At 66.8% G+C, this 57,671-nt stretch carries 33 protein-coding genes and 1 pseudogene (2 of these 34 only partly in view); 17 read left to right on the top strand and 17 right to left on the bottom strand.

Annotated elements, in window-relative coordinates; genetic code table 11:
• Positions 1-583: the start of a glucose 1-dehydrogenase gene (locus tag ASD79_RS13640; RefSeq protein ID WP_056722492.1), read on the bottom strand. It extends 983 nt beyond the left edge of the window; the window shows 583 of its 1,566 coding nt (coding positions 1-583); its start codon is at positions 581-583; its stop codon lies off the left edge, out of view.
• Positions 584-793: 210 nt separating this feature from the next.
• Between ASD79_RS13640 and ASD79_RS13635 the strand changes: the two genes are divergently transcribed.
• Positions 794-1,561 (top strand): enoyl-CoA hydratase/isomerase family protein, encoded by a 768-nt coding sequence (locus ASD79_RS13635; protein WP_056722489.1) that lies wholly within the window; start codon positions 794-796, stop codon positions 1,559-1,561.
• Positions 1,562-1,608: 47 nt separating this feature from the next.
• On the opposite strand, the gene ASD79_RS13630 is transcribed toward ASD79_RS13635, so the two are convergent.
• The gene (locus tag ASD79_RS13630) at positions 1,609-3,114 is read right to left on the bottom strand and encodes a 3-hydroxyacyl-CoA dehydrogenase family protein (RefSeq protein WP_056722486.1); all 1,506 of its coding nucleotides are present in this window, start codon (positions 3,112-3,114) and stop codon (positions 1,609-1,611) included.
• A gap of 242 nt (positions 3,115-3,356) precedes the next feature.
• Between ASD79_RS13630 and ASD79_RS13625 the strand changes: the two genes are divergently transcribed.
• Positions 3,357-4,997, top strand: a complete 1,641-nt coding sequence (locus tag ASD79_RS13625; protein WP_056722484.1) for a long-chain fatty acid--CoA ligase — start codon at positions 3,357-3,359, stop codon at positions 4,995-4,997.
• 11 nt (positions 4,998-5,008) lie between these two features.
• On the opposite strand, the gene ASD79_RS13620 is transcribed toward ASD79_RS13625, so the two are convergent.
• Positions 5,009-5,782, bottom strand: a complete 774-nt coding sequence (locus tag ASD79_RS13620; RefSeq protein ID WP_056722482.1) for an IclR family transcriptional regulator — start codon at positions 5,780-5,782, stop codon at positions 5,009-5,011.
• Between the two features lie 416 nt (positions 5,783-6,198).
• Between ASD79_RS13620 and ASD79_RS13615 the strand changes: the two genes are divergently transcribed.
• The gene (locus ASD79_RS13615; RefSeq protein WP_056722480.1) at positions 6,199-6,957 is read left to right on the top strand and encodes an SDR family NAD(P)-dependent oxidoreductase; all 759 of its coding nucleotides are present in this window, start codon (positions 6,199-6,201) and stop codon (positions 6,955-6,957) included.
• Positions 6,958-6,961: 4 nt separating this feature from the next.
• Here the strand turns inward: ASD79_RS13615 and ASD79_RS13610 are convergent, their stop codons facing one another.
• The 4 genes from ASD79_RS13610 to ASD79_RS13595 all read right to left on the bottom strand — a co-directional run bounded on the left by ASD79_RS13610 (position 6,962) and on the right by ASD79_RS13595 (position 11,440).
• On the bottom strand, positions 6,962-8,110 hold the full coding sequence (locus ASD79_RS13610; RefSeq protein WP_056722478.1) for an acyl-CoA dehydrogenase family protein: 1,149 nt from the start codon (positions 8,108-8,110) through the stop codon (positions 6,962-6,964).
• Positions 8,111-8,117: 7 nt separating this feature from the next.
• Positions 8,118-9,290: an acyl-CoA dehydrogenase family protein gene (locus ASD79_RS13605; protein WP_056722476.1), complete on the bottom strand. Its 1,173-nt coding sequence runs from the start codon at positions 9,288-9,290 to the stop codon at positions 8,118-8,120.
• Between the two features lie 13 nt (positions 9,291-9,303).
• Positions 9,304-10,185, bottom strand: coding sequence for an SMP-30/gluconolactonase/LRE family protein (locus tag ASD79_RS13600; RefSeq protein WP_056722474.1), 882 nt, complete (start codon positions 10,183-10,185; stop codon positions 9,304-9,306).
• A 151-nt stretch (positions 10,186-10,336) separates the two neighbouring features.
• Positions 10,337-11,440, bottom strand: a complete 1,104-nt coding sequence (locus ASD79_RS13595; RefSeq protein ID WP_056722472.1) for an NADH:flavin oxidoreductase — start codon at positions 11,438-11,440, stop codon at positions 10,337-10,339.
• Between the two features lie 212 nt (positions 11,441-11,652).
• Between ASD79_RS13595 and ASD79_RS13590 the strand changes: the two genes are divergently transcribed.
• Entirely contained in the window at positions 11,653-13,257 is a 1,605-nt protein-coding gene (locus tag ASD79_RS13590) for an acyl-CoA synthetase (RefSeq protein WP_056722470.1), read from the top strand.
• Here the strand turns inward: ASD79_RS13590 and ASD79_RS13585 are convergent.
• Complete coding sequence (locus tag ASD79_RS13585) at positions 13,254-14,123, bottom strand: acyl-CoA thioesterase II (protein WP_082584923.1); 870 nt, start codon at positions 14,121-14,123, stop codon at positions 13,254-13,256. The two genes, ASD79_RS13590 and ASD79_RS13585, sit on opposite strands and share 4 nt — an antisense overlap.
• A 190-nt stretch (positions 14,124-14,313) precedes the next feature.
• Here ASD79_RS13585 and ASD79_RS13580 point away from each other — a divergent pair, with 190 nt between their 5' ends.
• The 9 genes from ASD79_RS13580 to ASD79_RS13540 all read left to right on the top strand — a co-directional run bounded on the left by ASD79_RS13580 (position 14,314) and on the right by ASD79_RS13540 (position 29,344).
• Positions 14,314-15,987, top strand: coding sequence for an NAD(P)/FAD-dependent oxidoreductase (locus ASD79_RS13580; RefSeq protein WP_056722468.1), 1,674 nt, complete (start codon positions 14,314-14,316; stop codon positions 15,985-15,987).
• Between the two features lie 544 nt (positions 15,988-16,531).
• The gene (locus ASD79_RS13575) at positions 16,532-19,210 is read left to right on the top strand and encodes a TonB-dependent receptor (RefSeq protein WP_368664864.1); all 2,679 of its coding nucleotides are present in this window, start codon (positions 16,532-16,534) and stop codon (positions 19,208-19,210) included.
• Between the two features lie 136 nt (positions 19,211-19,346).
• Positions 19,347-20,672 carry an MFS transporter gene (locus ASD79_RS13570; protein WP_056722464.1) on the top strand — a complete coding sequence of 442 codons (1,326 nt, stop codon included), beginning with the start codon at positions 19,347-19,349 and terminating at the stop codon, positions 20,670-20,672.
• A 232-nt stretch (positions 20,673-20,904) separates the two neighbouring features.
• The gene (locus tag ASD79_RS13565) at positions 20,905-21,417 is read left to right on the top strand and encodes an RNA polymerase sigma factor (protein ID WP_082584922.1); all 513 of its coding nucleotides are present in this window, start codon (positions 20,905-20,907) and stop codon (positions 21,415-21,417) included.
• Complete coding sequence (locus ASD79_RS13560) at positions 21,414-22,391, top strand: FecR domain-containing protein (RefSeq protein ID WP_082584921.1); 978 nt, start codon at positions 21,414-21,416, stop codon at positions 22,389-22,391. Before ASD79_RS13565 ends, ASD79_RS13560 begins: the two co-directional genes overlap by 4 nt.
• Before the next feature lie 88 nt (positions 22,392-22,479).
• Positions 22,480-24,981: a TonB-dependent receptor gene (locus ASD79_RS13555; protein ID WP_235524445.1), complete on the top strand. Its 2,502-nt coding sequence runs from the start codon at positions 22,480-22,482 to the stop codon at positions 24,979-24,981.
• Positions 24,982-25,045: 64 nt separating this feature from the next.
• A complete protein-coding gene (locus ASD79_RS13550) occupies positions 25,046-26,758 on the top strand; it encodes a sulfatase-like hydrolase/transferase (protein ID WP_235524444.1) in 1,713 nt (570 codons plus the stop codon).
• Positions 26,755-28,404, top strand: coding sequence for a sulfatase (locus ASD79_RS13545; RefSeq protein WP_056722457.1), 1,650 nt, complete (start codon positions 26,755-26,757; stop codon positions 28,402-28,404). The genes ASD79_RS13550 and ASD79_RS13545 overlap by 4 nt, the downstream gene beginning before the upstream one ends.
• Before the next feature lie 7 nt (positions 28,405-28,411).
• Positions 28,412-29,344, top strand: a complete 933-nt coding sequence (locus tag ASD79_RS13540; RefSeq protein ID WP_200952302.1) for a formylglycine-generating enzyme family protein — start codon at positions 28,412-28,414, stop codon at positions 29,342-29,344.
• Positions 29,345-29,397: 53 nt separating this feature from the next.
• Here the strand turns inward: ASD79_RS13540 and ASD79_RS23425 are convergent.
• A pseudogene (locus ASD79_RS23425) lies at positions 29,398-29,562 on the bottom strand (helix-turn-helix transcriptional regulator); the annotation flags it as partial.
• Positions 29,563-29,691: 129 nt separating this feature from the next.
• On the opposite strand from ASD79_RS23425, the gene ASD79_RS13535 reads away from it, so the two are divergent.
• Positions 29,692-30,903, top strand: coding sequence for an epoxide hydrolase family protein (locus ASD79_RS13535; RefSeq protein ID WP_056722455.1), 1,212 nt, complete (start codon positions 29,692-29,694; stop codon positions 30,901-30,903).
• 46 nt (positions 30,904-30,949) lie between these two features.
• Here the strand turns inward: ASD79_RS13535 and ASD79_RS13530 are convergent, their stop codons facing one another.
• From ASD79_RS13530 to ASD79_RS13495, 8 genes are all read right to left on the bottom strand, one after another.
• Positions 30,950-31,702 (bottom strand): AraC family transcriptional regulator, encoded by a 753-nt coding sequence (locus ASD79_RS13530; RefSeq protein ID WP_235524443.1) that lies wholly within the window; start codon positions 31,700-31,702, stop codon positions 30,950-30,952.
• Positions 31,703-31,945: 243 nt separating this feature from the next.
• Positions 31,946-32,497 carry an RNA polymerase sigma factor gene (locus tag ASD79_RS13525; RefSeq protein WP_056722453.1) on the bottom strand — a complete coding sequence of 184 codons (552 nt, stop codon included), beginning with the start codon at positions 32,495-32,497 and terminating at the stop codon, positions 31,946-31,948.
• On the bottom strand, positions 32,494-32,934 hold the full coding sequence (locus ASD79_RS13520; RefSeq protein ID WP_056722451.1) for a Spy/CpxP family protein refolding chaperone: 441 nt from the start codon (positions 32,932-32,934) through the stop codon (positions 32,494-32,496). Before ASD79_RS13520 ends, ASD79_RS13525 begins: the two co-directional genes overlap by 4 nt.
• The gene (locus ASD79_RS13515; RefSeq protein WP_056722449.1) at positions 32,931-33,224 is read right to left on the bottom strand and encodes a hypothetical protein; all 294 of its coding nucleotides are present in this window, start codon (positions 33,222-33,224) and stop codon (positions 32,931-32,933) included. Before ASD79_RS13515 ends, ASD79_RS13520 begins: the two co-directional genes overlap by 4 nt.
• 314 nt (positions 33,225-33,538) lie before the next feature.
• A complete protein-coding gene (gene copD / locus ASD79_RS13510; RefSeq protein ID WP_056722447.1) occupies positions 33,539-34,465 on the bottom strand; it encodes a copper homeostasis membrane protein CopD in 927 nt (308 codons plus the stop codon).
• A gap of 4 nt (positions 34,466-34,469) precedes the next feature.
• Entirely contained in the window at positions 34,470-34,838 is a 369-nt protein-coding gene (gene copC, locus ASD79_RS13505; RefSeq protein WP_056722444.1) for a copper homeostasis periplasmic binding protein CopC, read from the bottom strand.
• 238 nt (positions 34,839-35,076) lie between these two features.
• Positions 35,077-36,111 (bottom strand): copper resistance protein B, encoded by a 1,035-nt coding sequence (locus ASD79_RS13500; protein WP_056722442.1) that lies wholly within the window; start codon positions 36,109-36,111, stop codon positions 35,077-35,079.
• Positions 36,108-37,928, bottom strand: coding sequence for a copper resistance system multicopper oxidase (locus ASD79_RS13495; RefSeq protein ID WP_056722440.1), 1,821 nt, complete (start codon positions 37,926-37,928; stop codon positions 36,108-36,110). The genes ASD79_RS13500 and ASD79_RS13495 overlap by 4 nt, the downstream gene beginning before the upstream one ends.
• A 432-nt stretch (positions 37,929-38,360) precedes the next feature.
• On the opposite strand from ASD79_RS13495, the gene ASD79_RS13490 reads away from it, so the two are divergent.
• The 3 genes from ASD79_RS13490 to ASD79_RS25435 all read left to right on the top strand — a co-directional run.
• Entirely contained in the window at positions 38,361-38,966 is a 606-nt protein-coding gene (locus ASD79_RS13490) for a toxin-activating lysine-acyltransferase (protein ID WP_082584919.1), read from the top strand.
• 248 nt (positions 38,967-39,214) lie between these two features.
• Complete coding sequence (locus ASD79_RS13485) at positions 39,215-39,952, top strand: hypothetical protein (RefSeq protein WP_056722438.1); 738 nt, start codon at positions 39,215-39,217, stop codon at positions 39,950-39,952.
• Between the two features lie 13 nt (positions 39,953-39,965).
• On the top strand, positions 39,966-57,671 hold the 5' portion of the coding sequence (locus ASD79_RS25435; protein WP_156400496.1) for a tandem-95 repeat protein. It continues 9,420 nt past the right edge of the window; 17,706 of the gene's 27,126 nt are visible here — the first part of the coding sequence; the start codon lies at positions 39,966-39,968; its stop codon lies off the right edge, out of view.

Raw genomic sequence — 57,671 nt, 5'->3', positions numbered from 1 at the left:
CCTGCACCATCTGGGTGCGGGTGTAGCCCGGCAAGACTGCATTGACCCGGACGCCGTGCCTCGCCCACTCGCAGGCCAGAGTCCGGGTCAAGGAGATCACCGCCGCCTTGCTGGCGCTGTAGCTGGTGCGCTTGGCCAGGGCGACGAGCCCCGCGCCTGAGGCGAGGTTGACGATGGCGCCGTGGCCCTGAGCCGTCATGATGCGCCCGGCTTCGCGCGCGGCCAGGAACGCGCCCGTCACATTGATCGACTGCAGCCAACGCACCTCGTCCGCCGTCTGGTCGAGGGTCGCGGTCGGCTGCGGATCCGTCACACCGGCGTTGTTGATCAAGACGTCCAGACGGCCAAACTCGTGCAAGGCCCTAGCGAAGCCATCGCGAACCTGCGCTTCGGACGAGACGTCCATGGCGATAGCGACATGGCCCGCGCCCAGGCTGATCACCCGCTCGGCGGCTCGTTCGAAATCGCGATCCGCGATCAGCACCCGATCGCCCGCGCGTGCGAAGCGCTGGGCTGCCGCCCAGCCGATCCCATCGGCTCCACCCGTAACCAGAACGACGCGCGGCGTTGTTTTGGAGGTCATGCTGTACTCGGCTTCGAAGGAGGCGCCAGGCGGCGCTCATCACGGAGCCTAGCAGCGGTCGAAGGCCGCTCACCCCGACGCGACCGAGGCTATCGAATATTCCTTATGTGATGTGACGCGTGATGGCGGGCTTGATGACGTCGCACCGCCGCAAATGGCTACGAATTCGGCGAAACGGTCCGCGACCGACGACAGGGCAAGGAAGAAAAGATGTCGTGCTTGAAGATTGAGGTCGAAGACTTCGTAGCGACGGTGACGCTCGCCAACCCCCCGGTCAACTCCGCCAGCGTCGAAATGATGCTCGAGCTGACCGCGGCCTTTGACGCCTTCAACGAGAGCAGCGACGTGCGCGCCGTGCTCTTGACCGCCGAGGGCAAGACGTTCTGCGCCGGCGCCGACCTGAAGAACCGTCCTGGCCCCGATGCGCCGGCCGGCACGGCCTATGCGCGGCAGCGCATGGCGCGCGAGATGAGCTGGTCGATGGTCGAGTGCAGCAAGCCCATCGTCGTCGCCGTCAACGGCGCGGCTCTGGGCGCCGGTCTTGGCATCGTGGCCAGCTGCGACATCATCGTGGCCTCCGAGCGCGCCGTGTTCGGCCTTCCCGAGATCGACGTCGGCCTGGCCGGCGGCGCCAAGCACGCCCTGCGCTTTATTCCCCACTCGCTGGCGCGGCGCATGGTGCTCACCGGCTGGCGAGTGCCGGCCGAGGAGCTCTATCGGCGCGGGCTGATCGAGGCGGCTTTGCCGCACGAGGAACATCTCGACTACGCCCGCACCATCGCCAAGCAAATCGCCAGCAAGAGCCCCATCGCGATCGCCGCGGCCAAGGACAGCCTAAACGTCATCGACAATCTCAGCCTGCGCGACGGTTATCGCTACGAACAGGGTAACACCCTGAAACTGTCGAAGAGCGAGGACGCCAAGGAAGCGGTCAAGGCCTTCATCGAAAAGCGCCCGCCGGTGTTCCAGGGCAAATAGCGCGCGGCCCCGCGCCTGGCCTTCTGGCCGTGCGCGGGCCGTAGCCCCTACGGGTTGGCGACGATCCGCCGAAGAAGCGGCGAGGCGACGCCGGCCGTGTTTCGAATACGGGCCCAACGCTCCAGGCTCGCAAGCGGATCGCAGGTGTGCGTCCGGGCCATGTAGAGCGGACCGCCGCGCCACTTCGGGAAGCCGAGTTGCGCCATCCACACCGCGTCGACCAGGCTTGGCGACAGATCCGGGCGCGCTTCGAGCAAATGGGCCGCGCCGTTGATGGCGGCCATCAGGCAGCGCTCGACGATGACGGTGTCGTCAACAGAGACACGAGCGCACCGCTGGAACGTGGCGGACGCCCGCAGAAGCCGCTCAACCTCGGGCTCGAAGGTGTAGCGGCCATCGCTCCCGTGCCGATACCAGCCCGGCGCATCGGGACCCCCGGTCCGTCCCTCGTCGGTCATCAGGTCCAGGGTCGGTGAATAGGTGATCCAGTCCTCGCCGTTGGCGAGGCCGTCCTGGCGACGGAAGACGGCCTCCATGCCATGACGATCGGACCGCAGGAACGGACCCTCGCGGAATCCGAATTTTTGAAGCTCCCGGTCGATCTGGCTGGGCGTGGCGCCTTCGTCCAGCAAATGGATAGCCTCGCGGAACAGGGGCCATGCCAGTTCGTGGGCCAGGTTCGTCATGGCTCCCGCGCGCGATAGCGCCGCCTGGCCGCGCTCAGCATAGGTCAAGGCTTGGGCTTCGGGCGACGCGGCGAAGGCGACGTCCAGTCGATCGATCTCGGCGCGGGCGCGCTTGGCTGGCGTCTGCAAGGCGAACTCGAGGGCCCGCAAGAGCGTCATCGGCGCGGTCTGATCTGGCGCTTCCCGGCGAACCTTGGCGCGCAGCCCATAGATCCTGGCGGTGACGACTTCCGGCTCGGCGCGGATCGTGGCCTTGCGCTGTCCACTGAAGCCGGAGGCGAGCTTCTCGGCGACGTGGATGAGGTCGCGGGCGGCCACGAGATCGACGAGGCCATGCTCGACGGCCGCCTTGCTGTCCCACACGACGTTGAAGACGGCCAGGTCGGCCGCGCGCTCGACCTCGACCAGGAGCGCCAGGCGGATCAGCGTCTCGGCGGCCGGCAGATGGCCCTCGCTCCGGGCAAGGTTCGAGAAGGTGGCGTTGGGCGAGACAACTCGGGCCGCGCAAGCCAGGGCCAGTTCCAGGCCCGAGCCGGTCACGGCGCCAGATAGCGCGGCGATGACCGGCTTGGTCGAGCCCGAGATCGCCGCATAGACGGCCGAGCGACTGTCGCCGGGCGCGGCTTGGGCGTCGAGCATGTCGTTGAAAAGGCGACGGCCGCGCAGGACGATAGCGCTGATATCGGGATCTTCGCCCAACTCGGCGATCTTATCGATAAAGGCTCGGGCGTGCGCCGCATCCCAACTACAGGGCGGCGGGCAGTCGAGCTTGAGATGCGCGACCTGACGCCGTGGCGACAGCGCGGGGTGAGTGGCTTGGCCGATCGAGACGCCGAGCGCTGACCGGCCGGTCATTCCCAGTCCCATGTTTCCTCCAACCGGTTGCGTGCTGCAGTCCGCTTCAAGCGGTTTTTCCGGTTCGACGCGCGCCGGAGCACTCGTCATGAACTCATGACAGCACGCGGGGCGAACCACTGAAAGCGGCCATCCGGTCGCGGCTTCCACTATCGCGTATGTGAAAAGGCGCCGCTGGCGCGGGGCGGTTCAGGGGAGGCGGACAATCCGCCCCTATGGTCTGGCCAAGAGCCCATCGGACAATAGGAAAAGCCATGCTCGGCCTGATGCAGGATACGCCTCTGACGCTGTCCTCGCTGCTTGATCACGCAGCTCGGTTCCATGGTGAAGTCGAGATCGTCTCCAAGGATCCCGGCGGCCTGACCCGCAGCAACTATGCGCAGGTCGCCAAGCGCGCTCGGAAACTCGCCGCGGCGCTGCGGCGCCGGGGGCTCAAGGAAGGCGATCGCGTCGCCAGCCTGGCCTTGAACACGATCCGTCACCTGGAACTCTATTATGGGGTCACTGGGGCTGGCGGGATCTTGAACACCGTCAATCCACGTCTCTTCCCCGAGCAAATCCTGTTCATCCTGCGGCACGCCGAGAACCGGATGGTGTTCTTCGACCCGGCCTTCGGAAAGCTGCTCGAACCGCTGGCCGCTCAAGCGCCCAACGTTGAAACCTATGTCTGTCTCTCCAGCGTGCAGGAGATGCCTGACCTGCTGCTGCCCAACCTCGTCTGCTACGAAGACCTGATGGACGTGGAGGCCGAGGGCGCCTGGACCCCCGTGTCGGAAAACGCCGGCGCGATCCTCTGTTACACCTCCGGGACGACGGGCGATCCGAAGGGTGTGCTCTACAGCCACCGGTCTCTCGTCCTGCATGCTTTCATCGCCACGAGCGCGGACGGCATGGCCGTCTCCCGGCGCGACAGCATCCTTCTGGTGACTCCACTCTTCCATGTGAACGCCTGGGGGATTCCGTTCAGCGCCGCGATGTGCGGCGCCAAGCTCGTGCTTCCCGGGGCGGCGGTCGACGGCGAAAGCCTCTTCAACCTGATGCGCGCCGAGCGCTGCACCTTCAGTCTGGGGGTGCCGACCGTCTGGCTCGGCTTTCTCGACTACGTCGCTACGCACCGGGAGGAACTGGACCTGTCGGGCCTGGCTCTCGAGCGTATCCTGGTCGGCGGCTCGGCCGCGCCGCGCAGCCTGATCGAGCGCTTCGACTACATGCTTGGCGTCTATGTCATCCATGCCTGGGGCATGACCGAGACCAGCCCGCTGGCGACCGTCGGAACGCCGCTGCCCGAGCATGCCTTCCTCGATCGCCAGGCTCGATACGATATCCAGGCGCTCCAGGGTCGCGCGATCTACGGCGTGGACCTGAGGATCGTGGACGCCGATGGCGCGCCCACGCCGCATGACGGCGTGGCGGTCGGCGATCTCCAGGTTCGCGGGCCTTGGGTGGTGCAGCGCTATTTCAAAGGCGAGGCGCCGGCCACCACCGAGGACGGCTGGTTCCCGACCGGCGACGTCGCCAAGATCCATCCCAACGGCTACCTGCAACTCACCGACCGGTCCAAGGACGTCATCAAGTCAGGCGGCGAGTGGATCTCCTCGGTCGACCTGGAGAACGCCGCGATCGCCCATCCGGACGTGCGCGAAGCCGCCGTGATCGGCGTGCCGCATCCCAAGTGGCAGGAGCGGCCCTTGCTGATCATTGTGCCAACGCCCGAGAGCATGCCGAACAAGGCGGAGATCCTCCAGTTCCTCGCCTCGCGCGTGGCCCGCTGGCAGGTCCCCGACGACGTCGTGATCGTCGACGCCCTGCCGCACACCGCGACCGGCAAGCTGCTGAAGTCGAAACTGCGTGAGACCTATCGGAGCTACCTCGACGAGGCGACGGAGCCGGCCTGAGCCGTCTTGCGTCAAGCCTCGGGCGCGGCGTAGCGCCTGAGGCTCTCGCCGTATTCGGCAATGCCCGCGTTCATGATGGCGACGATCTCGCTCTTGTGTCCCGCGATCCGGCTGTTCAGGCCGCCGACGCCCAGTGTCAGCTGAACGCCATGCGGCGCGGCCGGCAACGGCATGGCGATCGCCGCCGCGTTTGGGAAAGGAAAGGCGGCCAGTAGGCTGTAGCCTTCGCGGCGAACCCAAGCCAATTGTTCCTGCAACTGGGGAATGCCGATGCGATCGCCGGTTCCTCCGAGATAGGCGTTGATGTGGCGGCAAAGCTTGTCGACCGCCTTGGCCTGCATCCGGCTCATCAGGACGAGACCCGCCGCCGAGTGCGGCAGCACGCGCATGCTGCCCTCGGCCAGCGCCACCTTGTGCGGATGGGTGGGTTGGATGATCCGCAGATGCTGGATGAAGATGTCGTTCTGCGACGAGATCACCACCGTCTCGTTGGTCTGTTCGAAGATGCTCGAGACCAGGCGGTCGATGTCGCCGGCCCCGAACAGGTGGTGATTGACCCAGTCGCCCAGCGCCGCGACCCGAGGGGTCGGGAAATAGGTGCGCGAGGCGCGGTCATAGTTGAGGTAGCCCAGAACGACCATGCTCTTCAGGAGCGTCGTCGTGCTCGATTGCGGGTAACCCAGTTTCTCGAAAATATAGGTCAGGCGCAGGGGTGTGCGCTGCTCCTGGAAAAGCTCCAGAATCTCAAGAGTACGAGCGGCGGATTTTATAGGATCTCGGCGCATCGAAGGGGTTCCAGGTCGTGACGGATCAAGTCTGCCATCAGTCGTGGTTAGACCGTCGACTTCAGCGCCTGTCCAGCACTCCTGTACATATGTGATATTTCCGGAGGCTGCCCCTGGGCGGTGGCGCGGCCTGACTCGCCACCTGCATCGCATCCCGACGACGCGAACAGGGCCTTGGCGCAACTGATTCAACGCCACGCCTCACAACCCTCAAAAAAGGCCCGGCCATGGTTGGCGGCGGTCGAAAGGCCGTCGTCTTTTTACGAGAGCATCACATCGGTGATGTTGCCGCCGCCACCGGCCGAGGACCGGGCGGGGCGGGGGAGCCGGGCTAAGCATGACGATGGCGCCGCCCGCGCGTGTGCGGGTCATGGCGCTGGCCGACAAGGCATGATTTCAAGACGGAGGAGGGAACGATGGGTGGTCGCCTAAAAGGACGAGTCGCCGCGGTGACGGGCGCTTCGAGAGGCCTGGGGCGGGCGACCGCGGCCCTGCTGGCCGCCGAGGGCGCGATCGTGGCCCTGCTGGACCTCAAGAGCCACTGGGCTCAGGCCGCGGCGGACGAGATCGTCGCCGCCGGCGGCCAAGCGCTGGGCCTGGGTTGCGACGTGTCCGACCGCGAGGCTCTGATCGCGACCCTGGGCTCGGTCAACGACCAGTTCGGTCGATTCGACGTCCTCGTGAACAACGCCATGTGGAACGTCTACGAGCCGCTCGCCGACATCCGCCCTGAAAGCCTGGACCGCATGATCGGGGTCGGCTTTTCCGGCGTGATTTGGGGCATGCAGGCCGCCGCGCCGCTCATGGCGGCCTCCGGCGGCGGCTCGATCGTCAATATCGCGTCCGTCAGCGCGTTTCTCGGCATCCCGAACGGCATCGCCTATTGCGGCGTCAAGGCGGGGGTCACGGGCCTCACCCGCGCGGCGGCCGCTGAGCTGGGATCGGTGAACATCCGCGTCAATGCCGTGGCCCCGTCAACGGTGGACACCGAGGGCGTGCGTCGGGTGGTCTCCGAGGATCGCATCGCCAAGCGCGTCGACCAGACGCCGCTGGGACGTCTTGGCTCGACCGACGACATCGCCAAGGCGGTCCGTTACCTAGCCTGCGAAGACAGCGACTTCGTCACAGGCCAGGTTCTCACGGTGGATGGCGGCCTTGCGACCGCGCTTTCCTAAGAACCTAGGCCGCGACCGCGCCGGGCTCCAGGCTTGCCGCTAGCTCGGCGCGGTGATGGTCCGCGTTGCCGAACGCCATGTCGATCATGATCAGGCGCTTCAGATAATGGGCTACGGCCAGTTCCTCGGTGAAGCCCACGCCACCATGCAACTGCACCGCCTGGCGGCCGACATAGAGGCTCGTCTGACCAACACGAGCCTTCGCCGCGGAGATGACCTTCTTCCGCTCGGCCGCATCGCCCGACAGCGCGATGGTCGCCAGGTACATCATCGACCTGGCTTCCTCGCAGGCGATCGCCATGTCGACGGCGCGATGCTGCAGCGCCTGGAACGAACCAAGAGTCTGGCCAAACTGCTTGCGCGTCTTGAGGTATTCCAAGGTCATCTCGTGCACGGCGTCCATGGCGCCGACCGCTTCGGCCAGGCGCGCGACGACGCCGTGGTCCACCGCTTGGCGAAGCAGGCCGAAGCCGTCGCCGAGGCGGCCGATGAGGCTCTCGCCCGACACGAGAACGCCGTCGAGCTTGAGGCTGGCGTTGTGGCGATTGTCCATGGCCCGGCTGCGTGCGACCGTCAGGCCCTCCGCCTTGGCCGGCGCCAGGAATAGGCTGATCCCGCCCTCGCTGTCGTCCGCGCCGGCGGTCCGGGCCGGAACGATGAACCAATCGGCCGAGGCGCCGTCCAGGGCGTGGCTCTTCTCGCCGGTGAGGCGATATCCGCCCTCGACGACCTCAGCGCGGGTGGCGATCCGATGAATATCGAAACGCCCGCCCGGTTCGGCATCGGCGAGGCTGACCAGCACGCCGCCTTCAACTAGGCTGGGCATGAAGCGTGCGCGAACCTCGTCTGTCGCCGCGGCCAGCAAGACGGGCGCGATCACGCACGCCGAGATGTAGGGCTCGAGCATCAGGTAGCGGCCGAAAGCCTCGGCGACGACCATGGTGTCGACGGGGCCCCCGCCAAGGCCACCGTCTTCTTCGGGCGTCGTCAGGGCCAGCCATCCCAGATCGGCCATGCGCCGCCAGCTCGCCGCGTCGAAGGCCTCGCCGCGCTCGACGCGAGCGCGCCAGGCGGTGAAGTCGCCGTGATCGGCCCCATAGCGCCGGACGCTGTCCTTCAGTAGGCGCTGCTCTTCGGAAAGGTCGAAATTCATGGGGCCCTCAGAGACCTAGCGCCCGGCGGGCGATGATGTTGCGTTGGATTTCGTTGGATCCGCCGTAGATGCTGGTCACGCGGGAATAGACCATCCCCTTGGCGGGCCAGGCTTCCGGCGTTTCGAACGGGCCGAGTGGGGCGAACGCCATGGCGCCGTACCCTTGGAGCTCGACCCAGTATTCGGTGATCTGCTGCAGGAGCTCGGACCAGCGGATCTTGATCATCGAGGCCCGGGGACCGGAATCTTGGCCCGACGTCGCCTCGGCCATGGTGCGCATGACCATTGCCTCCAAAGCCATGACTTCCAGTTCGAACTGCGCCAGGCGATCGGCGACACGCGGGTCGTCAAGCAGGCGTGCGCCGCCAACGATGGTCTCGGCCGCGACCTGACGAGCCCCGCGCAACTGCTGGGCCAGGCGGGTCGTGGTGGCGGCGGTGACGCCGCGCTCGCGGTCGAGCAGAACCTTGCCGTAGCTCCAGCCCTTGCCTTCCTCGCCCAATAGAGCCGAGGCCGGCGCGCGCACGTCGTCGAGGAACACCTCGTTGGTGTGGTGAACCTCGTCCATGGTGATGACCGGGCGGATGGTGACGCCGGGGGTGTCGATGTCGATGAGGAACAGTGAAATGCCAGCCTGCTTGCGCGCGTCCGGATCCGTTCGCGCCAGCAAGAACATCCGGTTGGCTACGTGCGCGTAGCTCGTCCAGGCCTTCTGGCCGGAGATCACGTAGTCGTCGCCGTCGCGCACGGCGCGAGTCGATAGCGAGGCCAGGTCCGAGCCCGCGTTCGGTTCGGAGTAGCCCTGACACCACCAGTCGTCGCCCGAGACGATCGCCGGCAGGTATTTGGCCTTTTGCGCCTCGCTACCGAACGTGAAGATGATCGGGCCGATCAGCTCGAGGCCCTGGTGGAATTGGACGGGCGCGTCGGCGCGCGAGGCTTCCGTCTCGAAGATATAGAGCTGCGTCGGGTCCCAGCCGGCGCCGCCGTATTCTTTTGGCCACGACGGGGCGCCCCAGCCGCGGGCGTATAACAGGCGCTGCCACTGGGTGAACTCCTCCGGTTCAAGCCGCATGCCGGCGCGAACGCGGGATTTGAAGGACTCGGGGGTGTTTTCGGTGAAAAAGGCGCGCGCCTCCTCGCGAAAGGCGAGCTGCTCCGGGGTCAGATCAAGGTTCATGGTTCACTGTGGGTCAGAGGAAACAGCGCGCCTCGGCGATGCCGCGCACGCCAAGTCCGTGGAAGGCCAGGAGCCGGCCAGAAGCATCGACGTCGCTCTTGAGGCGCCCGCCGCTGTCGGAGATCGAGGTGACATAGAGAATGTCGAGGTCCTCCCCGCCGAACGCTGGGCACGAGGACAGCGGGGCAGGGCTCTCGAGGACGCGATCCAGGCGGCCTTGCGGCGAGATGCGGAGGAGCTTTTGAGCCTGGACAAGCGCGAGCCAGATGAAGCCTTCGGCGTCGACCGTGGCGCCGTCGGGCGCGCTGCCAAAGCCACTGGTCTCGAAGAAATCGCGCTTGTCGCCCAATGCGCCGGTCTTCGGGTTGTAGCTGAAGGCCCAGAGCATGTGCCGCAGGCTGTCGGCGAAATAGAGCGTGGTCCCATCCGGGCTGAAGCAGGTGCTGTTAGAGATTGCGATTGGATCCGTGGGCAAGATCTCCCAGGCTCCATCGGCCGAGAAACGGTAGAGCTTGCCTATGCGACCCGTTTCGAGATGGGTGCCCATCGTTCCGGTCACGAACCGACCCTGGCGATCGGCCTTGCCGTCATTGAAGCGCTCGTTCGGGGTCAGGGTTTCTGGCCGTGCGATCGCCGTGAACTCGCCGATGTCGAACCTAACGCGATAGGCGCCGTCCGTTAGGCCGGCGACCAGTTCGCCAGGCCGGCCAAGCACTATGCTTCCGATCGTCTTGGGGGCGGGGATGTGCGACTGCTCGCCGGTCGTCGGGTCGTGCCGCCAGATGGAGGGGGCGACGCTATCGACCCAATAGACCACGCGCGCGTCGCCGTCCCAGACCGGCGACTCCCCCAATCGGCAGCGCTCCTTGCCGACGATCTCGACAGTGAAGGTCATGATGGGCTTCCTTCGCTTGGATGGGCGGCGCCTGTGATCAAGGCCAGCTGCGGCACGTGCGGGTCCTCCTGGAGGGCCACCAAAGCCCATGCCGCGACCGAGTCCCTCCCTCACGCGACGGCGCCGGCGCTAATCACATGGGTGATAAGATTCAGACGAGCGTCTCGAGCGCCTGACGGCTGAAGCCGACCAACTGCCCAGCCTCGGAGTCGCGGACCTTCTCCACCCAGAGCGGATCGGCCAGCAGGGCGCGACCGACGCCGACCAGATCGAAATCGCCGCGTTCCAGCATGACCTCCAGCTTGTCGAGGGAAGATGCGCCTACGACCTCGACGCCTTCGTGCAAGGACGCGACGACGTCGCCATCGAGTCCGACGGACCCAACGGTCATGGTCGGCTTGCCCGAGAGCTTCTTGGTCCAGCCGGCAAGATTGAGCGGAGACCCCTCGAACTCAGGCTCCCAGAACCGGCGCTGCGAACAGTCGAACACATCGACGCCAGCGTCGACGAGCGGTTCCAGGAAGGCGGCCAGCTCATCGGGCGAGCGGCAAAGCCGCGCCTTGTAGTCCACCTGCTTGAACTGCGAGAATCTGAAGAAGATCGGAAAGTCGGGACCGACGGCGGCCCGGCAGGCCGAGATGACTTCGATCGTGAAGCGCAGGCGTCCGGTGAGATCGCCGCCGTAGCGGTCGCTGCGCTGGTTGGTGCTCGACCACAGGAATTGGTCGATGAGGTAGCCGTGCGCCCCGTGCACCTCGACGCCGCTCGCCCCGATGGCGACGGCGTCCCCCGCGGCCTTGGCGTAGGCCTCGATCACCGTCGCGATCTCCGCTTCGGTCGCGGGCGCGCCGAAGGTGATTCCGGGCTGATAGATCCCCGACGGCGACAGCGAGGGGATGTCCGAATTCGGTGGGGCGGGCGTCATCGAGCGGTGGCCGCCCATGTGCCAGAGCTGCGGGATGAATGCGGCCCCGGCCGCCTTCACCAACTCGGCGACCACCTTCCAGTTGTTCAGGGCCGGTCCGTGGAAGTGCGGAATGTCGGGGTGATCGATCGCGGCGGGGTGATCGATGGCGACCCCTTCGGTGATGATGACGCCAACACCGGCTTCGGCGCGTCGGCGATAGTAGTCGGCGACCTTCTCGGTCGGGAGGCCGCCGGGAGAAAAGCGGCGCGTCATCGGCGCCATCACGGTGCGGTTCCTCAGCTGAAGCCCCGCCACGGAGATCGGCGCGAAGAGAGCGGAAGCGGACACTGCGGATCCTCCCGGGTGCGAATGGAACGCCCCGAAACGCTGCGCCCGGGCCCGGTCGAACGACTAGGCGGAAGCGGCGGCCGATCGCACCAAAGTTCACTTCGAGGCCACAGGCATCACTCACGTGATTTGTCGGCGCTACGGGTCGCCAAACGCCACTTGGACCGTGGTCGCCCAATAGACCTTCCGGGAAAGAGACTTGGGAGGCCGCCGTGAACTGGAACTATGGAGACATTCTCGATGCGGTGGCGCGCGTCGTGCCGCCGGAGCGGCCGGCCCTGATCTGGCGCGACACGGTGGTGACATGGGAGGAGTTCGACCGTCGCACCAACAATCTGGCCAAGACGCTTGTCGACCTTGGCCTGGAACCGGACGCACGAGTGGGTATCCTGTGCCGCAATCACCCAGCCTACATGGAGTTCCTCGTCGCTGGGGTGAAGGCGCGCCTGCTGACCGTCAATCTGAACTACCGCTACACGGCCGACGAGATCGCCTACGTGCTCGCCGACTGCGGCGCCACGGCGCTCTTCTATCAATCGGACTTCGACGAGATGCTGGAGCCGCTGCAAGCGCGGCTTGCGGGCGTAAGCACCTGGGTGCGGATCGAGAGCGAGCGATCGCCGCAGGTCGCGCCCCGGGGCGTTCTATCCTACGAGACCCTGGCGCGAGACGGCGACGGGCAGCCGCTGGTCATCACGCGCTCCCCCAACGACGGCTATCTGCTCTACACTGGCGGAACCACCGGCAAGCCCAAGGGTGTCCACTGGTCGACCGGCCAGGCGCGCCGCGTTCAACTTGAGTCGCCACTGATCCCGCGCGTGCCGCTCTCCATGGAGGAGCATGCCGACATCGTGCGCTCGACGACCTCGCCCAGCCGCATCGTTCCAGCCTGTCCGCTGATGCACGGGTCGGGCAGCAATGCGGCGATGGGCGACTTGCTCAACGGCGGCGCGGCGATCATCCTGTCCAGCGACAGGTTCGACGCCGATCACCTCTGGCGCGAGGTGGAAAAGCACCGCGCCACCCGGATCGCCATCGTCGGCGACGTCTTCGCCAAGCCCATGCTCAAGGCCCTGGACGCGGCCCCCGGCGCCTACGATCTTTCCAGCCTGAAGGTCATCAGCTCGGCGGGCCTGACCTGGTCCAAGGAGGTCAAGGAAGGGCTACTGCGTCACCTGCCAAACCTCACCCTTGTCGACATCCTCGGCGCGTCCGAGGCCTCGGGGCTCGGCTATTCGGTGGCCAAGGCCGGTCAAATTCCAGAGACCGGGGTTTTTGACGCGGCCGCCTTGACGGTGCTGATCGATCCGGACACTGGCGCGGTGATGCCCAAGGATCGGCCCGCGGAGGGGTTCATCGCCAGAAGCGGGTCCATGGCGCTAGGCTACTTCGGTGACCCCGAAAAAACCGTGGCGACCTACCGCATGATCGATGGCGTTCGCTACGCCGTGCCGGGCGACTTTGCCCGGTGGATGCCACCCAACCAGTTCATGCTGATTGGTCGCGGCAACCTGTCCATCAACACGGGCGGTGAGAAGGTCTTCCCCGAGGAAGTCGAGGAAGCCCTGAAGTTGCAGCCCGGCGTCGGCGATGTGCTCGTCGTGGGGCAGGCGAACGAGACCTGGGGAAAGATTGTCGTGGCCATCCTCAAGCCCGACGGCGAGTTTGACGAGGCGCGGGTGAGGGCGGGCCTGGCCCAGACCCTGTCCAGCTACAAGCATCCCAAGCGCTTCATCCTCGTCGACAATGTGCCACGGCACGAAAGCGGGAAGGCCGATTATCGCACGGCCAGCGCGCTCGCGGCCGAGGCGCCCTAGCCGCGGGTAGTCGGCGGCCAGGCGTTCATCGACTGGCTGCCGATCGCCAGAAGCTCGCCAGTCTGGGCGAAGAGGCGAATGTCCCCGTGGGCAAAGCCCGCATGGATGGCCTGAATGGACGCGTCGCACAGGATCCATTCGGTCTCGACACGACGCACGACTCTCAGCGTGTTGTCGAGGCTCACACCGCCCAAGCCCCCGCCGAGCGCCTTGCCGAGGGCGTAGGGCAAGAAATCGGCGAACAACGCCAGCAAACTGATGTCGATCGGCAGGGCTTGCCGCGCGCGAACCCAAAAGACAGCGCGCGAGCGTTCGGCCAGCCGCCCAGTCGGTTCGACCTCGGCGAACTCGCCCGGCACTATGCGCATCTCCAAGGTTTCCAGCAGCGTGTCAGGCGCCTGGCTGTGGGGCCAAAGTCTCGCGGGCTGGCAGTCTTCGGGCGGGGGCGCATCCGGGACGCGGTCCCAGGTGCGCTCCGTCGGTTCTTCTCGCGCGCCGAGCGCGGCCGACACCAAGAAGACGAGTCGATCGTTCACGCGTCCGACGACGCGGGCCTGCGAGACCGTCCGGCCCGACGATGGGACCTCGACGTGCAGCTCGAGCAACTCGTCCGGACGGACAGGCCCCAGGAATTGAGCCGCCGACCAGATCACGGGACGTTGGAGATCGTCCTCGAGCACCGCCAGGGCGGCGCCGAACAGCACGCCGCCGAACACGAAGAGATTGCCGGGCGGGCCGACGCAAAGCCGACGTTCCGTCCCCATGACCTTTACTGGCGAGCCCGGGGCGGCGGCGAACGCCATCAGCCGCTGACGCGCCGCCGGCTCCGAACCAACGGTCTGGTCGCGCGCATTGTCGCCGTTCATTCCGTCTCTCCTCACGCAGCCCCCCAAGTCTCCAGTGTCAGCCATGAAGTCGGCGGGTGAGGTCGATCAAGCAAGGCGCGCGCCGACGGCGAACAGACACATCCGTGATGTTCGCGCCTGGCTAGCCCTCTGACTGGTCGAAGAGGGGCAGGGGCGAGGACACAGGTGATCGTTCCTCAGGGAGATCGCCATGACCGCGTCGAACCAACCGACCGCAAGCCTTCAGCCTTCTCGCATCGACGCGCTCGTTATCGGCGCGGGCTTTGGCGGGATGTACGCCGTCCACAAGCTCAGTGGAATGGGCCTGACCGTCCAAGGGATCGAGGCCGGCGGCGACGTCGGCGGCGTGTGGTACTGGAACCGTTATCCGGGCGCCCGGTGCGACCTGATGAGCCTCGACTACTGCTACTCGTTCTCTCCGGAGATCGAGCAGGACTGGACATGGTCAGAGCAGTTCGCCGCCCAACCGGAAATCCTGGCCTATGCCAACTTCGTGGCCGATCGCCTCGGACTGCGCCGACGCTTCCTCTTTGAAACCCGCGTCACGGGCGCGACCTATGACGATGCGACCCGCATCTGGCGGGTCACAACGGACGACGGCCGGATCTTCGAGGCGACCTACTGCGTGATGGCGTCGGGGCCGCTGTCGATTCCCAAGGGCGTTCCGTTCGACGGCGCCGAGGTTTTCAAGGGCGAGATCTTGCTGGCGGCCAAGTGGCCGCATGAGCCGGTCAGCTTCGCGGGCAAGCGGGTTGGCTTGGTCGGCACCGGGTCGACCGGTGTCCAGATCGTCCCGGAGGTCGCAAAGACCGCCGACGCCCTGACGGTGTTCCAGCGCACGCCGAGTTTTAGCCTGCCGATGCGCAATGTGGCGCTGGAGCCTGACTACGTCGCCGAGATCAAGCGCAACTACGCTAGCATCCGCCAAGCCGCGCGCAACAGCCCGCTGGGCGGTGTGAGGCCGCAATCCACCCGGCCATTCTTCAGCGTCACCCCCGACCAGCGTCGCGCCTTGATGGAGGATTCCTGGGCGCGTGGCGGGCTGTCGTTCCTGGGAACCTTCTCGGACCTTCTGACCAATCCGGAGGCCAACGAGCAGGTCGCCGAATTCGTCCGCGACAAGATCAGCGAGGTGGTCGTCGATCCGCACACCGCCGAAAAACTGAAGCCGCGGGGCTACCCGATCTTCGCGCGTCGGCCCTGCCTGGACACCCAATACTACGAGACCTTCAACCTGCCGCACGTCACGCTGCATGACTGTCTCGAAAGCCCGATCATCAAGATCACCGAGGCGGGCCTGCTGACGAGCGTCGGCGAGGTGGAGCTCGACGTCCTGATCTTCGCCACCGGCTACGACGGCCTCACCGGCGCGCTGCTGAACTTCGACGTCCGTGGCCGGGGCGGTCTCCAGCTGCGCGACAAGTGGCACGACGGCGCCGGGTCGCATCTGGGCCTGATGATGGCGTCCTTTCCGAACCTCTTCCTGGTGTGCGGCCCCAATGGCCCGGCGGCCCTGGCCAATATCATCACGCTCGACCAGCAGAACGTCGACTGGATCGCCGATGCGATCGCGCGCATGCGCCAGGACGGTCTTGCGACGATGGAGCCGACGGGCCGGGCCGAGCAGGGGTGGATGGACGCGGTCTACGGGTTGGCGGAACAGACCCTCGTATCGAAGGCCAATACTTGGTACGTCGGCGGCAACATCAGCGGCAAACCGCGCGGTCTGAGCATGTATACCGGCGGCTTCCAGCGCTATAGCGAGGCGTGCCGGCTGGCCGCGGAGAGCGGCTACGTCGATTTCGTCTTCGAGAAGGCCGCCGTCGAAAGCGCGCCCGGGAGCTTGGCGGTGGTCGGCGGCTAAGCCGCTGCCCTGCTCGAAAGAATAGGATGGCGGCGTCGCTGGTGAGCGACGCCGCCTTTTTTCCAGCCGCCGCGCTTGAGGGTTTCCCGGGCGATGATCAGCTGTTGGATCTGGCTGGCGCCCGCGCCTCTGAGCTTAGTGGCGGCCGCTATCGGACCTCGAGACGCCCGGGTCTCGATCTTGGGCGGGAAGGCGAGCGAGCCAGACCCGACCTGGGCAAGTTCGACCATAGGGCAGCCCAGCGGCTGGTTCGGGCGACATCGCCCGGCGCGAGACGGCGCCCACGACGAGAGCAAGCCCGCAGCGGGCGGCGCCAGTCCCCCCAAATATCGAGGATGAAATAACTGAAGCGTTTCCGGAGTCGTTGAGCCGGATTTCGTTAGGAGGCGCACAGACTGTTGTTCGCCACCGTCCTCGCCGCACTGGCGAGTAATAACAATCGGCACGCGCAAGTGCAGTGCCGAAAATTAGGGGGAATGAATACATGAAGTTGCATCGCCGAAATGCGCGAGTCCTCGCGAGCGGAGCGTCTGTTCTCGCCCTCATGATGGCTCTGCCGGCCCTGGGGGCCGAGACCACGCCAGCCGAGAATAAAACCGTGCTGGACGAGGTGGTAGTGACCGCTCAGCGCAAGGAAGAAACCTTGCAGAACGTTCCCATCGCCGTCTCGGCCTTCTCTCAGGCCTCGCTCGAGGCCCAAAAGATCGATGGCGGGGCGAACCTCCAGCGCGCCGTGCCCAATGTGACCTTCTCCAAGGGCTTCTATAGCGGCTACAATTTCCAAATTCGCGGGATTGGCACCAAGCAAACGGCGGTTACCGGCGACACCTCCACCGGCGTCCACCTGAACGGCGCGCCGTTGACCGAGAACCGTCTGTTCGAGGCCGAGTTCTTCGACGTCGAGCGGGTGGAAGTCCTGCGCGGCCCTCAGGGCACGCTCTACGGCCGCAACGCCACGGGGGGCGTGGTCAATGTCATCACCGCCAAGCCGACGGATCGTTTCGAGGGCGCCGTCCGGGCGGAGATCGGCAATTTCGACACCCGCAAGGTGCGCGCGATGGTCAACATTCCGCTCGTCGGAGACGCCTTGGCCCTCCGGGTGGCCGGGAGCTATCTCAAACGCTCCGGCTTCGCGACCAACCTGACCACCGGCAATGATATCGACGGCCGCGATCTCTACTCGGTTCGCGGCACCCTGGCCTTCAAGCCGGTCGACACCTTCAAGGCCCATCTCGTCTGGCAACACTTCGAGGAAGACGACAACCGCCTGCGCACCGGCAAGGGCCTCTGCACTCGCGACAACGGCCCCGCGTCGGTCGGCGGCGTGGCGGTCACCAACGCCGTCGTGCGCGGCTTCCTCAGCCAAGGTTGCACGAATGGCTCGATCTATGCCGACGCCGCCAAGGGCACGCCTAATTCGCTGTCGACCCTGTTTGGGCTGCTGGCCTATCGGGGCGGCCTGGCGAGCGGCGACCTCAGCGCCAACAGGCGCCAATCCGCCGATCTGAGCACGGTCGAGTCCTTGATCGACCCGAGCTACCGCGCCAAGGAGGATGTGCTGGAGTTCAGTGCGGCGTGGGACATTACGCCCGCCCTGCAGGTCAATCTCCTGACCTCCTACTACAAGGGCGACTACAATTCCCAACAGGACATGTACCGCTTCGGTTTTCCGACGGCGTTCAACGCCACGGCGACAGCGCCGGGCGGGGTCGTCAATGACCCGCAACTTGGGACAGCGAATACTCTTCAAGTTTACGACAACAACCTTCATCCTTCGAAGCAGTTCACGCAGGAGCTTCGGCTTCAATCGTCCTTCGACGGGCCGATAAACTTCAGTATCGGAGCCAATCACCTCGGCTACAAGACGACCCAGTACTTCTACATCCTGTCGAACGCCTTCACGAATTTTTCAAGGGTGGCCAATGGCGGGGCGACGTGCGCGCTGGGCGCCACCACCTGCATCTACATCAACCCGAATCCGGAGCCGGACCCGACCGGGCACGGCAACTATCTCAGCTATCAGCCCTATAAGCTGGATTCCAAGGCAGCCTTCGGCGAGGTTTACTGGGAGGCGACCGACGCCCTGAAGATCACCGGCGGTTTGCGCTACACCGAGGACTCCAAGACCCTCTACAGCTATCCAGTGAAGCTCCTGACGCCTGGCTCGGGCCTGACGCCTGGAGCGCCGGCCTCCTACAGGGCCGATTTCAGCGCGGTGACCGGGCGTCTGGGCGTCGACTGGAAGCCGGATCTGGCCTTTACCGACAGCACCTTGCTCTACGGCTTCTACTCGCGGGGCTACAAGGGGGGCGGTCCCAACAACATCGGCGCGGGTGGGATCGGGGCTCCACGACCGGTCTACGACCCGGAATTCGTCGACGCCTATGAAGTCGGCATGAAGAACAGGCTCCTGGGCGGCAGCCTGATGCTCAATCTCACGGGCTTCTACTACGACTACAAGGGCTACCAGATCTCCAAGTTCGTGAACCGGATCTCGGTCACGGAGAACATCGACGCCACCGTCGCCGGCTTCGAACTTGAAAGCATCTGGGAGCCGGTGCGCAATCTTCGGTTCAACCTCAGCGCGGGCCTCCTGAAAACCGAGGTCAAGAACGGCTCGTCCATCGATCCGGTCAACCGCACGCAAGGCGATCCGAATCTGACCCTGGTCAAGGGTTCGAACATGGCCGGGTGCGTCGCGCCGACCGCAGCCTTGGGCAACCTGCTGGCCATCATCCAGCAGCAGCCCGGCGCCGCGACCATGGCGGGGGTTTCAGGCAATCCGCTCGCGGTGCTTGGCGTTTGCTCTGGGACCTACGCGTCCCTTGGCGTGACCCCAACGGATGGGGTCGCGGCCAATCTTTCGGGCAAGGAATTGCCCAATGCGCCGCCCTGGACGGTGTCGCTGGGCGCTCAGTACACCTGGAATCTGCCCTCGGGCTGGGACACCACGCTACGCGCCGACTACTACCGTCAGGGCGACTCCTTCTCCCGCGTCTACAATACGACGGTCGATCGTCTCCGCGGCTGGGACAACGGGAATGTTTCGATCCAGGCAAAGAACGATGACCTGGGCCTGGAGATCGAGGCCTACGTGAAGAACGTGTTCAACGATCGCCCGATCACCGACACCTTCTTCGTCGACGAGGCCATGGGACTTCTGCAAAACGCCTTCCTCCTCGATCCGCGAACCTACGGCGTGTCGATCAGCAAGCGCTTCTGACCGGACCAAGTCGTCCGTCCAGCGACTCCCGGCGGCGGTCCTCGGACCGCCGCTCAGTTGAGATCCCGAACGTCGCGCGTCGCCGCCACGTTCGGGATCCGATTTTTCTAGCACCGATATTCCTGGGACAGAGATCATGCACCAACGCCTCGCTCCCGTCAGCGGGACGGCTCCTGACGTCACGCCGGGCTATCGGCGCTACGTCCTCGTCGTGTTGATGATCGCCTATGCCTTCAACATGCTGGACCGGCAGATCGTCACCATCCTGGCCGAGCCGATCAAACAGGACCTCCGGCTCGCCGACTGGCAACTCGGCGCCGTCACGGGGCTGGCTTTCGCCCTGTTCTACACCGTGCTGGGAATCCCCGTGGCCAGGTTGGCCGACCGCGGCGATCGGGTGGCCATCATCGCCGGCGCCCTAGTCGTCTGGAGCGGCTTCACCATCGCTTGTGGCTTTGCCCGCAGCTTTTCCGAGCTGCTCCTGATGCGGATCGGGGTGGCCACCGGCGAGGCGGGTTGCACGCCGCCGGCTCACGCGCTGATCACTGAATACGCTCCGAAGGAAAAGCGAGCCTCCGCGCTCGCCTTCTATTCCTTGGGCATTCCCCTAGGGTCCTTGCTGGGCCTGACCCTGGGCGGATTGCTGGCCGACAGCCTTGGCTGGCGAACCGCCTTCGCGCTGGCCGGCGCGCCGGGGCTCTTGCTGGCGGTCGTCGTCGCGTTGACCTTGAAGGAGCCGCGTCGCGCGCTGGTCAAGAGGGGAGCCCCGACGCCGACCTTAAGCCTTGGTGTCGCCATGGCGGAGCTACGGGCCAAGCGGTCCTTCTGGCTGGTGGCGGTGGCGGGCGGCTTCTCCTCGTTCGTCTTCTATGGTCATTCGGCCTTCTACGGTTCCTTCTTCCTACGCACGCACGGCGAGGCGCTTGGTCGTCTCGGCGAGCAGAGCGGGCTTGGTTCGATCGGCTTCCTAGGCGTCGCCCTGGGTCTGCTGGTCGGTGTGGGCACGGGCGTCGGGACCTATCTCGGGGGCGTGCTGGCCGACCGTGCGGCGAGGACGGATATCGTTGGCTATGCCCGACTTCCGGCCCTGGCGACCCTCTTCGGCGCGCCCGCCTTCGCCCTGGTCATGGCGCCGGCCTCCATTGAACTGTCGCTAGCCCTGGTGCTGCCGGCGGTGCTCGCCAACGGGCTGACGTTCGGCCCCGCCTTCGCCGCCGTGCAGAGCGTCGTGCGCGCCGAGGTGCGCGCGACCGCGGCCGCCGTGCTGCTGTTTCTCGTCAACATCATTGGCCTCGGGCTGGGACCTCTGACGATCGGCTTCCTGAGCGATCTCCTGGCGCAGCACCTTGGCGCCGAGGCGGGCCTTCGGTGGTCCATGGCGCTAATGGCTTCGATGATGCTGGTCGCCGCGTGCCTATTTGGCCTGGCGGCGCGGCGCATCCGCCAAGACGAGGTCGGTTAGGCCGAGCGCCGCGACAGGATCTGCATCGACATCGGATCGGATGGGCGCGCACATCGCGCCCGGGCCGCACCCGATCGCGCGGCCGATACGACGTTCTTCGCCACGCAAACCCCGCAGAACATATGACGCCGTGAGGACATGCGCCGTTCTCGCGAGTTTGGCGCCGACAATCGGATGAGGTCTTTCGTCGGCCTGGGCTCTAAGCCTACGATGTCCCACGTCTGGAGGGTTCATGACCCCCGATCCTCTCAAGGCGCGATCGCAGCCGCCGAAGCTGGACCTGCTGGCGTACGAGCCTGGCCTGCGGCGCTACTTCCGCCGCCGCGCGCCGGCCGCGCAGGTGGACGACCTCGTCCAGGAGGTCTTCGCGCGCCTCTTGAGCTTGCGCGATCCGGCGGCGGTGCTCGACCTGGAGCGCTACATCTTCGTCGTCGCCGCCAGCGTCCTCTCGCGCCAGTATCGCCGCCAGGAGCCCTGGGACGGCGTCGACGATCTGGAGGCGCTCAGTCCCGACGACGGGCTGACTCCCGAGCGTTCGCTGATCGGCAAGGAGGGGCTGGAAGCGGTCCTTGCGGTTCTGGACGCGTTGCCGGCGCGGACCCGGCACATCTTCCTGCTGCATCGTTTCGAGGAAATGACCTATCAGCGCATCGCGCGCGAACTGGGCGTGTCGGTCAGCGCCGTCGAGAAACATATGATGGCCGCCCTCAAGGCGCTGTTCCTGCGCGGGAGGTCGGACCGATGAGCATGATCCTGCAAGAGCGGGCGGGCGAGGTCGCCGAGTGGTTCGCGCGGCGTCGGGCCGGTCCGCTGACGCCGGAGGACGAGGCCGCGTTCCAGGCCTGGCTGGATGGGGCTCCGGAAAACCGGGCGGCTTTCGACGAGGCGTCGGCGCGTTGGGCGGGTCTGGACGGGCTGAGGGGGGATCCCCGCCTGATGCGCCTGCGCGAGGAAGCGCGATCGGCAGTGGGCTGGCGCAGGACGCGCCATCTGGCCGGCGCGATCGCCGCTTCCGTGGTTCTGGTGCTGGGCGGCGCGGCCCTATGGCAGGGCGGGGCATATCTGCTGAAGCTGGCCGCTCCGCAGCCGACGACCTACGTCACGCGGATCGGCCAGACCATGAGTGTCAGCCTGCCGGACGGCAGCCTGGCCATTCTCGACACCAATTCCGAGCTTCGAGCCTGGTCGCCGCGCAAGGAACGTCGCCTGGAACTGGTCCATGGGCGGGCCTTCTTCAAGGTCGCCAAGGACCCCACGCGCCCCTTCGTCGTGCAGGCCGGCGAGCACAGCGTGACGGCCCTGGGCACCCAGTTCGACGTCGATCTGCGCCCGAAGAGCTTCAAGGTGGTGCTGGCCGAGGGCCAGGTGCGGGTGCGCTCGGACCGCTCGGCGGCCGGACCCGCCACGTCCGTCGACATGAACGCGGGCTATCAGTTGGTGGCTGGCGAGGGCGGCTGGAACCTGAGCCGCACCGACACGCGTAGCGCCGAGGGCTGGGTTTCGGGCCGCCTGGTTTTCGACGACGCGCCGCTGGGCGCGATCGCCGCCGAACTCAATCGCTATTCGGTCCAACCGATCGTGGTGGCCCCTGAAGTCGCCGGACGTCGCATGAGCGCGGTGCTTCCCGCCGCGGACCCCGGCGCTTTCATCGCGTCGGCCGAGGCCCTGGGGCTGGCGCGCCGCGCGCCCGGCGATCGCCATGGGCTGGTGGCGCCGTGAACTTTTTCGCGTGAGCCGCTGAGGTGTTTCGCCGACCTCGACTCTAACCCTGAAACGGCAGTCAACATGCCGTAGGGAGGGAACAGAGATGAAGCACCTTTCGAGGGGCGGCGTTGCGCCGTGGCTGATGGGGAGCGCCCTGGCGGCGCTGGTCACGACCGCGGCCCATGGCGAGACGCGCGCCTACCAGATCAAGTCCCAGGACCTGGCGCGGGCGCTGAAGGAGTTTGGCCTGCAGAGCGGGCGTCCGATCTCCTTCACCGAGGACCGCGTTCGCGGTCGCCGTTCGACCGAAGTCGTCGGGACCTATGACGACGAGGTCGCTCTCCGCCGCTTGTTGCAGAGCGCGGGCGGCCTGACCTTCGTTCGCGCGCAGAACGGCTTCGCCGTGGTTCCGGTCGACGGGCCCGAGATGATCAAGGTGGGGACCCAGGCCGCGTCCCCGGCGCCTTCGCAGGTCCGGGCCGAGGCCGCGCCCGAGCCGATCGCGGTGGAGGAGGTCCTGGTCACCGCGCAACGCCGCGCCGAGACCGTGCAGTCCGTCCCGCTGGCGGTGTCGGCGGCGACCGGCGAGTCCCTGGCCAGGCAGGGCGTCAAGAACATCGTCGACCTCTCGGGCCAGGCGCCCAGCCTGCAGATCAGCAATGGCGCCGGCGGCAACGCCCAGGTGTTCATGCGTGGTGTGGGCAGCACCAACACCACGGTGGTCGGCGACCCGGCCGTGGCCGTCCATGTCGACGGCATCTATGTCTCGCGCTCGAATGCGATCAGCGGACTGTTCTACGACCTCGACCGCGTGGAGGTGGTGCGCGGCCCCCAAGGCACGCTCTACGGCCGCAACGCCACGGCGGGCGCCATCAACGTCATCACCAACGCCCCCAAGCACGACTATGAAGGGGCGATGGACGTCGAGGTCGGCAACTACGCCGCCCTGACCACCACCGGCATGGTCAACCTGCCGCTGGGCGAAGCCCTGGCCGTTCGCGCCGCGTTCCAGACCAGCCGCCACGACGGCTATCTGAAGGCGGTCAACAAAGGTCCCGGAACCGGCGGCAACGATCGCAACGACCAGGACGACTCGTCGGTGCGGCTGTCGGCGCTCTATCAACCTAACGAGCGGCTGAAGATCCTGGTTCGCGGGGACTACATGCATCGCGGCGGCGCCGGCTTCGCCGACGTGGCCTTTCCGCTCGAAACCGGCGATCCCTATTCGACCTATGCGAAGGTCAATGTCTCGCAGGACAATACCTTCAAGAACATCACGCTCGAGGCCAGCTACGATTTCGACTGGGCGACCCTGACCTATCTCGGCGGTCACCGCGAGATGGAGGTCAACACGGTCGGTGAGAACCTGGCCTCGGATAATCACCGTCCGACTTACCAGACGCAGGATAACTGGAGCGAGACCCAGGAGCTGCGTCTGGGCGCCGACAGCGGCAAGCTCAAATGGGTGACCGGCCTCTACACCTTCGAGGAAAAGAGCGCGACCGACACCCGCGCCCTGCAGGCGAACGGCAACTACCTGGCCTTCCTCCAGCCCTACATCTTCTCCCGGTCCGTGGCCGCCTTCGGCCAGGCGACCTATTCGGTGACCGACAAGCTGCGGCTGACCGCCGGCGCGCGCTACACCCACGATCACAAGGGCCGCAACGGCAACACCTATCTGCTGAAGCCAGACTTCTCGACCCTGTCGCTGGTCGTCCGCAATCTTTCCGACGAGACGTGGAACGCGACCAACTGGAAGCTGGGTCTCGACTACGACCTGAGCGCCGCCTCGATGCTCTACGCCCTGGCTTCCACGGGCTACAAGGCGGGCGGCTATTTCGACGGCTTGCCGCCGAACGCCTATGAACCCGAGCACATCACCGCCTACGAAATTGGGTCGAAGAACCGGTTCCTCGATCGCCGGCTGCGTCTGAACCTCGCCGGTTTCTACAACGAGTACAGGGATCTCCAGGTCTCGGCGGTCGAGAACATCGCCGGGCAGAACGCGCTGGTGACCCGCAACGCCGGCAAGGCAGTGATCTACGGCGTCGAGGTGGAGAGCGACTTCAGGTTCACGCGCGCCGACGTCGTGGACCTGAACCTCTCGTGGCTGCACGCCCGGTACGAAACGTTCGTGCTTCCGCTGGGAGACCCCTTCGTCAACTACGCCGGCAACGCCTCGGTCGAGCGCTGCTACGCCGCCAACTACGCCCAGCCGTCCCCGCGGGCGGGCGACTTCGCCGGATGCCATATGGCGCGGACGCCGACCTGGAGCGTCACCGCCGGCTACGCCCACACCTTCGAACTGGCCAACGGCGCCAACCTGACCGGGCGGGTGCAGAGCCACTATGAGAGCGGGAAGGAGCTGGAGTTCCACGGCTTCGCTTCGAACCGCCAGAAGGCGTTCACCAAGACCGACCTGTCGCTGACCTACGTCAGCGAGGGCGGCGACTGGTCGCTGATGGCCTATGTCCGCAACCTGGAGGACGAGGCGGTGCGCACCAATTCGAACGCCAACGCCACGACGGGGGTCTCGACCAACGGCACGGCGTTCTACGCGCCGCCGCGCCTCTACGGCCTGCGGCTGTCGGCGAAGTTCAACTGAGCATAGGGGCGCTCGCCACCCCGCGGGCGCCCGGTTCCCCCTATCGTGATGTGAGGCGTACATGATGAAGAAGACGCTCTGGCTGATCGGCGCGGCGGCTCTGGCCATGGCCACGCCATCCTTCGCCGGCGAGGTGACGGGCAAGGTGGTCGGCCCGGGCGGCGCGGCGGTCGCCGGGGCCCGCGTGGTGGTCAACGACCTGCTGCGCGGCGATACGACGGGAAGGGACGGGGGCTTCAATCTTCCCCGCCTGCCCGCCGGTCAGTACGAGGTGCTGGTCACCGCCATGGGGCTGGCCAGCCAGCAACGGACGGTGACCGTTCCCGAGACCGGGACGGTCGGACTGGATATCAGCCTCGCGGCCAATACGGCCCTGGCCAAGGCCGCGGCGATGAACGCCGAGCCGGCGGCTGACCACCTGGCCCAGAAACAGGCCTATCTGGCGTCGATCAAACCCGTGGCGGGCCACAGGCCCAACATCGTCGTCCTGCTGTTCGACGATCTGGGCTACGGCGACCTGTCCTCGTACGGCAACCGGCTGATCAAGACGCCGAACATCGACGCTCTGGCGTCGCGCGGCCTGAAACTGACCCAGTTCTATTCGGGCTCGCCGGTCTGCACGCCGTCGCGCGCGGCCCTGCTCACCGGCCGCTATCCCACGCGCTCGCGCGCCGCCAACCACGTGTTCTTCCCGACCAACAATCCGATGGCGCTGCTCCGGCGCTCGGCCGGCTACGCCAACGCCATTCCCGCCGACGAGGTGCTGCTGCCCGAGGTGCTCTCGCGCGCCGGCTACCGGACCGGCGCCTTCGGCAAGTGGCACCTGGGCGACACGCCGGGCCATCGCCCGACGGACCTGGGTTTTCAGACCTATTTCGGCGTGCTTTACAGCAACGACATGACTCCGCTGCCGATCTATCGGGGCGTCGAGGTCGACACCCCGTCGAACAAGACCGATCAGCACACCCTGACCGAGCGCTTCACCGACGAGGCGATCGGCTTCATGCGGGCCAGCGCCGGCCAGCCGTTCTTCGCCTATGTCCCGTTCACCGCGCCGCACCTGCCACACTACCCCAACCCCAAGCACCAGGGCGTGTCGGAGGGTGGCGCCTATGGCGACGTGGTCGAGGACCTCGACGCCAATGTCGGCCGGATCATGAAGACGATCGACGAACTGGGGATCGCCGACGACACCATCGTCGTCGTCACCAGCGACAACGGCGGCGACCAGGGCGGCAGCGTGGGCGACCTGCGGGGCCGCAAGGGCGAGACCTACGAGGGGGGCATGCGGGTGCCCGGCTTCGTGATCTGGCCCGGCAAGACCAAGTCGGGATCGGTCAGCGACGCGATGGCGATGAACATCGACCTCTTCCCGACGCTGCTGACGATGCTGGGCGTTCCGTTGCCGAAGGACCGCGAGATCGACGGCCGCGATATGGCGCCGATGCTGTCGGGCGGACCTTCGCCGCACGACTACCTCTACTACGTGACCGCCTATTCGGGCGAGTTCCAGGCCGTGCGCGACAGGGGCTTCAAATACCGGACCGTGGTCTCGGAGAAGTGGCCGCTGGCCCCGACCGGAACCGCCGCGCCCTACGGCGCCCGATCGGCCCTCTACAACATGAACGGCGACAACGAGTCCCACGACGTCAGCCTGAAGCATCCCGAAGAGGCCAAGACGCTCGCCGCAAGGCTGGCGGCCTTCCGCGCCGACGCCGAGGGCAATACGCGTGGCTGGGCGCCCACGACCACCGCGAACTCCCAGGAAAACCGATGATCAGACCCCTGACTTCCCTGCTGCGCGCCTTGGCGGCGGTGTTCCTGGCGGCCGCCTGGGCGGTCTCGGCCCGCGCCGAGCCGCCGCCCGCGAGCCGTCCCAACATCGTCTTCGTGCTGGTCGACGACCTGCGCTTCGACGCGATGGGCTTCCTGACGCCCGGCCTGCGGACGCCCAATATCGACTTCCTGGCCAGGAACGGGGTCTATTTCCCCAACGCCGTGGTGACCTCGTCGCTGTGTTCGCCCAGCCGGGCGACCATCCTGACCGGGATGACCGCGCGCAATCACGGGGTCATCGACAACAACAATTCATCCGAGGCCGGCCTGACCTTCTTTCCCAAGTACCTGCAGGGCGCCGGCTACCAGACCGCCTTCGTGGGCAAGTGGCACATGGGCGACGCCAGCGACGGCCCCCGGCCGGGCTTCGACCACTGGGTCAGCTTCCTGGGCCAGGGCAACTACCTGCCGACCGACGCATTGTCGCCCCAACAGGTCGCGGCCGGGCAGCGCAACATGCTCAATGTCGACGGCCAGCACGTGCCCCAGAAGGGCTACATGACCGACGAACTCACCGACTATTCGATCAATTGGCTGGAGCACGGCCGCGACAAGTCTAAGCCGTTCTTCCTGTATCTGTCGCACAAGGCCGTGCATTCCGACGTCAAGGCGGCGGATCGCTACGCCGATCAATACAAGGATCTGGACATCAAGCTGCCGGCCAGCATGGCCGACACGCCCGAAAACAACCGCGGCAAGCCGATGTGGGTGCGCAACCAGCGTAACAGCTGGCACGGGGTGGACTACTTCTACAATCAGGACAAGCCGCTGAAGGCGTACGTGCGCGAGTACTATCGTGGGCTCAGCGCGGTGGATGACAGCGTCGGGCGGGTTCTGGCCTACCTGCGCGCCAACCACCTGGAAGACAACACCATCATCGTCTTCTACAGCGACAACGGCTTCCAGTTCGGCGAGCACGGCCTGATCGACAAGCGCGACGCCTACGAGGCCTCGATCCGCGTGCCGATGGTCGCCTACGCCCCGGGGCGGTTCCCCAAGGGCGCGGTGGTCGAGAGCCGGGTCCGCAACCTCGACCTGGCGCCGACCTTCCTGGACGCCGCCGGCGCGGCGCGTCCCCCGCAGTTCGAGGGCCAGAGCGTCCTGCCGCTGGCGACCGGCAAGATCAAGCCGTCGGACTGGAAGGAGGACGACTTCGTCTACGAATATTACTGGGAATGGACTTTCCCCCAGACCCCGACCACCTTCGCCATCGAGCGCGGACGGGTGAAGTATATCCAGTACCACGGGATCTGGGACCTCGATGAACTGTACGACCTGGCCAAGGATCCCGACGAGATGAACAACCTCATCGACGATCCGGCCTATCTCCAGACCAAGATCGATCTGCGCAAGGCGCTGTTCGCCAAGCTCGCCAACAACAAGGGGCAGCGCGCCGTGCCGTTCACCGAACGCAGCAGCCAGGGCCAGGTCTTCCGTAGCCTCGACGGCGCCAAGGCGGCCGAGTTCCCGCAAGGCTGGCTGCGGCCGGCCAACCCAGTCGACCGCTTCAACGGGCTGTTCCCGGACTCGCCGGCCAAGCTGGAGGCCGAGAAAAAGGGCCAGCCCTACTTCCCCCGGCGTCAGTGAGGCGCAGATGAGCTCGACGGCCGGGATGACCAGGATCGAGGGGCGCGACTTCGCCATGGGATCGGCGCGCTTCTATCCGGAAGAGGCGCCGGTCCGCCGGGTGCGGGTGGACGGCTTCTGGATCGACGAGACGCCGGTCACCAACCGGCGGTTCGCCGCCTTTGTCCGCGAGACAGGTTATGTCACCGACGCCGAGATCGCGCCTGACCCGCGCGACTATCCCGGCATGCCCGCCTCGATGGCCAAGGCGGGGTCCCTGGTCTTTCAACCGCCGAAGGGACCGGTGTCGCTGGACGCGCCGCTATCGTGGTGGGCGTTCACCTTCGGGGCCAACTGGCGAAGGCCCCACGGCAAGGGCAGTTCGACCCTGAGTCTGCAGGACCACCCGGTGGTTCACGTCTCGTACCGCGACGCCGAGGCCTATGCCGCCTGGGCGGGCCAGTCCCTGCCCACCGAGGCGGAATGGGAACTGGCCGCGCGGGGCGGGCTGGAGGATGCGGATTTCGCCTGGGGCGACGCATTGGCGCCGAGCGGCCGGATGCTGTGCAACTACTGGCAGGGCGACTTTCCCCTACAGAACCTGCGCCTGGACGGCTTCGAGCGGACCTCGCCCGTCCGCCGTTTTCCGCCGAACGGTTACGGCGTCCACGACATGATCGGCAATGTCTGGGAGTGGACGTCGGACTGGTGGTCGCTTCCGATCCCGAAGGGGGCGGGGTGCTGCGTGCCCAAGAACCCTCGTGGCGGCCTCATGGAAGACAGTCTGGATCCCGGGCAGCCCGACGTTCCGATTCCGCGCAAGGTGCTGAAGGGCGGTTCGCACCTATGCGCCGAAAACTATTGCCAGCGCTACCGGCCCGCCGCCCGTATCCCGCAGACGGTCGAGAGCGCCACCAGCCACATCGGGTTCCGCTGCGTGATCCGGGAGCCCGGCGCCTAGAGCCGACTACGCAACGTGGCGCCGTTACGTAGAAAGACGGGCAATCGGCGGTTTCAAACCGGAAAGGCCACCGAAGCGCTAGCGCTTTTGAGGCCATTCCGAGACACCTTCGTCGAAGGGCTGGATACGGCCAGGGACGCCTGCCGGCGTTGTTCGATCCACGCTTCCACTTCGGCAAGGTTCCAGGCGACGCGCCTATTTGTCAGATTGAAGCGGCGAGGGAAACCGGCCGCTCCGCTTGCTTCCCCGGTTCGCCACCGCCGGGAGCGATTTTCGCTTTCTTACAATTCGCGCCGGGCGCGCGCCGATAGCCTGATCTCAGTCAATCAAGACAGGGAGCCAGGGCCATGAACCGGCGCGAATTTGGCAAGAACATCCTCGCGGCGAGCCTTCTGAGCAGCCTTGTCACCCAACCCGCACGCTCGAAGGAAAGCCACACCATGGAACAGCCGACGCCCTTCAAGATCGCCTTTTCGGATGCGCAACTGGCCGATCTGAAATCGCGCCTTCAGCACACGCGCTGGCCCGACGAGCCCGCCGACGCGGCTTGGATGTTCGGAACCAATCTCGGCTACATGAAATCGCTGACCGACTACTGGCTGAACCAGTACGACTGGCGCAAGGCCGAGGCGCGCCTGAACGCCATGCCGAACTACAAGGTCAAGATCGATCAGATCGACCTGCACTTCGTCCACAAGCCCTCCAAGAAGAAGGACGCCCCCGCGCTGCTGCTGCTGCATGGCTGGCCAGACAGCTTCTATCGTTATCACAAGGTCATCGACGCGCTGGCCGAGGACTTCCACGTCGTCGTGCCGTCCATCCCCGGCAGCGGCTTCTCGGGCCGGACGGCGCTTCCTGTCGATCAGACCGCCGACATCTTCGCCCAACTCATGGGCGACGTGCTGGGCCACGAGCGTTTCATCGTCGCGGGCGGCGATCTGGGCGCGGTCATCGCCATGTCGCTGACCCAGCGCCATCCGGAAAAGCTGCTGGGCATCCACCTCACCGACGTCGGCTATCCCGACCACACCACCGACTTCACCGTCCTCAGCGGGCCCGAGCAGGCCTATGCCGGCGCCATCCAGCAATGGTTCTTCGCCCACGGCGCCTTCAACCTCGTGCAGGCGACGAAGCCGCAAAGCCTGGCCTTCGCCATGAACGACTCGCCGGTCGGGCTGGCCGCCTGGATCATGAGCTTCATGGCCGGCATGGGGGTCGGCGACGAGGCGGACGCACGGTTCGGCCGCGACGACCTTCTGACCAACATCATGATCTACTGGCTGACGGAGACGGCCGCGTCGTCCTTCCGCATCTACAATCAGAACGCCATGCACGCGCCGACGATCAAGGGCGAGAACAACAAGGTTCCGGTCGCGGTGGCGACCGAGGCGCCGATCCCCGGCGGGGTGCGCCTGCCCCGCGAATGGGCGGACCGGCAGACCGCCGGCAATGTCGTGCAGTTCCACGACATGGAAAAGGCGGGCCACTTCGCGGCGTGGGAAGATCCCCAATTCTATACCCAGGACATCAAGGCCTTCGCCGCCTTGCTGACCCAGTAGATCACGGGTTCGCGTCACGACCGCCGAGCGCGACCTCGCTCGGCGGTCAGATCTTGTGAACCGCGTCGAGATTCGAAGGCAGAGCACCCATGATTTTCTTGATGGACTTGATCATGTGCGGCTGGTCCGTATAGCCCAGATCAACCGCCACCCCGGCCGGAACTTCACCGGCCTTCAGCCGCCGCACGGCTTCCTGCGCGCGGCGGATCATCTGAAAACTCTTCTGGGTGATCCCCGTTGTCTGCTTGAAATGCTGCTGCACCGAGCGCGGGGAGGCGGCCTTCGGGGCTTCGCTGAAGGCCCTGGCGACCAGGTCGTTGGAGAGCAGCAGGCCGGCCGCGATCATGGCGTCGACCAACGGCTCGACGTTCTCGAAGGTGGGCAACGGCAGGTCCACGCCGTCCAGCACGAACATCCCGTCCCGCACCGGCAGTATCCGGATCTCGGGGCCGACCCGCGGCTGTCTGTCCTGCGCGAGATAGACATGGGCGGAGAAGGAGATGACGACCGAGCTCTCCCCGTCCTGATACGGCACCTCGACGGGCTCGATGGCCTGCCCACTCAGAAACACCATGGATTCGCCGTCCGGCGCGATGCTGCGGATCAAGTCCCACGAGCCGTCGGGTGTCGCCGAATACAGCCCGTCACTGAGGCAAACCGTCTGCCATACCGTGTCGATCCAAGGGTGCGAGGATCGCCGGCTCGTGTGTTTTTGGACCATGGTCGTCGATCCTCTGCAGCTTGAAACAACCCATCGTGCTTCAGTTCCGGCGTCGATGGAATCCACCAACGCTTCCATGTCCCACGTCTCGATCCTGGCCTCGAGTCCGGAGCTGGGCTGATGATTGTTTGCGACCCCCATGGCGGACATTCGTCGCGCCGAAACTAAATGTCCGCTGTTGGCGCAAACGTGACGGTGGACTGATCGACTACGCCTTCCAACCGCGTCCGACGCTGCCGGTTTCCGAGGGCGAGAAGACCCGCATCAGGTTCTTCGTGAATGTCGGCGCCGGTCAGCCGGCGCCCCGCTCTCGGGGAGGAATCACGTCCGAGAAGCAGCCAGGGCCTTGCGGGCGCGATAGACCCGCGTTTCGATCGACTTGGCCGAGATGCCGAGGATCGCGGCGGCCTCGTGGTGGGACAGGCCCTCGAAGGCGGTCAGCAGCAGCGGCGCCTTCAAGGCGTCTGGCAGCCGGGCGACCGCCTGGTCGAGAAGGCCCATGGCCTGGCGCTGCTGCAAGGCATCGTCGGCCGCTTGGCCAGGATCGATCGCCGAGGCCAGATCGTCCTCGCCGCCGCCGAAGAAGAAGCGGCGAACGGCCATCCGGCGACCGCGATCGCGCGCCTTGTTGATGGCGATGGTCCGTAGCCAGGGGCCGAACGACCGCGCCGTGTCGTAGCGGCCCAGCGCGGCCCAGGCGGCGATGAAGGCCTCGTGGACGGCCTCGTAGGCCTCGTCGCTGTCGCCGGTATAGCGGCGCAGCAAGCGATAGAGGCCCTCCTTGTGGCGAGCGACCAGTTGCGAGAACGCTCGCTCGTCACCCCCCGCGGCCAAGGCCGCGAGCGCTTCGTCGCTCGGGGCGCTCGCGATCACTGGGCCTGTTCGGTGAGGTTCTTGACGACCGTATCGTCGAAGCGGGCGGCCTGCTGCGGGGTCAGTACGCCGCGCATGGCGATGACGTGCTGGATGCTTTCCTTCTGCAGCGCGCCCATCGCCATGTGGAAGCGATCGATCGCCGCCTGGACCTTGGGCGTGTAGCTGTGCTGCTCCTGGATGGCCTGGGCCAGTTCGGCGTTGGCGGCGCGCATCTCCGCTTCGCGCGCCTTGCGCTTGGCCGCGTAGTCGCGTTCGAGCCCATCGATCCGCCGCTCCTGGTCCGGGGTCAGGTCCAGCTTTTGGTGGACCATCTGGTGGAGCGGGGCGGCGTGGTGCATGCGCCGCACCACATACTGGCCGCCGCCCCAGGCTCCGATCGCCGCGGCCAGCGTCGAAAGCACCAGGGTCAGGACGATGCCGCGGGTGATACTCACTCTTCGCCCTCGAGCAGGGTCGACGGCGCCAGGTGGGCCGAAACCGAGAACGTGCTGAACTGTTGGGGCGCCGAGGCCGTGGTGGTCGCGGCCAGGCCGCCGGCCGTCACGCCCATGGCCAAGGCCAGGCCGATGGAGGCAACCCGGACCGGAGCCAGGGCGGAGCCGGTGTTCAGGTCGGCGCGGCGGCGCGCGATGCCTCGCGAAACCTCCAGTTCCAGACCGTCCAGCGAGCGGTCAAGCGGCTGCGCCGCCAACCGCTCGACGAGGTCATCGATGTTCAAGGTCATGTTCGGCCCTTCGTCCAGCAGATGTCCCGCCGACTATACGCGGCAGAACCCCCCGATCCCGCAAGTCTTGGCCGCACAATCGACCGGGGACGCGCCGGGGCTTTCGGCGCGCCCTGCCTTGAACCTTCCTGTGATTGGAACCTACGGGCATGTGCGGGCGCTGGAGCGAAGGCCGCCGAGATACGGGCCATGGCCGACACCTTGCGCGAACTCTCCCGGGGCTGCGCAGACGACGAGCGCCCCGACTGCCCGACCCGCGCCGATGGGGAGCGTCATCGGGCATTGACGACGGAAGGACCTGTGGTCCGCCATGGTCAGAGCGCCGCCGGCGGGGCCAGCGTCCCCAGCCAGCTGACCAGGACCACGACCGAAAGGCCGGCGGCCGATTCCACGACGAGGCTTCGCCTCAGGGCCGCCAGGGCCGAAGCGGGGTCGAGGCCGGCGAGCGCCTGCTTCAGTCTGGGCGTCAGCACGAAGCGATTGAGCGCGGCCAGGCCCAGCATCAGCGCGAAGACGCAGAGCTTGGCCAGGAGCACGACGCCCCAGGCGGTCGAGACCGCCGCCATGACGTGGTCAGGCCCGACGAGGAACCAGCTGTTGACCAACCCCGTCAGGACAAGCGTCGCCACGACCAGGGCGCCAACGCCGGAAAACCCCTCCAGCGCCCGATGGAGCGCGCGCACGCCGGCGGCCTCGGCCTGCCGCGCGACCAGCACCAGAAGGAGCAGGGCGGCCAGCGCTCCGAGCCAGACCCCGGCGGCCAGAAGGTGGACGATGTCGGCGGCCAGCCTGAACAGCCCGGCCGCGCCTTCGCCGTCGGCGCCGTGCCCGCTCCAGGCGAAGCTGGCCAGGGCCACCGCGCCCAGCGCGGCGGCGGCGCGCCAGAGACTGGTCGAGCGCAGGATCGTGGCGAGGGCCAGGACCGCGAGGCTCGCGGTCGCCCGGCTCAGGACCGAGACGCCGAACTGGGTGCCGGTCGCCACCATCGTCAGGGCTTGCGGGTCGAGGGCGTCGGCGAGCGCGCCGGTCATCATCGCCGTTTGCGCCAGCAGCGCGAGGCCGCAGCCGATCGCCGTCAGCAGCCCGGCGACCACGACCAGCCCCCGGGTCCCGGCGCTGGACCGCGCCGCGCCGGGGCCTTCGGCGGGCAAGCCGTAGAGGTAGAATAGCGGCGCGCCAAACAGCGTCGCCGCCCCGGCATATTGGACGAGGCGCGCCAGGACGACGAGCAGCTCGGTCATCGCCCTAGCGGACCGTGAAGTTGTAGACGCCGTTCATGCGGTGGGCGTCGGCGGTGACCGCGTGCCAGCGGACCGTGTAGGCGCCAGGCGCGAGCGGCGCGGCCAGGGCGCCGTCGATGACCGCCCCGCCCTTGGCGATCGTGGTCTTGACCGGCACGGAGCCGCCGGAGGCCTTGGCGATCTCGAAGCCGGAGAACTTCGGTTCGAGCCTCTCGCTGAACTTCAGGCTGATCGCCCTGGGGGCGGCGACCGTGGCGTCGGGCGCGGGATTGGCGCTCACCAGCTTGGCGTGGGCCGCGGCCTGGGAAGCGACCAGCATCAGGCTGCCGGCGGCGATTGTCGCCAGGAGGATCGAGATGGTCTTGGTGGTCATCGGATATCTCCAAGGTGCGACGCCCGGTCGCTCGCAGATCATACGCGCGGCGAGGGTCTGGTCCCTCGCGTTGAAACGAAGAACCCGTTTGCGGCGGGCGTCAGCCGTGACGGGCGAAAACCCGGGTCGCGCCCCTGGCGTCCAGCAGCAACAGGATGGCGCAGGGCTCGACGCCGGCCTCCGGGTACTTCCATGCCGGGCGAGCCGATTGGCATGCCGGGGACCGCGGCGGCCTTGGTCAGAACCAGGCGCGAACGCCGAGCACCAGGCGGGTGTCCTCGACATCCTCGCCGGCGGCGCGGGCGTAGTCAGCGGTCTTGCCGAACTTGCGGTCGTGGGTGACGCCGATATAGGGGGCGAACTCACGGCGGATCTCGTAGCGAAGCCGCAGGCCCAGCTCGACGTCCGACAGGCCAGATCCCATGCCGGTCGACACGTCGTTCGACGCGGCGAGGTTGAATTCGGCGCGCGGCTGCAGGATCAGGCGCTGGGTGATGCGCTGGTCGTAGGACCCTTCCAGCCGTCCCGACAGGTCGCCCTTGTCGGACAGGAAGGCCGCGCCGCTCACCTCGAACCAGTAGGGCGCCAGCCCCTCGAACCCGACGGTCGCATAGGTGCGGGCGGGGCGGGGCTGGAAATCATGCCGCACCCCGGCCTGCAGATTGAAATAGGGACCGACCGCACGGGAATAGAGCGCCTGGAGTTCAGCGTGATCCAGGCCGCCGCCGACGACGCCTTCGCCTTCCGACTTGAGCACCAGGCGGTGGATGTCGCCGCCGAACCAGGCCTCGCCTTCCCAGCGATAGCTGTCCTTACCGGATTGGGGCGCCCACTCGGCGATGTTGGCCATGACCATGGAACTGCTCGCGCCACCGTGCTCGCGTCGCAACAAGCCTCGCGCGGCGGCCATCGTGGCCGGCGGAAACACCCGGTCGGCGGCATGCTCGCCTGGCGGAGGCGGCGGCGACCCCGGGGGGACCTCCAGGTCTCCGATGGTCGGGCCGGCCTCGGCGGGCGCGCTCATATCCATGCCCGGCATGTCATGGCCGGCGTGCGGATCGGCGTCACTGGCCTCGGGCGTGGCCGTACCCGCCGCCGCTGGGACGGGGGCCATGTCATGATGCTGGTGACCCGTGGCCTTGGGCTTGGCGGTTTCCTCGGTCGGCGCCGTCGGCATGGTCATGCCTGGCATCGAAGAATGATCCACGGTCTGGGCGGCGACCGGCCCGGCCAGGGCCAGCGGAAACAGTCCCATCAGGATGAGCCGGCTCATGCCGCGCCTCCATTGAGGGGGCGCACGCTGAACACCTGAAACATGCCGCCGTGCATGTGGTAAAGCATGTGGCAGTGGAAGGCCCAGTCGCCGGGGTCGGCCGTGAAGTCCCAGGACACCTTGCCTCCGGGCAGCACGATCACCGTGTGTTTTCGCGGGCCGTAGCCGACCGGCGCATGGGTCAGCTCGAAGAAGTGGCCGTGCAGATGGATCGGGTGGGCCATCATGGTGTCGTTCACCAGCGTGACCCGTACCCGTTCGCCCTTTTCGAAGGCGTAGGGCTGGGTGACGTCGCTGAATTTTTGACCGTCGAACCCCCACATGAAGCGCTCCATGTTCCCGGTTAGCCGGATCTCCAGGGCGCGGGTCGGGGTTCGGGTGTCGGGGTTGGGCGTGACGGCCAGCAGATCCTTGTAGACCAGCACCCTGTGGCCGACGCTTTCCAGGCCTTGGCCGGGTTCCCCGGTGCGGTCAGTGGGCATTGGCGTGATCGTCTGCACGCCGGGACCAAGCTTGATCCACGGCGCGTTCCGCGGGTCGCGCATCGACATCTTCATGCCGCCCATATCGCCCATGACGTCGGAGCCGCGCGGCTTGGGCGCGGCCATGCCGGGCGCCGCGGCCATCGCGGCCATGTCATGGCCCATGGCGGCGTGGTCCATGCCCGCCGCCGCGCCCGGGGCGCCGCCCATGCCATGCATGGCGCTCATGTCCATGCCCATGTCCTTCATGGTGGCCAGCGGACGCTCGCGCAGCGGGGGGACCGGCGCGGTCATGCCCGCTCGCGGGGCCAGGGTGGCGCGCCCCATGCCCGACCGATCGACGGCCTCGGCCACGAGCGTGAAGGCCTGGTCCTGCGTCGGCTGGACGATGATGTCGTAGGTCTCGGCGTTGCCGATCTGGAACTCGTCCACCTCGATGGGGCGCACGGCCTGCCCGTCGGCGGCCACGACCGTCATCTTCAGGCCGGGAATGCGAACGTTGAACATCATCTGGGCGGCGGCGTTGATGAACCGCAGCCTCACCCGCTCTCCGGGGGTGAACAGGCCGGTCCAGTTGTCGGCCGGACCATGGCCGTTGACCAGAAAGGTCATCACCGCGCCGGTGACGTCGGAGATGTCGGTGGGGTCCATGCGCATCTTGCCCCACTCCATCCGCTCCTGGAGCGTCTGGTCCTTGCCGGCCAGCAGGCTGGAGAGGGTCTGCTTGTCGTAGTTGAACACCCCGGCCTGCTGCTTCATGCGCCTGAAGATCAGGTGGGGGTGCATGAAGCTGAAGTCGGAGAGCACGATCACGTGCTCGCGGTCATGGGCGATCGGATCGGCATCCGCCGGTTCGATGACGATGGGGCCGTAGTGCCCCTCGGCCTCCTGCAGGCCCGAGTGGCTGTGATACCAGTAGGTGCCCGACTGCTTGATCGGGAACTCGTAGACGAAGGTTTCGCCGGGCGGAATGCCGGGGAAGCTGACGCCTGGAACGCCGTCCATCTGGAAGGGCACCAGCAGACCGTGCCAGTGGATCGAGGTCTCCTCGTCCAGGGTGTTGGTCACCGAGAGCCGAACCGTCTGGCCTTCCTTCAGGCGGATCAGCGGGCCGGGTGTCATCCCGTTGATGGTCACCGCGTGGCTGGTCTTGCCGTCGATCGTCACCGGCGTGTGGCCGATGGTCAGCTTGATGTCCTGGCCCGACACCGTTGGCAGGGTCGAGACCAGGCCCGGCGTCGCGCTCCGCGCCCAGGTCGGCAGGAGAGCCCCGGTCGCGAGGCTCGCGCCCATCACGGCGGCGCCCCTTAACAACTGCCGGCGATCAAACTTCATCGTCAAATCCTAAGCAACGGGCGACCGGGATCTGGTTCAACGCGATCCCGTCCTGGCCAATACGTCCGGGGGGAGGGCGAACCCTCACGGTTTCCGGCGTTTCGTGGTCGCGTTCCAAAGTGGGAGCGCCGATCCGCCAGGTTCAGGAAGGCTCGTGATCGGCGTCGAGATCTAGCCGGACGGGCGCTCACAGGAGGCCCCGCGAGGCGGCGATCAACCGTCGGCGCGGCGCCTTGGACGGTGACGCTGACGCGCCAATCCTCGGCCGTGATCCTGGCGGCCAGGTTCTCGGCGCCGACGCCCTGGCCTTCGGCGGCTGGCGGGTCGGTCTGCTCGGTGACGACCGCCGCTGGGGCGCTTGCAAAGTTGCAAGGCCGCGCGCTAACACTTCATGCGGGTGGCGCGCGGCGTCGGTTGGCGATTGAGGGCGAGATGGCTTCGGATCTGGGACAGGTCGACGTTCAGGCCACGGGCGGCGACACCGATCCGGCCGCCAACAGCCGGGGGCGCGTCGCGGCCGAGGAAATCCGCCAGCGCATCCAATCGGCCGTCGGCCAGGTGGTGCTGGCGATGATCGGGGTGCCGCGCTACCGACACTCCTCCATCGCCGACCTCGAGCAACTGGTGTTGGAGCCGTTGATGCGCGACCGCGTCGCCATCGCCTCGACCAAGGCCAAGGACGGGAGCGATGTCACGGACGGCGCCCTGGCCGGCATCGCCATCTGGGCCAGCGTGTCCGACGCGGTGGACCAGAAGGTTCGCGAAGAGATCAAGGCGGGCGTGTTCCCGATCCGCCTCAAGCCCGACGAGTGGGCCAGCGGCGACCGGATCTGGCTGTTCGACGTCATCGCGCCCTCGCGGCAGATGGCTTCGTCGGTGCTGGCCAACTTCAAGCAGGTGGTGAAGACAGGCGGCGAGGTCCACATCCACCCGATGGTGGCGCGCATGGTCGATGCCGAGCTGCTGAAGAAGATGGGCGCGGTGGGTGAGGGAATGACCTCGTCTCTGGCCACGGCCGAGGCCGGTGGCTCGGCTTGACGCTGGGCTGTGCGAGGGAAAATGTCTCAGCGTTGCAATAAATCTTAATGACACTCTTGTCCGGTCGCGGCGGTCCGGATAGCTTGCGAATGGCAAAGCACTCAACCTAGAGAAATCCGCAGGATGCGGCTCCGTGGAGCCCTTTCGGCGAGGGCGGTTGGCGTGCGCGCGTCGGGGTGGACATGCTTACGGTGGGGCGTGGCGAACACGGTTGGGCTTGGGCGTCGACTGCTTCAAGGGCAGTTCCGATGATGTCGCGTCGCGGTCTGCTCTGGCTGTCCACGGGCCTGGCGATGCTGGGTCTGGCCGGGTGCGAGACCGTCGGCGTCTATCGCTTCCGCCTGACGGTCGAGATCGACACCCCGCGCGGCGTTCGCGACGGCTCCAGCGTCATGCAGGTGCGCTACGGCGTTTCGTACAACATCAATGGCGGCGGCCAGCAAGCTGACGTGGATCTGGACGGCGAGGCGGTGTTCGTCGACCTGGGTGACGGACGGCACGTGATCGCCGTCCTCGGGCACCCCCTGCTACGCAGCGGCGCCTATGAGCAGCGATTCCTGCCCGCCGACGCCTTCTTCCCCGACTATTCGAGCCTGCGGCAGATCCGGGCTCTGAAGGCTTCGGGCAAAAAGCTGCAAGGCGCCGCCGATCTGGCGGTCGAACAGATTCCGTCCCTGGCCACGTTCGAGCGGCCGGCCGACCCCACGTCGGCGCGGGTCGTCTACGGCAGGGCTATACGCATGGTCGCCGACGGGGCGGGTGAGCGGGAGACCCGGGTTCATATCGACGAGATCGCCGAGGTCTTTGGGGCCGGTTACGCCCTGCGGCGCGTGCGCCTTGAAATCGTTCCGGAAAACACGCCGATCACGCGACAGATAAAACAGAGACTTCCGTGGCTGAACGACCCGAACGTGATGAAAAACCCCGGCTGGGCCCTCCTGCCTGAACTGTCAAGAATTGTCATAAATCTGCTCGTATCCAAATAGCAGGGTCATCCAGATGGCGATTTCAGAAGAACTGTTCCTCGCTATCCTGGCCATGGATGCTTACAATCGGGGCTATAAGCCCACCGTCGCCCTGCCGACCGGTAACCGGATCGGCGGCGCCGAGGTGAAAGACTCGTCCAGCACGCTCCTGGGCCAGGGCGCGGACGAAAGTATCTCCTTCTTCGCCCAGGCCTATGCTTGGAACGGCAAGACGATCATTTCGTATCGTGGCACGGACGACATCCCCGGCGGTGATTTCGTGTCCGGATGGTCGGTCGGGGCGGGAAGCCCCTTTAGCCAGGCGGGCATGGCCCGCGAGTTTTTCGAGAAGGCGACGGGGCGGTCGGTCTACAATTCCAACCCGTCGGATGTGCTGGTCACGGGCCACTCGCTGGGCGGCGGGCTGGCCGGCCACGTTTCGGCCTTGAGCGGGGCGCGCGGCGTGGGTTTCGACCACATGCCGTTCGGCCTCTCGGCCATCCTGGCGACCGGGGTCGAGGCCGCGCGCCGGGCCGCGGCCTATTTCACCGACACGCCCGAGACGCTGCAGCAATACAACCTGCGTTTCCCCACTCCGGACAACTTCCAGGGCTTCTCGCTTGAGTACGAGGTCAATGCGGGCCTGCGCAACGGGACCATCGCCATCGCGGCCGGCGGCGTCCTCGGCGCCCTGGCCTCGCTCGTCTCGGGACCGCTGGGCGTGGGGCTGTTCACGCTGGGCAACCTGATTTCGATCGGCCAGACCTCATACGAGGCCTATGTCGACAACACGGTGATGAGCACCTACGGCTGGAGCGCGCCCGGTATCGCACCGACAACGCGCCACAGCATGAGCCTGCTGGCGACGCTGCGCTACGCCGAGGATTTCGGCCATGCCGACTGGCAGGTGATCGCAGACAGCTTCCTGGACGCCCTGTTCGACCAGGTGATCGCCGAACAGGCGGGAGCGGAGACCTTCCGCGGTAAAGACGCCGCCGACTTCGCCAGCATCATGCTCAGCGCGATCGCCTATTCGGCGCTCGACGAGGACCTGGTGTTCGGCGACACGGGAATCCGGGCGTTGTTCAACGACGGCGACGAACTGGGCCGGCTGGTGCAGAGCGGCCGGGCGCCCGAGGCGCTCAAGGACGCCCTCGCCGGTCTGTCGAAGGTGATCGCCCAGTTCGCCGGCCAGATGGCGCTGCAGCGCGTGGAATCGGCGAAGCACCAAGCCCTGTCGCCGCTGGAAGGCGTGCTGTTCTTCACCAAGGACGGCGAGTTGGTGGACGACGTGACCACCGCCGACACTCTGGCCATCGACCTGAACAAGAACCTCTGGAACATGTCGGACGATCCGACGCATCCGGTCGATCCCGATCGCGAGGTTCGCGTCGAAGGCATCACCTCGATCATCGAGGCCTTCTTCAGCCAGCGGCCGGTCGACGCCATGCCCTGGGAGAAGACCGAGAGCGAGGCCCTGGCGGCCCTGCAGAAGCTGTACGCGCCCGACGCCGACGCCACCAACGTCAACCGCGTGGACTTCGCCCTGGGGGAGGGGGCCCTCGACCTGATCATGGCGCCGCGCAACCCGACGCCGTCGCTGGAGGCCTATGATCCGACCACGGCGGGTCTGTTCGTCGGCCTGGACGGCGGCGACCGGATCGTCGGCTCATACGAGAACAACATCATCGCCGGCGGCGACGGCGACGACATCCTGTACGGGATGTTCGGCAAGGACATCCTGATCGGCGGCTACGGCGACGACGTCATGGTCGACAACCTGGGCGCCCGCGAGGCCGCTCTGGCCTCGATCGCCGGCATCGATGACGACATCTACATCGGCGGCCAGGTCGAAGGGCCCTGGCTGTTGAATTTCCTGGTCTGGCTGCTGATCGGCGCGGTCCCCGACGTCGACGAGGTCCGCTACAGCGTCCAGGACGATCCGGACGACTCCGAGACCCTGGCCGCCAAGGGCGTGCAGCTGATCTCGCTGGCCAACGGCAAGCTGGGCGACGCCGACACCGTCGAGGTGGTGGTCAAGGACCTCAACACCGACCTGCTGGGTGGACACGACACCCTGGTCAATGTCGAGCGCCTTGTGCTTTCCGAGCGCGGCGACGTGGTCAACGTCACCGACGACATGCTGAATGTCGCCATCTGGGTCGATATGGGCCAGGCCGGCGGGACCGAGTTTTCCAGCGCCGACTATGACAAGTTGAGCTTCGCGGGGCTGAGCCATGGCGTCGTGCTGGTCAACGGCGCCACCCAGAATAGTCCGGTCGTTGGTCCATTGCAGGGTGGAATCTCGGCGATCTCCATCCTTCTGGCCCTGATCCTCGACGTTCCCCCGTCGGTGGACGCGGTCCTGGGCGCGCTGCAGAGCAACAACCCGCTGCGCGTCACCGGGGCCGAACACATCACCCTGACCGACCACGACGACGTGCTGTGGCATGCCGGTTTCGGCGCCGCGGGCAGCTTCGTGACCGGCTGGCCCGAAGGTTTCGATTTCCCGCGCTATGGCGAGATCCACGCCGGCGGCGGCCATGACGTGATCTATGTGAGCCAGGGCGACTATGTGCATGCCGGCGAACGGATCGGCCCGGCCCCTGCCACGGGCCAGCCCGACAACCGCCCGGTCGCCACCCAGGACATGCGCTTGGAGGTCTTCGGCGAGGCGGGCGAGGACCGCCTGATCGCGCGCGGTGGCGAAGGCGTGATCCTGGTCGGCGGCGAGGGCGAGGACTTCCTGTTCAACACCTCGTGGAAGGGGCAGGTCTACGGCGACTCCCTGGACGGCACGGGCGCCAGGTCGACCGATGTGTTCTGGTACCATCCCGGCGTCTTCATCATGGACGCCGGCCCCGAAGACATCCTGCAGATCTTCGGTTTCCCCCTGACCGGCGGCACCAATTCGTTCTTCGGTTTCGAGTCCTATTCCAACAGCCTGGCGATGGACTGGCTGCTGCCGTTCATCTTCTACGGCGCGACCGAGAGCGGCCAGTTGCTGGTGTTCAACGCGCTGTCGTCGATCGTCAACTACGGCGTCGGCCCCACCCGCGGCGACGACCTGTTGCGCAGCGCCATGGTGGTCGAGAACTACACGTTCGGCGGCCAGCAGAGCGCCCTGTTCGAGAACACGGGCGGCTGGGGCGCCCAGGAGCGCGGCGACCTCAACCTGATGTTCCGCATCGTCGGCGACAGCGGCCAGAAGGTGAACCTGTTCTTCGCCGTCTGGGGCATGCTGATCTCCCGGCTCGACGCCATCTACAACTTCGCCAAGCTGATCCAGTGGAAGACCCCGGACGACCCGCTGATCCTCGATCTGGACGGCGACGGCATCGAGACCACGTCCCCCGACCAGGGCGGGGTGCATTTCGACATGGACTCCGACCTGTTCGCCGAGCTGACCGGCTGGGTGAAATCGGATGACGGTCTTTTGGTCCTCGACCGCGATGGCAACGGCCGGATCGAGGATTCCAGCGAGCTGTTCGGCGGGCCTGGGCGGTCGGGATTCGCCGAGCTTCGGCTGCTCGACGACAATGGCGACGGCGTGATCAGCGCCGCCGATGTGATGTTCTCGCAACTGCGGGTCTGGCGCGACCTGGACCAGGACGGCGTCACCGACGCGGGCGAGCTGTTCTCGCTGGCCCAACTGGGCATCACCTCGCTCGGCGCGGTCGGCGGCGCCCTGAACGTCACCACTCCCTCGGGAAACACCCTGCGCGAGCATGCGGTGTTCACCCGCGCCGACGGCACCACCGGCAACATGTTCGAGGCGGTGTTCGGCAGCAATCCGCTCGATACGGTGTTCCGGGGCGATCGCGGCGAAGCGGCCTGGGCGGCCAGAGGGGCCAATGGCGAGGTGTTCGACAGCACTGGCCGCGGCAAGCTGGCCGATCTTTCGACCCACCTGTCGAACGACCTCAAGGTCAACGATATTGTTCAGTCCGTCGCCGCGGCGATGACCACGCCCGACCTCGCCGTGCTGCGCAAGCAGGTGGCGCCGGTGCTGGGCGCCTGGGCCTCCTCGCTGGAGACGACGCGTGAGCTGACGGCCGTCAAGGTGACCACCGGCCCGGGCGGAACCCAGGTGGTCGACCACGCGATCTATGTCGAGGACACGGGCGGCGGCTACTTCCGGCTCGCCAGCGGCGCGGCCGTGCTCGACGCCCAGGGTCAGGTGATCGCCCGCCCGGGGCTCGACGACGTGCTGGCCCAGGCGGCCGGGGCGGGCGGCGCCTGGCGCCTGGAACAGCAGTTCTCGCCCAGCGACCGCGACACGGCGGTCGCCCACCGCGAGGAAGCCCCCTATCTGGTGCAGATCATCGACGGCCGGCCGGTGGTGCTCGACCGCGGCGTACTGGTCACGGATCAGCAGGGTTCCTACTGGACCCTGGCCAGCGGCGCGGCGGTGGTCGGGGCCAACGGCCAGGCGATCGCCCGTCCGACCCTCGATCAAGTGCGCCTGCAGGCGGTCGCGGCCGGCTACGAATGGCGGGTAGAGCAGTTTGGCCACGACGAGTTCCAGGGGCTGCCCTTCGACCGGGTGGCGGTCTATCTCGTCGATGGCATCGTCCGGCAGTACGCGATCTACGTCGAGGACGAGCAGGGCGGCTTCCACGTCTGGTCCGAGAACGTCGACCGGGCCCTGGAGCTGCAGCACAAGGAAGGCCGGCCTTCGACCTTCTCGCTGCGCAACTACGCGATCAATTTCGACACCCTGCCCGAGGCCGGGGCCACCGACGACAGCTATTACCGCGTGGAGGTAATGACCGTCGACGAGTTCCGCTTCGCCTCCGAACTCTACGGCATCAGCTTCCGGCCCGAGATCCTCTACACGACGGTCAACGCCGAGACCGGCTTCCTGGAGTACCAGACCGGCGGTCTGGGCGTCGCGCCGCCGGTCGGCGCCAATGGCGAGTATGTCAGTCCGATCCTGCCGGCGATGTCGCTGTTCCAGGAACTGATGACCCAGTACATCGAGGTCAGCCGGCTGGTGGCGATCCGCCTGGCGATGCAGGGCGGTCTGGCGGAGTATTTCGCCGGCATCGAGTACGACGTCGAGGCCGACGCCTTCGTGCCGACGGCCGGGCGCGAACTGGCGCCGATGCTGGAGGCGATCTTCGCCCGGGCTCCCGACAGCCGCGACGCCACCATCGACTACCTCGACAAGTGGAACGACATCCTCGACCGGATCTATCCGGACTATCGTCCGGCGGGCGAGGAGGACCTGTCGAAGGAAGCCCTGTTCCAGATGATCGTCGCGGCCTACGAGAACGTGGGCCTGGAGCACGTCGATCTGGTCAAGGCCGCGTCGCTGCTGCGGATCGACGAGGCGCGGATCATCGTCGCGCCGATCGCCGCGACCCTGGTCGAGGGCACAAGCGCCAACGATCTCTTCTACATCTCCAGCGGCGACCAGACGATCCGGGGCGGGCTCGGCGGCGATACCTATGTCGTCGGCCGCGACTTCGGCCACGACACGATCGTCGACATCGAGGGGCCGTTCCAGCGGCGCAGCGCCGACACGCTGCGCTTCGCCCATGTGAAGTCGGACGAGGTCTATCTGACCAAGGACGGACTGGACCTGATCATCCAGGTGCTGGGCACGAACGACGTCCTGACCATCCGCAACCAGTTCGATGGTCGCAAGTTCGACCTGTTCGGCCGCGACATCTCGGACGACACCGAGATGGTGCAGATCGTGTTCGCCGACGGCGTGGTCTGGTCGGCGCTCGATATCGCCATCGCCACCAGCCATCCCCTGACCACCAACGACGTCGTCATGGGCACCAACACGATGGACGTGCTGGACGGCGGTCAGGGTAACGACATCCTGCGCGGCGGCCGCGACGGCGACATCTATATCTTCCGGCCGGGCTACGGCAGCGACATCGTCGAGGACCAGAACGACGACATCATGGGGCCGAACGGTCGCGCGATCGACGTCGTCGCATTTGGCGAAGGCATTACGCTCCAGAACATGCGCTTCGTGCGCAACGGCGATTCCGACGACTTCAAGATCATCTTCCTCGACGCCGCCGGCGCCACGACCGGCGACGAGCTGGAGGTCCGCGGCCAGTTCAACTCGACCAACACCGTGGTGTTCGGGGTGATCTGGATCGACCGCATCGAGCGCTTCGCTTTCGCCGACAACAGCTTCCTGACCGAAGCCGACGTGATGCGAAAGGTCGTCCTGGACGCCAAGACCATCGGCGAAGACGCGATCTTCGGTTTCCACTTCGAGGATCGCCTCGATGGCGGAGCCGGGGAGGATTACCTCGTTGGCCTGGACCTCGACGACACCTACGTCTTTGGCCGCGGCTACGGCGAGGACGTGATCGAGGACAATCTGCAGGACTTCCTGTCGTCCAGCTATGACACGCTACAGGTCCTCGACGGCCTGAGGCCCGGCGACTTCGACTTCATCCGCGACGGCGCGTCCCTGACCATCACCATGCGGGTCAGGGGAACCGACGACGCGCTAATCCTCAAGAACCAGTTCCAGCTGACCTCGACCGTCCTGTTCGGCGACTACTACTTCGACAATGTCGACGAGCTGCATTTCGGCGACGGGACGGTCTGGGACATGGACGCCTTCGGGCGCTACCTGCTGGCTCTGGCGCGCACCGACGGCGACGACGTCATCTACGGCTTCGACAAGCGCGACACCCTGGACGGCGGCTTGGGCGACGACCGGCTGGAAGGGGGTATCTACAGCGACACCTACATCTTCCAGCAAGGCTATGGCGACGACGTCGTCTATGACACCTCGCGCGATCCGCTGCTCTCGGCGGGCTACGACACCCTGGTCATGCGTGGCCTCGACTTCGACGACGTCACCATCAGCCGCTTCCAGGAAAATCTGATCTTCACGATCAAGGCGACGGGCGAGACCCTGACCCTGGAGCACCAGTACAATCGCTTCGACGACCAGATAAACGCCGTCGAACAGTTCATCTTCCAGGACCAGACCATCCTCTATACCGACCTCAATCCCGAGGACGTGCTGCTGGTCGGCACCAACGCCGGCGAGACCCTGTGGGGCACGCACTTCGCCGAGACCATCGACGGCCTGGGCGGCGACGACACCCTGATCGGCTCCAGCGACGGCGACACCTACCGGTTCGACGTCGGCTACGGCGCCGACGTGATCTTCGACCGCCTGGAATCGGCGCAGTGGAACGGCGACGACACCGTCGCCTTCGGCGCCGACATCAACATCGGCAATGTCGTCTTCAGCAAGGACGGCCTGGACCTGGTCGTTTCGATCACCGGCCGAACCGACACCCTGCGGATCAAGGAGCAGTTCGGTTCCAGCCGCATGGGGGTGGAGTGGTTCCGCTTCAGCGATGGCGTGCGCTGGAGCATTTCGGACGTCGAGGAACTGCTGGCCATCAGCGGCGGCAGCCGCGGCGACGACGTCATCACCGGCCTGAACGACCGCGACAACGTGCTGGACGGCCGGCAGGGCGACGACCAGCTCAATGGCGGGACCCATTCCGACACCTACGTCTTCGACGGCGGCTACGACATCGACACCATCACCGAGGCCCTGGACAGCGCTTCGGTCGTCGGCGCGATCGACAAGGTGGTGTTCGGCGAACTGATCACGCCCGACAACATCCTGGTCCGCCGCAACGGCAACGACCTGGTGATCTCCGTCATCGACGCCGGCGACCAATTGAGGATCGTCGAGGGCCTCAACAACCGGCAGGTCGAGCGCTTCCTGTTCGCCGACGGCACGGTCTGGACCGCCGGGGAAATCCGGGCGGCCTTGCTGCGGGCGACGGATGGCGACGACGTGCTGATCGGCTTCGACGACCGCGCCGACACGATCGACGGTGGGCTCGGCTCGGACCAGATGGAAGGCGGTCTCGGCGCCGACACCTATCATTTCGGCATCGGCTCGGGCGCGGACTCTATCCTGGACACCGGCGGGACCGACAAGATCGTCTTCGGACCGCGCATCACCGCCGAGCTTCTCGACTTCCACACCGACGGCGACAATCTGGTTATCCGGCTGCGCGGATTCGCGGACTCGCTGGTCATTCTCGACACGCTCGGGGCCAGCGACACGGCCCGCCGCATCGAGACCCTGGCCTTCGCCGACGGGTCGATCATGACCCTCGACACCATTCGTCAGCGTCTGATCGAGCAGCAGGTCTCGGCCAGCGACGACATCGTCGTCGGCTATGGCGACCGCAACGACATCCTGACCGGCGGCGCGGGCTATGACCGCCTGACTGGCCTGGGCGGCGACGACCTCTATGAGTTCAAGCAGGGCGACGGCTACGACATCATCGACGACCAGGGCTATTCCGGCGGCGACCGGCTGCGCTTCCTCGACGATCCCTCCACCCGAGCCGAGGTCCGGCGCCTGCATCCACAGCAGGCCGACATCATCATCTCGTTCCAGGGCAGCGGCGACCAGGTGCTGATCCGGGACGGCCTGACGGCCGGTTCGGCCTCGGCGATCGAGGAGATCACCTTCTCGGACGGCGTGACCTGGCGTACCGCCGACCTGCGGGCCCGGGTCCTGGCGTCGAGCGTCACGGCCGGCGACGACTTCATCGTCGGCTTCAGCGACGCGGAGACCCTGGAAGGCAAGGGCGGCGCCGACACCCTGGATGGGGCCGGTGGCAGCGACACCTATGTCTTCACGCGCCTCGACGGACGCGACGTCATCGACGAGAACGGCGCCTCGGCCAGCGAGGTCGACGTGCTGCGCATCCGCGGTTATCTGCCGGACGAGGTGCGCGTGGTGCGCCCGTTCTCCGATCGGCCCGACCTGCAACTGCTGTTCGTCGGCTCGGACGACTCCGTCCTGCTCAAGGACCAGGTGTCACCGACCGCCGGTCAGGGCGTCGAGCGGATCGAGTTCGCCGACGGCACGGTCTGGCTGCGGGCCGACCTGATCGCCCGGCTGACCCAGGGCGGCGGCGAGGCGGCCGACCTGATCGTCGGCTCCAGCGGCGTGGACATCCTCAATGGTCGTGGCGGCGATGACACGCTCAAGGGCGGCGGCGGCAACGACACCTATGTCTTCGAGCGCGGCGACGGCCACGACCTGATCGACGAGGAGGGCAACTGGTACTACGCCTCGACGATGGCCGACCGCCTGGACCTGGTCGGCTATCTGCCGTCGGAGGTTCGGCTGGCGCGCGACGGTGAGACGCTGATCGTCACCTTCACCGACAGCACCGACGAGGTTCGGCTGCTCACCGCCTTCCAGACCGATGGCTATGGCGTGGAACTGATCGGCTTCGCCGGCGGTGTGACCTGGAACCAGACGACCTTCCGCGCCCAGCTGATCGCCCAGAGCCAGACCGACGGCCGCGACCTGGTGCGCGGTTTCGACGGTTCGGAGACCCTGACGGGCGGGCTGGGCGATGACACCCTCAAGGGCGGCGGCGGCAACGACACCTATCGCTTCCACCGCGGCGACGGCGCCGACGTGATCGACGAGGAAGGCAACTGGTACTACGCCTCGACGATGGCCGACCGCCTGGAGATCACCGGCTATACGCCGGGTGAGGCCCAGCTCGACCGCGACGGCTCCACCCTGATCGTGCATTTCGCCGGCAGTTCGGACGAGATCCGGCTGATCAGCGCGTTGTCAGGCGATGGCTACGGCGTCGACCTGATCGCCTTCGCCGACGGCACGACGTGGAACCTGGCGAATTGGCGGACGATGCTGGTCGCCGAGGCCTCGACGGCCGGCCGCGACCTGATCGTCGGCTTCGAGCCGGCCGAGACCCTGACCGGCGGAACCGGCGACGATGTCCTCAAGGGCGGCGGTGGCAACGACGTCTATGTCTTCAACCGCGGCGACGGCGCCGACATCGTCGATGAGGAAGGTAACTGGTACTACGCCTCGACGATGGCCGACCGGCTCGACATCCGCGGCTATCTGCCCAGCGAGGCGCGGCTGTCGCGCGAGGGCAATCTGGTCGTCGTGCGTTTCGTTGGAACCGGGGACGAGATCCGCCTGATCGATACGCTGCGGGGCAGCGGATACGGTGTCGAGCTGATCAGTTTCGAGGATGGCACGACCTGGAACGTGGCGACGCTGCTGGCCATGTTGGAGCCCTCCGGCGGCGCGACGGCCGGCGACGACCGGCTGGTCGGTGACGGCAATCCCAACACCCTGGCCGGCGGTCTGGGCGACGACCACCTGCTCGGAGGCGGCGGCAGCGACGTCTACGTCTTCAATCGCGGCGACGGATGCGATCTGATCGACGAAGAGTCCAACTATTACAACCAGACCGACCGCCTCGAGATCCACGGCTACACGCCGTCCGAGGTGAGGCTGGAACGGATCGGCGACGACCTGATCATCCTGTTCGACGGCACGACCGACGAACTGAGACTGACCCGAACCCTCTTGGGGAACGGGAGCGGCGTCGAGCAGATCGCCTTCGACGACGGCACGGTGTGGACCTTGCCGACGATCCTCGCCTTGCTGCCGGTTCCGGCGGAACTGGATGGCCCCAACCTGATCGAGGGCGGATCCGGAGCCGACACCCTGGTCGGCGGCGGCGCGGCCGACGTCCTGCGCGGCCGCAACGGCAACGACACCTACGTCTTCACGCGCGGCGACGACGAAGACGTCGTCGACGAGGAGTACTACGGCTACTCGTCGCGGTCGGACGCCCTGGTCATCCATGGCTATCTGCCGTCCGAGGTGACCCTGACGCGCGACGGCGAAGCCGTGATCCTGCGCTTCGCCGGCACGACGGACGAGATCACGGTCACCCGAGGCGCGCTGGGCGACGAATACGGCTACGGCGTCGATCGCTACGTGTTCGACGACGGCACGATCTGGACCTCGGCCGACGTCCAGGCCCGCCTCATGGCCGAGGCGGCCAGCGACGGGGCCGACCTCATCGAGGGGCTCGACGGCGCCGACCGGCTGGAAGGTGGTCTCGGCAATGACGAGATCCATACCGGCTATGGCGCCGATACGATCGTGTTCGCCCGCGGCGACGGTCGCGACCTGGTCGATCCGGGCTACAGCTACGAAAGCGGCGGCGACACGCTTGAGATCGTCGATTACCTGCCGGCCGAAACGCGGCTGGCGCGCGACGGCGACACCCTGCGGATCCGGTTCGCGGGCACGACCGACGAAATCCGTGTCGTCGACGGGCTGTCAGACTATCGTGGCCTCGAACGGATCACGTTCGAGAACGGCGACATCTGGAGCGCCGCCGACATCCGCCAGCGCGTGCTGGAGGCTCAGCAGACCGTCGGGAACGACCTGATCCAGGGCTTCGCCCAGGACGACGTCCTGACCGGCGGGACCGGCGACGACATCCTGGAGGGCGGCGACGGGGCCGACACCTACGTGTTCGGGCGCGGTGACGGCCAGGACGTGCTGTTCGATTCCGGCGGCGGTGGCGGCGAGGAAGGGGCCAGCCTGCAACTGCTGAGCGTCCCAGGGCCGGCCGCCGGGTTCAACCAGGTCCTGATCGAGGACTACGCGCCGACCGAGGTCGTGCTGGTCCGCGACGAGGCCGACCTGGTCATCCGGTTCGTCGGCTCGACCGACGAGATTCGGGTCGCTGACCAAGCCTACAACGACAACTGGGAAATCGCCTTCGAGGACGGCACGATCTGGTCGGCCGCCGACATCGGGCTGAAGATCGAGGCCGACGCCCTGGCCCACGGCGACCTGGTGGTGACGGGAACCGAGGAGGCCGACACGCTGACCGGGGCCGGCGGCAACGACCGGCTTGAAGGCGGTGTGGGCGAGGACACCTACGTGTTCGCCCGGGGCGGCGGACGCGACGTCGTCGCCGACGCCGACTACATGGCCTGGGAAGAGGGCGCGGCCAGTTCCGACACCCTGAGGCTGCAGGACTATACCGCCGCCGAGCTGCTGTTCAGCCGTGTCGGCGACGATCTGATCATCCGCTTCACCACCAGCGACGACGCGGTGGTGATCCGGGGCGGTTTCTCCGGCGATCCTGAATACGCCATCGAGCGCATCGTCCTCGATGGCGAGGTCGAGCTGGCGGTCGCCGACATCCGCGCCGCCATAGTCAGCGCCCAGGCCACGCCGGGCGACGACCACGTCGTGGGCGCGTCCTACACGCCGCTGGTCCTGGCCGGTGGGGCCGGCGACGACATCCTGGTCGGACAATCGGGGTCGGACGATTTCGTGTTCGGACGCGGCGACGGCCAGGACAGCATCGTCACCGGGTACAACATCGACGGTGTGCTGCACCTTCACGGCTACCTGCCGTCGGAGGCGATCCTCGATCGGGCGGGCTCCGACCTCCTGATCCGGTTCGTCGGCACGAGCGACGTCGTCGTCCTGACCGACGCCTTCGCCCGCTACGACTCCGGTCCCGTCAGCGAAGTGCGGTTCGACGACGCCACGGTCTGGACGATGGAGCAGATCATCGCCGACACGCTCGCCAGTCAGGCCAGCGCGGGCGATGACACGATCTTCGGTCGCGACGACCACGCCGACACGCTCACGGGTGGGGCGGGCAATGACCTGCTGGTCGGCCGTGGCGGCGAGGACACCTACGTGTTCTCACGCGGCGATGGCATGGACCGGATCCGCGAGGACAACGCCAACGAGATCGACACCGTCCGCATCCAGGGCTTCGCCCCCTCCGAGGTGACGGTGGGGATCGTCGGCGAGGACCTCATCCTGCGCTTCCTGGGAACCCAGGACGTGCTGCGGGTGAACGATTACGTCTATTACGACGAGTGGAGCGAGACCGAGCGGAGCACCGGCGTCGAGAGCTTCGTCTTCGACGACGGCACGGTCTGGACCATCGCGGAGGTGCGCACGCGCGCCAACACGGGTCAGCCGACCCCGGGCGACGACACGCTGACCGGCCAGCCTGGCCGTTCGGACACGCTGTCGGGGTTGGGGGGCGACGACACCTACCTGTTCGCGGCCGGCGCCGGCCGTGACGTGATCTTCGACAAGGGCGGCGGCGAAGACCGTGTACGGATCATCGGCCATGAACCGGCCGACGTGACGCTGTCGCGCCAGGTGGACGACGTCGTGCTGCGCTTCGCCGGCTCGACCGACGTGCTGATCCTGCGCGGCTTCTTCGACGGTTCGGCGAGCAACGCCGTCGAGCGGGTCGAGTTCACCGACGGCACGGTATGGACCAAGGCCGGGATCTGGGACGCGGTCATGGCCGTCCAGGCCACGTCCGGCGACGACGAGATTTTCGGCACGGCGTACGGCGACACCTTTGCGGGCGGCCTGGGCGACGACACGCTGACGGGCGGCTACGGCGGCGACACCTATGTCTTCGCGCGGGGCGATGGCCGTGACGTCATCCGCGAGACCGGCTCCGACGTCGACGTATTGCGACTGGAGGGCTACACGCCGGCGGAGGTCATCGTCCTGCGCCGCGGCGAGGACGTGGTGCTCCGCTTCGCGGGCACGACCGACAGTGTCGTCCTTCGCGACCTGTTCGGCGGCTACGCCACCCTCGAACAGATCGCCTTCGACGACGGCACGGTCTGGACGGGCGCCCAGATCCGAGCCCTGGCGATCGCCCAGGCCGCGACGGCGGGCGATGACACCATCAACGGCTCGTCCGAGGGCGACGTTCTGGACGGCGGGGCGGGGGCCGACCTCCTGCAGGGCGGTTCGGGCGCCGACACCTACGTGGTTTCGCGCGGCAGTGGCCACGACATCGTCCGCGAGACCGGCTACGACAACAACGATCGCGTGCTGATCCACGACTTCACCCCGGCCGAGATGCGCGTCTCGCGGGTCGGACAGGACGTCGTGCTGCGGTTCGGCGACGCTTCGGACTCGCTGACCGTCCGCGGGTTCTTCGACTCCGAGAGCTACGCGATCGAGGGCCTGGTCTTCGACGACGGCACGGTCTGGACGCTGGCGCAGCTGCGCGACGCGGCGCAGGCCTCGCAGATGACGGCCGGCGACGACTTCGTCCTGGGGACCAGCGCCGCCGACGTGCTGGGCGGTGGAGCCGGCGACGACACCCTGTCGGGCGGCTCGGGCGCCGACACCTATGTGTTCGCGCGGGGCGACGGACGCGACATCGTCAACGACAACGGCTCCGGGGCGGATCGCATCCTCATCGAGGACTTCGCTCCGGGCGAGGTCCTGCTGTCGCGGCTCGGCAATGATCTGGTCCTGCGGTTCCAGGCCAGCAACGACGTGTTGACGGCGCGCAATTTCTTCACCAGCGCGGGCCTGATCGAGCAGATCGTCTTCGACGACGGCACGGTCTGGACCGAGGCCCAGGTTCGCGCCCGGGTGATCGAGAACGCCTTCACGGCCGACGACGACATCATCAACGGCACCACCGCCGCCGACTTGCTGACCGGGGGGCTGGGCGACGACCGCCTCAGCGGCGGCTCGGGCGACGACACCTACGTCTTCGCCAGCGGCGATGGTCGCGACATCATCGACGACAACGGCAATGGCGGGGCCGACGTTCTGGAGATCCGTGGCTACACGGTCGACCAGGCCACGTTCCGCCGCCTGGACTCCACCTCGACGGACCTGGTGATCACCTTCGCCGGAACGACGGACACCATCACCATCATCAACGGCCTGGCCGGCGGGGCGGCCGACACCATCGAGACGATCCGCTTCGCCGACGGCGGCGTCGCCCTGACCACCGCTGGCGTCAGCGCCAGGCTGGTGACCGGCAATGTCACCGACGAAGCCGACCACATCCTGGGCACGGGCGGAATCGACAGCCTGACAGGCGGACACGGGGCTGACGTCATCGACGGGGCCGGCGGCGACGACAGCTATCTCTACACGCGAGGCGATGGCGACGATCGCATTCTCGACACCGGATCGAGCGCGGGCGACCGACTGGTCATCGCGGGCTACGCGCCGGGCGACATCCTGTCGATCAAGCGCAGCCCGCCGGACGGTATCGACCTGATTCTGACCTTCAGCGGCGTGGGCGACCGGCTGCTGCTGGCCAACACGTTGTCGACCGACGCCGCGGGCGTGGAGACCGTCGAGTTCGCGGACGGCACGGTCTGGACGATCGCCGCTCTGCGCCAGCAGGTCCTGCTGGGGGCCGGAACAGCGAACGACGAGCACATCTGGGGCTTCGAGGGCGCCGACACCCTGAACGGGTTGGGCGGTCGCGACTGGCTGTCGGGCGGGGCCGGCTCGGACACCTATGTCTTCGCCCGCGGGGCGGGGGTGGACACCATTGAGGACAAGGGCGACGCCGGCGGGATCGACGTCGTCCAGATCAGCGGCTACGCCTCGACGGAAGCCAGCGTCAGCCGCTTCTACAAGGGCGATGACGACATCCTGATCTCGTTCGCCGGCGGGCCCGACGACGGGCTGATCATCCTCGACACGCTGTCGGGCTCGACGCTGGGCGTCGAGGAGATCGTGTTCGCAGACGGCGTGCGCTGGACGATGCAGGACGTGCTCAACCTGCTCGACAACGCCGTTCCAGTGGCCGGCGACGATGGCCTCTACAGCGTCGTGCAGGGCCGAACCTCGGTGATCTCGGCTTTGTCGCTGTTGCGCAACGACCATGACGGCGATCGCGACACCCTGCGGATCGTCGCCCTCTCGAACGTCCATGACGGGACCGCCACGCTGGACGCTTCCGGCAACGTGGTGTTCACCGCCGACTCCACCTTCAACGGCCTGACCACCTTCGACTACACGATCTCCGACGGCCACAACGGCTTGGCCACCGCGACCGTTCAGGTCAGGGTGCGGCCGCCGGCCTCGGCGACGGACGACTCCGGCGTGGTGGTGGCCGAGGACGGCTTCATCACCATTCGCGTCGACCAGCTGCTGTCGAACGATTTCGACGGCGACCTGATGGTGATTTCGCAGGTTCTCGACGCCACGCACGGCGGCGTGTCGCTGTCCAGCAACGGCGAGATCACCTTCACGCCCTACGCCAACTATGTCGGTCCGGCCTCGTTCCGCTATGTCGCCAACACGCCGGAAGGCGGGCGCGCCGAGGCGACGGTCTCGATCAACGTCACGGCGGTCAACGACGATCCCGTGGCGCGGGGCGACAGCGGCTTCGTGGTCGCGGAAGGCGGCGTGATCACCGTCGCCGTCGCCGACCTGATCCGCAACGACAGCGACGTCGATGGCGATCGTGTCTCGATCGTCTCGGTCGGGGCCAGCCCGAACATGACCGTGGCGCTCGACAACCAGACCGGCCTGATCACCTTGACGCCGACGCCCTACTATTTCGGCCCGGCCTCGTTCACCTACACCCTGTCGGACGGCCACGGCGGAACCAGCACCGCGACGGTGGCGATCCAGGTCACGCCGGTCAACGACGCGCCCGAGCCGAAGGTCGACACCCTCACCCTCGACGAGGACACGCCCTATTTCTTCGCGACCAGCCTGCTGCTGGCCAACGACCTGGAGCATGACGGCGAGCCGCTGATCATCACCCGGGTGTTCGGCGCGGTCGGCGTGCGGCCGACCCTGCTTGAGAACGGCACGATCTATCTCGTTCCGAACGGCAATTTCTATGGCCTCGGAGGGTTCAACTACGAGGTCACTGACGGCCAGGGCGGCTTCACCTCGACCCACGTCGACGTCCAGGTAAATCCGGTCAACGACAATCCGATCGCGCGCGACGAGGCCTATACCGACAACGGCGTCGATTTTCTGCGCGCCACCGAGGACACGCCTTTCCTGATCGACTTCGCGCGGCTGGTCTCCAATGACCGCGATATCGACAGTCCGTCCTTGACCCTGTCGTCGGTGTCCTTCGCCACCAACGGTACGGTGTCGATCACGGCCGAAGGCCAGATCCTGTTCACGCCGGACGCCAATTACTGGGGCGAGGCGTCGTTCCGCTATGTGGTTTCCGACGGCGCCGGCGCTGTCGACGATGCGCTGGTCAAGCTCTACATCGACCCGGTCGGCGACGCGCCGCCGGTGGCCGGGCTCGACGAGCTGACGGCCTATGAGGACGTCGAGCTCGAAATTCCGGTCTCCGTACTGCTGGCCAACGACACCGATATCGACCGCGACGTTCTGCGCATCCTGTCGGTCTCGGTCGATCCATTCTTCGGCACCGCCAGTCTGGGGGCCGATGGCGTCGTGCGCTTCCGCGGCCGGGCCAACGCCCACGGCCCGATGGAATTCCGCTACGTCGTCACCGACGACGCGGACGGCACGGACCAGGGCGTGGTCCGCGTCACCGTGCTGTCGGTCAACGACGCGCCGACGGCCGCGCCGGACGCCGGCGCCACGAGCCGTGACGCGCCGCTGGTGGTGCGGATCTCGGACCTGCTGGCCAATGACAGCGACGTGGACCTCGATCCGGAGGACTATGCCGCCTTGCTGTCCTTCGTCTCGGCCCAGGCGCCCACCGCCGGCGTCCTGTCGATCTACGAGAACGAGTTCGTCGTCGTCGAGACGCCGCTCGGCTATTCGGGACCACTGTCCTTCACCTACACGATGCGCGACGAACTGAACGTCACGGATGACGGCACGGTCTTCGCGACCGTCTCGCCCGACCACGCCGAGACCCTGTACGGAACGGCGCGGCGCGATCTGCTGATCGGCACGGCCTCGGGCGAGCGGTTCGAGGCCGGCCAGGGCGACGACGACATCTTCGCCCGGGGCGGTGACGACTACATCGCCAGCAATGACGGGGCCGACAAGATCGATGGCGGCGAGGGCTACGACACAGTCGCCTTCAACACCTCGAACATCGGCGTGCGGGTCGACCTGCAGAGCCGGGTCGGGCAGGGCGGTTTCGCCCAGGGC

The sequence above is a fragment of the Caulobacter sp. Root655 genome (assembly GCF_001427665.1).
GTDB lineage: Bacteria > Pseudomonadota > Alphaproteobacteria > Caulobacterales > Caulobacteraceae > Caulobacter.
The sequence above is the reverse complement of the archived record's forward strand: the minus strand, read 5'-3'. Positions and strand labels throughout refer to the sequence as shown.

Bases quoted from the DNA above. Each gene is read 5' to 3' on its own strand.
- ASD79_RS13550 (WP_235524444.1), top strand. From the start codon at position 25,046: ATGAAGAAGACGCTCTGGCTGATCGGCGCGGCGGCTCTGGCCATGGCC.
- copD (WP_056722447.1), bottom strand. From the start codon at position 34,465: ATGACCGAGCTGCTCGTCGTCCTGGCGCGCCTCGTCCAATATGCCGGG.
- ASD79_RS13540 (WP_200952302.1), top strand. From the start codon at position 28,412: ATGAGCTCGACGGCCGGGATGACCAGGATCGAGGGGCGCGACTTCGCC.
- ASD79_RS13625 (WP_056722484.1), top strand. From the start codon at position 3,357: ATGCTCGGCCTGATGCAGGATACGCCTCTGACGCTGTCCTCGCTGCTT.
- ASD79_RS13580 (WP_056722468.1), top strand. From the start codon at position 14,314: ATGACCGCGTCGAACCAACCGACCGCAAGCCTTCAGCCTTCTCGCATC.
- ASD79_RS13515 (WP_056722449.1), bottom strand. From the start codon at position 33,224: ATGACCTTGAACATCGATGACCTCGTCGAGCGGTTGGCGGCGCAGCCG.
- ASD79_RS13570 (WP_056722464.1), top strand. From the start codon at position 19,347: ATGCACCAACGCCTCGCTCCCGTCAGCGGGACGGCTCCTGACGTCACG.
- ASD79_RS13495 (WP_056722440.1), bottom strand. From the start codon at position 37,928: ATGAAGTTTGATCGCCGGCAGTTGTTAAGGGGCGCCGCCGTGATGGGC.
- ASD79_RS13555 (WP_235524445.1), top strand. From the start codon at position 22,480: ATGAAGCACCTTTCGAGGGGCGGCGTTGCGCCGTGGCTGATGGGGAGC.
- ASD79_RS13615 (WP_056722480.1), top strand. From the start codon at position 6,199: ATGGGTGGTCGCCTAAAAGGACGAGTCGCCGCGGTGACGGGCGCTTCG.
- ASD79_RS13605 (WP_056722476.1), bottom strand. From the start codon at position 9,290: ATGAACCTTGATCTGACCCCGGAGCAGCTCGCCTTTCGCGAGGAGGCG.
- ASD79_RS13565 (WP_082584922.1), top strand. From the start codon at position 20,905: ATGACCCCCGATCCTCTCAAGGCGCGATCGCAGCCGCCGAAGCTGGAC.
- ASD79_RS13585 (WP_082584923.1), bottom strand. From the start codon at position 14,123: ATGAACGGCGACAATGCGCGCGACCAGACCGTTGGTTCGGAGCCGGCG.
- ASD79_RS13575 (WP_368664864.1), top strand. From the start codon at position 16,532: ATGATGGCTCTGCCGGCCCTGGGGGCCGAGACCACGCCAGCCGAGAAT.
- ASD79_RS13545 (WP_056722457.1), top strand. From the start codon at position 26,755: ATGATCAGACCCCTGACTTCCCTGCTGCGCGCCTTGGCGGCGGTGTTC.
- ASD79_RS13530 (WP_235524443.1), bottom strand. From the start codon at position 31,702: ATGGAAGCGTTGGTGGATTCCATCGACGCCGGAACTGAAGCACGATGG.
- ASD79_RS13535 (WP_056722455.1), top strand. From the start codon at position 29,692: ATGAACCGGCGCGAATTTGGCAAGAACATCCTCGCGGCGAGCCTTCTG.
- ASD79_RS13620 (WP_056722482.1), bottom strand. From the start codon at position 5,782: ATGCGCCGAGATCCTATAAAATCCGCCGCTCGTACTCTTGAGATTCTG.
- ASD79_RS13560 (WP_082584921.1), top strand. From the start codon at position 21,414: ATGAGCATGATCCTGCAAGAGCGGGCGGGCGAGGTCGCCGAGTGGTTC.
- ASD79_RS13635 (WP_056722489.1), top strand. From the start codon at position 794: ATGTCGTGCTTGAAGATTGAGGTCGAAGACTTCGTAGCGACGGTGACG.
- ASD79_RS13500 (WP_056722442.1), bottom strand. From the start codon at position 36,111: ATGAGCCGGCTCATCCTGATGGGACTGTTTCCGCTGGCCCTGGCCGGG.
- copC (WP_056722444.1), bottom strand. From the start codon at position 34,838: ATGACCACCAAGACCATCTCGATCCTCCTGGCGACAATCGCCGCCGGC.
- ASD79_RS13630 (WP_056722486.1), bottom strand. From the start codon at position 3,114: ATGGGACTGGGAATGACCGGCCGGTCAGCGCTCGGCGTCTCGATCGGC.
- ASD79_RS13490 (WP_082584919.1), top strand. From the start codon at position 38,361: ATGGCTTCGGATCTGGGACAGGTCGACGTTCAGGCCACGGGCGGCGAC.
- ASD79_RS13485 (WP_056722438.1), top strand. From the start codon at position 39,215: ATGATGTCGCGTCGCGGTCTGCTCTGGCTGTCCACGGGCCTGGCGATG.
- ASD79_RS13600 (WP_056722474.1), bottom strand. From the start codon at position 10,185: ATGACCTTCACTGTCGAGATCGTCGGCAAGGAGCGCTGCCGATTGGGG.
- ASD79_RS13610 (WP_056722478.1), bottom strand. From the start codon at position 8,110: ATGAATTTCGACCTTTCCGAAGAGCAGCGCCTACTGAAGGACAGCGTC.